This window comes from uncultured Kluyvera sp., assembly GCF_902485085.1.
In the GTDB taxonomy this organism is placed as follows: Bacteria; Pseudomonadota; Gammaproteobacteria; order Enterobacterales; family Enterobacteriaceae; genus Kluyvera; species Kluyvera ascorbata.
Genome location: NZ_CABTJS010000185.1, coordinates 1 through 50,698, shown reverse-complemented (window position 1 = coordinate 50,698; position 50,698 = coordinate 1). Strand labels below are relative to the sequence as shown.

General features: G+C 55.1%; 43 protein-coding genes and 1 riboswitch. Of the genes, 19 read left to right on the top strand and 24 right to left on the bottom strand.

Features of this window, described 5'->3' with window-relative positions; genetic code table 11:
* Positions 1-334: 334 nt before the first annotated feature.
* The gene (gene murI / locus RDN66_RS23560) at positions 335-1,192 is read right to left on the bottom strand and encodes a glutamate racemase (RefSeq protein WP_202216823.1); all 858 of its coding nucleotides are present in this window, start codon (positions 1,190-1,192) and stop codon (positions 335-337) included.
* The gene (btuB, locus tag RDN66_RS23555; RefSeq protein ID WP_202216824.1) at positions 1,137-3,020 is read right to left on the bottom strand and encodes a TonB-dependent vitamin B12 receptor BtuB; all 1,884 of its coding nucleotides are present in this window, start codon (positions 3,018-3,020) and stop codon (positions 1,137-1,139) included. Before btuB ends, murI begins: the two co-directional genes overlap by 56 nt.
* 64 nt (positions 3,021-3,084) lie before the next feature.
* Positions 3,085-3,272: riboswitch (cobalamin riboswitch) on the bottom strand.
* Between the two features lie 114 nt (positions 3,273-3,386).
* Between btuB and trmA the strand changes: the two genes are divergently transcribed.
* Positions 3,387-4,493: a tRNA (uridine(54)-C5)-methyltransferase TrmA gene (gene trmA / locus RDN66_RS23550; protein WP_308538220.1), complete on the top strand. Its 1,107-nt coding sequence runs from the start codon at positions 3,387-3,389 to the stop codon at positions 4,491-4,493.
* A gap of 89 nt (positions 4,494-4,582) precedes the next feature.
* On the opposite strand, the gene RDN66_RS23545 is transcribed toward trmA, so the two are convergent.
* Positions 4,583-4,933 (bottom strand): YijD family membrane protein, encoded by a 351-nt coding sequence (locus RDN66_RS23545; RefSeq protein ID WP_202216826.1) that lies wholly within the window; start codon positions 4,931-4,933, stop codon positions 4,583-4,585.
* A 15-nt stretch (positions 4,934-4,948) separates the two neighbouring features.
* Positions 4,949-5,584 carry an HTH-type transcriptional repressor FabR gene (fabR, locus tag RDN66_RS23540; RefSeq protein ID WP_035896647.1) on the bottom strand — a complete coding sequence of 212 codons (636 nt, stop codon included), beginning with the start codon at positions 5,582-5,584 and terminating at the stop codon, positions 4,949-4,951.
* A gap of 197 nt (positions 5,585-5,781) precedes the next feature.
* On the opposite strand from fabR, the gene sthA reads away from it, so the two are divergent.
* Complete coding sequence (sthA, locus tag RDN66_RS23535) at positions 5,782-7,182, top strand: Si-specific NAD(P)(+) transhydrogenase (RefSeq protein WP_308538219.1); 1,401 nt, start codon at positions 5,782-5,784, stop codon at positions 7,180-7,182.
* On the opposite strand, the gene oxyR is transcribed toward sthA, so the two are convergent.
* From oxyR to argC, 4 genes are all read right to left on the bottom strand, one after another.
* Positions 7,165-8,082: a DNA-binding transcriptional regulator OxyR gene (oxyR, locus tag RDN66_RS23530; RefSeq protein WP_035896652.1), complete on the bottom strand. Its 918-nt coding sequence runs from the start codon at positions 8,080-8,082 to the stop codon at positions 7,165-7,167. The two genes, sthA and oxyR, sit on opposite strands and share 18 nt — an antisense overlap.
* A 262-nt stretch (positions 8,083-8,344) precedes the next feature.
* Positions 8,345-9,718, bottom strand: a complete 1,374-nt coding sequence (gene argH / locus RDN66_RS23525) for an argininosuccinate lyase (RefSeq protein ID WP_248537950.1) — start codon at positions 9,716-9,718, stop codon at positions 8,345-8,347.
* A gap of 116 nt (positions 9,719-9,834) precedes the next feature.
* Entirely contained in the window at positions 9,835-10,608 is a 774-nt protein-coding gene (gene argB / locus RDN66_RS23520) for an acetylglutamate kinase (RefSeq protein ID WP_035896656.1), read from the bottom strand.
* 12 nt (positions 10,609-10,620) lie between these two features.
* Positions 10,621-11,625, bottom strand: coding sequence for an N-acetyl-gamma-glutamyl-phosphate reductase (gene argC / locus RDN66_RS23515; protein WP_202216828.1), 1,005 nt, complete (start codon positions 11,623-11,625; stop codon positions 10,621-10,623).
* 153 nt (positions 11,626-11,778) lie between these two features.
* On the opposite strand from argC, the gene argE reads away from it, so the two are divergent.
* The 3 genes from argE to RDN66_RS23500 all read left to right on the top strand — a co-directional run bounded on the left by argE (position 11,779) and on the right by RDN66_RS23500 (position 16,888).
* Positions 11,779-12,930 carry an acetylornithine deacetylase gene (gene argE, locus RDN66_RS23510; RefSeq protein ID WP_202216829.1) on the top strand — a complete coding sequence of 384 codons (1,152 nt, stop codon included), beginning with the start codon at positions 11,779-11,781 and terminating at the stop codon, positions 12,928-12,930.
* A 301-nt stretch (positions 12,931-13,231) separates the two neighbouring features.
* Positions 13,232-15,883 carry a phosphoenolpyruvate carboxylase gene (ppc, locus tag RDN66_RS23505; protein ID WP_123651636.1) on the top strand — a complete coding sequence of 884 codons (2,652 nt, stop codon included), beginning with the start codon at positions 13,232-13,234 and terminating at the stop codon, positions 15,881-15,883.
* Between the two features lie 165 nt (positions 15,884-16,048).
* Positions 16,049-16,888 carry a helix-turn-helix transcriptional regulator gene (locus RDN66_RS23500; RefSeq protein ID WP_115073652.1) on the top strand — a complete coding sequence of 280 codons (840 nt, stop codon included), beginning with the start codon at positions 16,049-16,051 and terminating at the stop codon, positions 16,886-16,888.
* On the opposite strand, the gene RDN66_RS23495 is transcribed toward RDN66_RS23500, so the two are convergent.
* The 3 genes from RDN66_RS23495 to RDN66_RS23485 form a co-directional block, all read right to left on the bottom strand.
* On the bottom strand, positions 16,875-17,231 hold the full coding sequence (locus tag RDN66_RS23495) for a PTS fructose-like transporter subunit IIB (protein WP_115073653.1): 357 nt from the start codon (positions 17,229-17,231) through the stop codon (positions 16,875-16,877). The two genes, RDN66_RS23500 and RDN66_RS23495, sit on opposite strands and share 14 nt — an antisense overlap.
* A 92-nt stretch (positions 17,232-17,323) precedes the next feature.
* Entirely contained in the window at positions 17,324-17,644 is a 321-nt protein-coding gene (locus RDN66_RS23490) for a PTS fructose-like transporter subunit IIB (protein WP_035897728.1), read from the bottom strand.
* Positions 17,645-17,662: 18 nt separating this feature from the next.
* A complete protein-coding gene (locus RDN66_RS23485; RefSeq protein ID WP_123651633.1) occupies positions 17,663-18,742 on the bottom strand; it encodes a PTS fructose transporter subunit EIIC in 1,080 nt (359 codons plus the stop codon).
* A 311-nt stretch (positions 18,743-19,053) separates the two neighbouring features.
* Between RDN66_RS23485 and ptsP the strand changes: the two genes are divergently transcribed.
* Genes ptsP through RDN66_RS23470 form a run of 3 tightly spaced genes read left to right on the top strand, consistent with a single transcriptional unit; the run spans position 19,054 to position 23,342 of the window.
* A complete protein-coding gene (ptsP, locus tag RDN66_RS23480) occupies positions 19,054-21,555 on the top strand; it encodes a phosphoenolpyruvate--protein phosphotransferase (protein WP_202216830.1) in 2,502 nt (833 codons plus the stop codon).
* A gap of 11 nt (positions 21,556-21,566) precedes the next feature.
* Positions 21,567-22,229, top strand: coding sequence for a fructose-6-phosphate aldolase (gene fsa / locus RDN66_RS23475; RefSeq protein ID WP_115073655.1), 663 nt, complete (start codon positions 21,567-21,569; stop codon positions 22,227-22,229).
* 9 nt (positions 22,230-22,238) lie between these two features.
* Positions 22,239-23,342: a glycerol dehydrogenase gene (locus RDN66_RS23470; protein ID WP_115073656.1), complete on the top strand. Its 1,104-nt coding sequence runs from the start codon at positions 22,239-22,241 to the stop codon at positions 23,340-23,342.
* A 140-nt stretch (positions 23,343-23,482) separates the two neighbouring features.
* On the opposite strand, the gene katG is transcribed toward RDN66_RS23470, so the two are convergent.
* Positions 23,483-25,657, bottom strand: coding sequence for a catalase/peroxidase HPI (gene katG, locus RDN66_RS23465; RefSeq protein WP_035892379.1), 2,175 nt, complete (start codon positions 25,655-25,657; stop codon positions 23,483-23,485).
* A gap of 341 nt (positions 25,658-25,998) precedes the next feature.
* Positions 25,999-26,886 carry a methylenetetrahydrofolate reductase gene (gene metF, locus RDN66_RS23460; protein WP_035892378.1) on the bottom strand — a complete coding sequence of 296 codons (888 nt, stop codon included), beginning with the start codon at positions 26,884-26,886 and terminating at the stop codon, positions 25,999-26,001.
* A gap of 452 nt (positions 26,887-27,338) precedes the next feature.
* Here metF and RDN66_RS23455 point away from each other — a divergent pair, with 452 nt between their 5' ends.
* Positions 27,339-28,838: a PTS transporter subunit EIIC gene (locus RDN66_RS23455; protein ID WP_308538218.1), complete on the top strand. Its 1,500-nt coding sequence runs from the start codon at positions 27,339-27,341 to the stop codon at positions 28,836-28,838.
* A gap of 89 nt (positions 28,839-28,927) precedes the next feature.
* Positions 28,928-29,944, top strand: coding sequence for a Mal regulon transcriptional regulator MalI (malI, locus tag RDN66_RS23450; protein WP_202216832.1), 1,017 nt, complete (start codon positions 28,928-28,930; stop codon positions 29,942-29,944).
* On the opposite strand, the gene RDN66_RS23445 is transcribed toward malI, so the two are convergent.
* Complete coding sequence (locus RDN66_RS23445; RefSeq protein ID WP_202216833.1) at positions 29,917-30,825, bottom strand: LysR family transcriptional regulator; 909 nt, start codon at positions 30,823-30,825, stop codon at positions 29,917-29,919. The genes malI and RDN66_RS23445 overlap by 28 nt on opposite strands.
* Positions 30,826-30,913: 88 nt before the next feature.
* On the opposite strand from RDN66_RS23445, the gene RDN66_RS23440 reads away from it, so the two are divergent.
* The gene (locus RDN66_RS23440; protein ID WP_308538217.1) at positions 30,914-31,294 is read left to right on the top strand and encodes a carboxymuconolactone decarboxylase family protein; all 381 of its coding nucleotides are present in this window, start codon (positions 30,914-30,916) and stop codon (positions 31,292-31,294) included.
* Here RDN66_RS23440 and RDN66_RS23435 read toward each other — a convergent pair whose 3' ends face one another.
* Together RDN66_RS23435 and metB are read right to left on the bottom strand one after the other, a co-directional pair.
* Entirely contained in the window at positions 31,295-33,727 is a 2,433-nt protein-coding gene (locus tag RDN66_RS23435) for a bifunctional aspartate kinase/homoserine dehydrogenase II (RefSeq protein WP_202216835.1), read from the bottom strand.
* Between the two features lie 2 nt (positions 33,728-33,729).
* Entirely contained in the window at positions 33,730-34,890 is a 1,161-nt protein-coding gene (metB, locus tag RDN66_RS23430) for a cystathionine gamma-synthase (protein ID WP_035892372.1), read from the bottom strand.
* A gap of 260 nt (positions 34,891-35,150) precedes the next feature.
* Between metB and metJ the strand changes: the two genes are divergently transcribed.
* A complete protein-coding gene (metJ, locus tag RDN66_RS23425) occupies positions 35,151-35,468 on the top strand; it encodes a met regulon transcriptional regulator MetJ (RefSeq protein ID WP_202216836.1) in 318 nt (105 codons plus the stop codon).
* Between the two features lie 374 nt (positions 35,469-35,842).
* Here metJ and RDN66_RS23420 read toward each other — a convergent pair whose 3' ends face one another.
* From RDN66_RS23420 to rpmE, 3 genes are all read right to left on the bottom strand, one after another.
* Complete coding sequence (locus RDN66_RS23420; RefSeq protein ID WP_202216837.1) at positions 35,843-37,267, bottom strand: MFS transporter; 1,425 nt, start codon at positions 37,265-37,267, stop codon at positions 35,843-35,845.
* 87 nt (positions 37,268-37,354) lie between these two features.
* Positions 37,355-38,035: an oligogalacturonate-specific porin KdgM family protein gene (locus RDN66_RS23415; protein WP_202216838.1), complete on the bottom strand. Its 681-nt coding sequence runs from the start codon at positions 38,033-38,035 to the stop codon at positions 37,355-37,357.
* A 426-nt stretch (positions 38,036-38,461) separates the two neighbouring features.
* Positions 38,462-38,674 carry a 50S ribosomal protein L31 gene (rpmE, locus tag RDN66_RS23410; RefSeq protein ID WP_035892364.1) on the bottom strand — a complete coding sequence of 71 codons (213 nt, stop codon included), beginning with the start codon at positions 38,672-38,674 and terminating at the stop codon, positions 38,462-38,464.
* Positions 38,675-38,876: 202 nt separating this feature from the next.
* On the opposite strand from rpmE, the gene priA reads away from it, so the two are divergent.
* The 7 genes from priA (at position 38,877) to rraA (ending at position 47,046) form a co-directional block, all read left to right on the top strand.
* Entirely contained in the window at positions 38,877-41,072 is a 2,196-nt protein-coding gene (gene priA, locus RDN66_RS23405; RefSeq protein WP_202216839.1) for a primosomal protein N', read from the top strand.
* Between the two features lie 149 nt (positions 41,073-41,221).
* Positions 41,222-42,244, top strand: a complete 1,023-nt coding sequence (gene cytR, locus RDN66_RS23400) for a DNA-binding transcriptional regulator CytR (protein WP_308538216.1) — start codon at positions 41,222-41,224, stop codon at positions 42,242-42,244.
* 98 nt (positions 42,245-42,342) lie between these two features.
* Positions 42,343-43,308, top strand: a complete 966-nt coding sequence (ftsN, locus tag RDN66_RS23395; RefSeq protein ID WP_115073658.1) for a cell division protein FtsN — start codon at positions 42,343-42,345, stop codon at positions 43,306-43,308.
* A 293-nt stretch (positions 43,309-43,601) separates the two neighbouring features.
* Positions 43,602-44,132: an ATP-dependent protease subunit HslV gene (gene hslV / locus RDN66_RS23390; protein WP_035892358.1), complete on the top strand. Its 531-nt coding sequence runs from the start codon at positions 43,602-43,604 to the stop codon at positions 44,130-44,132.
* A gap of 9 nt (positions 44,133-44,141) precedes the next feature.
* The gene (hslU, locus tag RDN66_RS23385) at positions 44,142-45,473 is read left to right on the top strand and encodes an HslU--HslV peptidase ATPase subunit (RefSeq protein ID WP_123651619.1); all 1,332 of its coding nucleotides are present in this window, start codon (positions 44,142-44,144) and stop codon (positions 45,471-45,473) included.
* A gap of 68 nt (positions 45,474-45,541) precedes the next feature.
* On the top strand, positions 45,542-46,468 hold the full coding sequence (gene menA / locus RDN66_RS23380; protein ID WP_035892356.1) for a 1,4-dihydroxy-2-naphthoate polyprenyltransferase: 927 nt from the start codon (positions 45,542-45,544) through the stop codon (positions 46,466-46,468).
* A gap of 92 nt (positions 46,469-46,560) precedes the next feature.
* On the top strand, positions 46,561-47,046 hold the full coding sequence (rraA, locus tag RDN66_RS23375) for a ribonuclease E activity regulator RraA (RefSeq protein ID WP_035892355.1): 486 nt from the start codon (positions 46,561-46,563) through the stop codon (positions 47,044-47,046).
* Positions 47,047-47,128: 82 nt separating this feature from the next.
* On the opposite strand, the gene pfkA is transcribed toward rraA, so the two are convergent.
* From pfkA to RDN66_RS23350, 5 genes are all read right to left on the bottom strand, one after another.
* Positions 47,129-48,091, bottom strand: coding sequence for a 6-phosphofructokinase (gene pfkA / locus RDN66_RS23370; RefSeq protein WP_035892353.1), 963 nt, complete (start codon positions 48,089-48,091; stop codon positions 47,129-47,131).
* 201 nt (positions 48,092-48,292) lie between these two features.
* Positions 48,293-49,186: a CDF family cation-efflux transporter FieF gene (gene fieF / locus RDN66_RS23365; protein WP_035892352.1), complete on the bottom strand. Its 894-nt coding sequence runs from the start codon at positions 49,184-49,186 to the stop codon at positions 48,293-48,295.
* A gap of 224 nt (positions 49,187-49,410) precedes the next feature.
* Entirely contained in the window at positions 49,411-50,043 is a 633-nt protein-coding gene (locus tag RDN66_RS23360) for a type VI secretion system-associated protein TagO (protein WP_308538215.1), read from the bottom strand.
* Between the two features lie 11 nt (positions 50,044-50,054).
* A complete protein-coding gene (locus tag RDN66_RS23355; protein ID WP_032654118.1) occupies positions 50,055-50,387 on the bottom strand; it encodes a hypothetical protein in 333 nt (110 codons plus the stop codon).
* Between the two features lie 101 nt (positions 50,388-50,488).
* Positions 50,489-50,698 (bottom strand): ogr/Delta-like zinc finger family protein (locus tag RDN66_RS23350; protein WP_308538214.1); only part of this gene is annotated, 210 nt, incomplete at its 5' end.

Below are 50,698 nucleotides of genomic sequence, written 5' to 3'. Positions count from 1 at the left end.
TACGTGTTCACTCAGAGACTTGGTATTCATTTTTCGTCTTGCGACGTTAAGAATCCGTATCTTCGAGTGCCCACACAGATTGTCTGATAAATTGTTAAAGAGCAGTGCCGCTTCGCTTTTTGTCAGCGGCGCGGGATGTGCATATTACGCTTTCCCGCTTCAGAGTCAAGCATTTAATTTCGCTTTTCTCTGTTGAGATTCTCAGGAGAACCTCGCTGACCCGGCGGCTTGTTTGCCGTTGTTCCGTGTCAGTGGAGGCGCATTATAGGGAGTTCTGAGACGTTGACAAGCCCTGTTTTAAAAAAACTTTTCAACCGTCTCTTTTTTGCTCAAATCAGGCTGAAACAGGCAGTTTTTCGAGCGTTTCAAAGCCGTAGCGCTGTAAAACGGGTAAAAGTTGCTCAGTTTCTGTCGTCAACGCCATGCAGTAAGCCAGATTCGCCTCGCTGGATTTCGCATCCGGTGCTTCATGTTCTAACAACCAAGCCGTTCGACGTGCAATGGCTGCGCCGGAATCCACCAGGCGGGTACCTTCGGGAAGCACCTGCAGCAACTCATCCTGTAATAGAGGGAAATGGGTGCAGCCGAGCACGACGGTATCCGGTGGTTCCTGCATGCGCAACCACGGACGCAGAATACGGCGCAGCTCTTCCAAAGGAACCGGCTCACCGTGCAGCTTCGCTTCCGCCAGCTCCACCAGTTCGGCAGAACCCAGCATCTCGATACGGCATTCATTAGCAAAGCGTGAAATCAGCTCGTGGGTATAAGGACGTTTTACCGTGCCCCGCGTCGCCAGCAATCCTACGATACGATTAGCCGACAGACGTGCCGCCGGTTTAATGGCAGGCACGACGCCCACAACCGGGAAGGCAAACTTGTCGCGTAGCGCTGGTAAAGAGACCGTGCTGGCCGTGTTACAAGCAATCACCGCCAAAGCCAGCGGGTAGCGGGCCTGTACCGCGGTGACGATTTCAATCACGCGCTCAACGATAAACTCCTCGCTCTTCTCCCCATAAGGGAAAGCGACGTTATCGAATGCGTAGATGTAATGGAGATCCGGCAAGAGATGCCGGATCTCATCGTAGACCGACAACCCACCGACACCGGAGTCAAACACCAGTACGGTAGGACGTGGTTCAGAAGGTGTAGCTGCCAGACAAGGTGTATTCCCGTCCTGCAGTTTGGTAGCCATATGCTGTCTCGTAGTCTTTATCGAACAGGTTGGCTATTTTACCACGAACGGTCAGGTGTGAGGTGACAGGATATGACAATCCGATATCCCACAGGCTCACGCCACCCATTTTAACCCGACTAGAGGTGCTTGTTGTCTCGTCGTAGTTGTTGTCATAACGCTGCCCCAAATATTGGTAAGCGATATTCCAGCCGAGATCGTAAACCTGCCCGGTGACTTCATACTTCACCTGCTGTTTCGCGCGACGAGCAAGTACCTGATTGGTTTCGTCATCACGCGGATCAACATACTGCAGCGTAAGGTGATGCTCGACCTGGCCAGTTGTGATGTTCCCCGTCCACTCCACGCCTTTAATGGTGGCCGACTTCACGTTGACGTACTGGCTGTATTGGCTCGAGCTTTTATAATCAATCAGATTTTGAATTTCATAGTGGTATGTAGAGAGCCTCCAATCCAGCGGCCCCGTAATACCGTCAATTCCTGCTTCCCACTGTTTAGATTCTTCAGGCTTCAGATTCGGGTTGGCAATGATGCCTCGGTTACTTCCATATGCATAACGCGTTGCGCCATACTGCTGCCCCAAAGAAGGTGCCAGGAAGCCGGTACCATAAGAAAGCGTTGCGCGATAACCATCAACAAATTCCCAACCCGCCGCGGTTTGCCACGTTCCGTGCCAACCAAACTGCTCATCGTGGTCCTCACGGCCCGACGCCTCCAACGTAACGGAATCAATCTGCTGCTGCCCGGTCAGGTAAAGGCCCGTCGTATCACGTTTGTAGGCATCGGTTTTGGTCGTGCTGCCGGAAACCAGTTTTTCCTGCTTCCAGTCAACGCCACCGCTAATCGCCCCGTGCCCAACCTCAAGGTTGTTCCCCCACTGGATATAACGCTGTTCCATATCATCCAGCGTGGCTTGGCCCGCATAGCGGCCGAGGTTATTTGTGTAGTTATAGTCTTTAAGATGCTGATAGTTAGCAATCAGTTGGGAGGAGTAAATGCCGGAGTTATAGCGCAGCCCCGTATCCCAGGATTGATTGTAGTTCTGAGCTTCGTCATTACCTTCGGGAGAACCATACATCGTATTCTGATCGTAATCGCTGTTAGCCGTGTACCCATAACCACGGAAGAAGCCCGAGAAGTTTTCATCAAACTTATGCTGCACGGCTCCCCAGAACAGTTTATTGCGATAGCCATCTCGGTCACTGTCGCCGCTGTAAGCCGAATCTGGGACAATATTAAACCCCTTGGTCGTCTGATAAGCGCCCGCCGCCGTTATCATCGTGTCGCCAAAGCGCTTGTTCACCGCGCCGTCATAGGTCTGGTAACCATTCGAACCCACCCCGGCATTGATCTGTGCGCGTTCATCGTCACTCATGGTAATGATGTTAACCACACCGCCGATAGCACCCGATCCATAAACCGCAGAGCGCGGGCCACGGATATACTCAATACGCTGCACCAGTGAGACCGGAATCTGTCCAATATCGACGCCGTTGGAAACACCCGGCCGCGCCATTGGGATCCCATCAATCAGCACCAGCACATGACGCGCTTCGGTGCCACGCACATATAGAGAAGAGCTATTTCCCATCCCGCCTGTCTGCGAAATATCGACTCCCGGCAGGCGACGCATCACATCATTAAGATCTTTGGACTGCCAGCGCTGAATATCATCACGAGTAACCACATCAGTAGGGGCCAGCACTGTATTTACCGGCTGTTGAAAACGGGTTCCCGTCACCACCATCGAGTCAGAATTGCTGTCTTGCGCCCAGCCGGAAAATGCCGTGACGGATAACGCCGTCATCAGCGAAGCTTTTTTAATCATTTTTAAAAGCATCCAAATAGAAAAGGGATGCCGCAGGTTTTATCAGTTGCTCGCGACGATAAAACCCCATGCGACGTTATCCGGCAGGTCTTCGGGCTTGGAGGCTATATAAAGAGGCGATGACTTCCCACGGCACGCCGCAGTGTCTGCATTAAATGCGCTCATCTCTTACCTTCCTTACCGCTGCGCGTCAGCCCCAGATTTACACTGGGTTCCCTTTTAACTCACAGGACCGGTACGGGGATGCTACATTTAGTTACATATAGATGTCCAGACTGCTATTTATGATTTTCACCTTCATCGGCGCTGGACATCCCCTGAACAAGCCCTACAATCCCCGCGTACTTTTATTATTCAGGATGCATCATGACCCCCGAACATCTCCCAACCGAACAGTACGACGCTCAGCTCGCCGAGAAAGTCACTCGCCTGCAAACGATGATGACGCCGTTTAGCGCTCCCGCGCCGGAGGTGTTTCGCTCGCCGGTCAGCCACTACCGTATGCGCGCGGAATTCCGCATCTGGCACGACGGTGATGACCTGTACCACATCATGTTCGACCAGCAGACCAAGAACCGCATCCGCGTAGACGCTTTCCCTGCGGCAAGCCAGCTCATCAACACCCTGATGACCGCCGTGCTCGACGGCGTTCGCGATAACCGCGCGCTGCGCCACAAGCTATTCCAGATTGACTACCTCACTACCCTGAGCAATCAGGCGGTGGTCTCGCTGCTGTACCACAAAAAACTCGACGACGAGTGGCGCGAACAGGCCGAAGCGCTGCGTGACGCGCTGCGCGCACAGGGGCTAAAAGTGCACCTGATTGGCCGCGCAACCAAAACCAAAATCGCGCTGGATCAAGACTATATTGATGAGCGCCTGCCGGTTGCGGGCAAAGAGATGATCTATCGTCAGGTAGAGAACAGCTTCACCCAGCCGAACGCCGCGATGAACATTCAGATGCTGGAGTGGGCGCTGGATGCTACGCAGAATTCCAACGGCGACTTGCTGGAGCTGTACTGTGGCAACGGTAATTTTTCGCTGGCGCTGGCGCGCAACTTTAACCGCGTACTGGCGACCGAAATTGCCAAACCGTCCGTGGCGGCAGCGCAGTACAACATTGCGGCCAACCAGATAGATAACGTGCAGATTATCCGCATGGCGGCAGAAGAGTTTACTCAGGCGATGAACGGCGTACGGGAATTTAACCGTCTGCAGGGCATTGACCTGAAAAGCTACCAATGCGAGACGATTTTCGTCGACCCACCGCGCAGCGGCCTGGACAGCGAAACCGAGAAGATGGTGCAGGCATATCCGAACATTCTGTACATCTCCTGTAACCCAGAGACGCTGTGCCAGAACCTGGAAACGTTGAGCCAGACGCACAATATTTCACGCCTGGCGCTATTCGATCAGTTCCCGTATACCCATCATATGGAATGCGGTGTGCTGTTAACGAAGAAGCAAAACTGAACGTAGGCCGGATAAGCATCGCGCCATCCGGCAGTTTCTGAGCAGATTGCCGGATGGCGGCTTTGCCTTATCCGGCCTACAACTTACTGCTATTCCTGCTTGCGGCTACGCATCTTCACGCCAATCCAGAAGACCATCACCACCGACAGTACCGCCGGGAAGAAGTTAGAGCCGATGTCCGGGTACTCTGCGCGCACCACGGTGCTGTACAACAGCACGCCAAGAATAAAGCAGGCGGCCGCCAGGCCCGGTAACCCGACCGGCATTGTACGGTTCTGATAACGTTGATGCAGGCAGTACACCGTCAGCACCAGCGCAATAATTGGAAATATAGAGAAAGGTACGATGGAGCTGAACAGCGCCGCAAACGTCCCGTTGATCGATAAGCCAGCCAACAGCGCCAGCAGCAGCGTACCTTTATCTTGACCTGACTGTTTCATTGCTCGTCTACCACCTTATTCGGACTGATGTGTCATCTTCTCTTGTTCACGGCGATACCAGTAGTATGCGCCCTTGGAGATCATCCGTAACTGCAGCACCAGCCGCTCTTCCAGCTGTCGACGCTGCTCAAGGCCTACATCCAGAGCCTCCGCTCCCGCGCTAAATACGATAGTCACCATCGCCTCAGCCTGCGCTTCCGTAAAGGCTCGAGGCATATGGTTTTCGATTTCCAGATAGTCGGCAAGTTCCGCGATAAAATGCTGAATCTCGCGGGCGACCGCGGCGCGAAATGCCGCAGAGGTGCCTGAACGCTCGCGCAGCAGCAGGCGGAAAGCGTTCGGGTTATTACCAATAAATTCCATAAAGGTTGAGACGGAAGTGCGGATAACGCTGCCGCCTTTGGCGATACGCTGGCGTGCCTGGCGCATCAACTGACGCAGCATCAGACCGCTCTCATCGACCATGGTCAGCCCAAGCTCATCCACATCGCGGAAATGACGATAAAAGGAGGTTGGCGCAATCCCAGCCTCGCGCGCCACTTCACGCAGGCTCAAGCTGGCAAAACTACGCTCGGCACTGAGTTGACTAAATGCCGCTTCCACCAGCGAACGCCGGGTTTTTTCTTTTTGTTGCGCTCTAACACCCATCACGATGACTGAATCCTTCCACAAGCCGTGTTGGCACTATACCAGAGATTAAAACGAATCGACTTACGCAGCTTTGTTAATGATTGTTTACATGCTATTTATGCTATTTCGTATGAAAAAAGCCCAACGATAATTGGGTTATTACTTCGATGATGTTATGATTCTGTTGCTTTTATGTATAAGAACAGGTAAGCCTTACCATGCCACATTCCTACGATTATGATGCAATAGTAATTGGTTCCGGCCCCGGCGGCGAAGGCGCTGCTATGGGTCTGGTGAAGCAAGGAGCCCGTGTCGCCGTTATTGAGCGTTATCATAATGTCGGCGGCGGCTGTACCCACTGGGGTACCATCCCGTCCAAAGCCCTTCGCCACGCCGTTAGCCGTATTATCGAATTCAACCAGAACCCTCTCTACAGCGACCACAGCCGACTTCTCCGCTCCTCATTTGCCGACATCCTGAATCATGCCGATAGCGTTATCAATCAGCAAACTCACATGCGTCAGGGCTTTTATGAGCGTAATCACTGTGAAATGTTGCAGGGTGACGCCCGCTTCGTCGATGAGCACACCATCGCGCTGGAGTGTCCGGACGGTTCCGTCGAAACATTCACCGCCGATAAGTTCGTGATTGCCTGCGGCTCACGCCCGTATCGCCCGGCCGACGTCGACTTTACCCACCCGCGCGTTTACGACAGCGACTCGATTCTCAGCCTGCACCACGAACCGCGCCACGTGATTATCTACGGCGCAGGGGTTATCGGCTGCGAATATGCGTCTATCTTCCGTGGGATGGAGGTTAAGGTTGATCTCATTAACACCCGCGACCGCCTGCTGGCCTTCCTCGATCAGGAAATGTCAGACTCCCTCTCTTACCACTTCTGGAACAGCGGCGTCGTCATTCGCCACAACGAAGAGTACGAGAAGATTGAAGGCGTGGACGATGGCGTGATCATGCACCTGAAGTCTGGCAAGAAGCTCAAAGCCGACTGTCTGCTGTTCGCCAACGGCCGTACCGGTAACACCGATTCGCTGTCGCTGGAAAACATCGGGCTACAGGCCGATGGCCGTGGCCAGTTGAAAGTGAACAGCATGTACCAGACCGCGCTGCCGCACGTCTATGCCGTCGGTGACGTTATCGGTTATCCAAGCCTGGCTTCGGCTGCTTACGATCAAGGCCGCATTGCCGCGCAGGCGTTAATGAAAGGTGAAGCAAGCACGCACCTGATTGAAGATATCCCAACGGGTATCTACACCATTCCAGAAATCAGCTCTGTCGGCAAAACCGAACAGCAGCTCACAGCAATGAAAGTGCCGTACGAAGTCGGTCGTGCCCAGTTTAAACACCTGGCGCGAGCGCAAATCGTCGGGATGAGCGTGGGTAGCCTAAAGATCCTGTTCCATCGGGAGACCAAGGAGATCCTCGGCATTCACTGCTTTGGCGAGCGCGCGGCCGAAATTATTCATATCGGCCAGGCGATTATGGAGCAGAAAGGTGGCGGTAACACCATTGAGTACTTCGTTAACACCACCTTTAACTACCCGACCATGGCGGAAGCCTATCGGGTAGCGGCGCTAAACGGCTTAAACCGCCTGTTTTAACGCTTTGTCAAAATGGCCGTCCATCGTTTCACGGACGGCCTCTGCCAGCTGCTCATAGCGACCGCGCAGAGGCGATCCCGGACGATAGACCAGGCCAACGGTACGGCGTGGTTCCGGCTTAATGCACGGCAGGTACACCACGCCATCGCGTTGGCGTTCCTGCGGCACGGCTAGCGCTGGCAGCAACGTAATACCGCTACCCGCCGCCACCATATTGCGCAGCGTTTCCAGACTGGTTGCGCGGAAGTGGGTATCTTCATCCGCACCCGCTTCAAAACAGAAGCCCATGGCCTGGTCACGCAGGCAGTGTCCGTCTTCCAGCATCAGCAGCTTCTCACCGGCCAGATCCGACATCGGCACGCGATCGCGCTCCGCCCACGGGTGATCGGCATAGATCGCCAGCATCATCGGCTCGTCGAACAGCGGCACCTCAATAAAGGCTTCGCTCTCTTTCACCAGCGCCAGAATCGCACAGTCCAGTTTGCCGCTGTCGAGCTGCGCCAGCAGTTGATGGGTCTGCGCTTCATGCAGATACATTTCGAGCTTCGGGAAGGTCTGGTGCAACATTGGGATAATATGAGGCAGCAGGTACGGGCCAACGGTTGGGATCAGGCCGATATGCAACGGGCCGGACATGGTCTCCCCCTGCTGGCTTGCCATCTCCTTCAGCACTTTGACCTCGCGTAACACGGTACGCGCCTGATCCACCAGCAGCAGCCCCGCCTGGGTGAACAGCACTTTGCGGCTGGTACGCTCCAGCAGCATGACGCCCAGTTCATCTTCCAGCTTACGAATCTGCCCACTCAGGGTCGGCTGGCTGACATGGCAGGAATCTGCCGCCCGGCGGAAGTGCCGGTGTTCAGCTAACGCCACCAGGTATTCAAGATCACGAATATTCATTATTCATCCTCCATCGCCACGATAGTTCATGGCGATAGATAGAATAGCAATGAATGATTATCCCTATCAAGGGTTCTGTTCAATAATACACCACAGAAACAGGTGGCCCTTGTTTAACCCTTGAAGTCGTCACACTGATTCGGAGTTTCTCTCAAACTCGACAAATAAAGCCAACATGAACGTTTGCGGGCCCCGTGGCCCGCTTTTTTTGGCCGTAAAAAACCCGGCGTCGCTGCGCTCGGCCGGGCTACAAAGACAAAGATTACGCGAGGCGTGCTTTCGCGTCGCTAATCGCCTGCGCCACCTGCTTCGGTGATACGCCGCCTTTCGCTGCACGCTTATCGAGGCAGGATTGCAGCGACAGAATCGGGTAGACATCTTCGCCAATCACCGCGCTGAATTTTTGCAGGTCGGCCAGCGCCAGATCTTCCAGCGGTTTGCCCTGAGCAATAGCTTCAACCACCGCTTCACCGACGATATGGTGCGCTTCACGGAATGGAACGCCTTTCGCCACCAGATAGTCCGCCAGCTCGGTGGCGTTCGCATAACCCTGCTGCGCCGCTTCCTGGCACCGTGGACGTTTCACCTGAATACCGTCCAGCACCAGCGCCGCCATATGCAGGCAGTCCATCCAGGTATCGAGCGCATCAAATACGCCCTCTTTGTCTTCCTGCATGTCTTTATTGTAGGCCAGCGGCAGACCTTTCAAGGTCATCATCATGCCGGTCAGCGCACCCTGTACGCGGCCACACTTGCCGCGGATAAGCTCGAGCGCATCCGGGTTTTTCTTCTGCGGCATCAGGGAAGAACCTGAAGTCACGCGGTCAGACAGCTCAACAAAGCCTGCTTCACCGGTATTAAAGAAGATCAGATCTTCAGCAAAGCGCGACAGATGCACCATGCCAATAGACGCATCAGACAGCAGTTCCAGCACGTGGTCACGGTCAGAAACGCTGTCCAGGCTGTTACGGGTCGCGGACGCAAAGCCCAGCCAGCCTGCCAGCTGCTCACGGTCGATTTCATAGGCGGTACCCGCCAGCGCGCCGCAGCCCAGCGGGCTTACATCAAGACGCTTAAGGGTATCCTGCAGGCGGCTTTCGTCACGCGCCAGCATCTCAACGTAGGCCAGGCACCAATGCGCGAAGGTGACCGGCTGCGCGCGCTGCAGGTGCGTATAGCCCGGCATCACCGCATCCTGGTTTGCCTGCGCGGTGTCGACCAGCGCACTTTGCAGCTGGCGGATTGCCGTCAGCAGCTCAGCAACGGTATCTTTGCACCACAGTTTGAGGTCGGTCGCGACCTGGTCGTTACGGCTACGGCCGGTGTGCAGCTTTTTACCCAGTTGACCCACTTTGTCGATAAGCTTGCCTTCAACCCAGCTATGGATATCTTCAGCATCGCTTTCCAGAATCTGCTGCGGGTTTGCCCGCACTTCTTCCAGCAGCACGCCCAGCGCGGCTTCCAGTTGAGATTGCTCATCCGCCGTCAGAACGCCAACCGTCACCAGCGCTTTGGACCAGGCAACAGAGCCAACGATATCCTGCTCCGCCAGGCGATAGTCAAAGCGTAAAGAGTCATTGAACTGTTTGAACCGCTGATCCGCTGCCTGAGTAAAACGCCCACCCCAAAGTGCCATAACATGCTTCCTTAATTTCTTCGATTTCACTGCCGGATGGCGCTACGCTTATCCGGCCTACAGGTTCTGTTCACGTAGGCCCGATAAGGCGTAGCCGCCATCGGGCGCATAAATAGTTAAGCCAGAATACGCGTACCGATCGGCGTGCCGTTAAACAGCGCCGGCAGCTGCTCCGCGTGACGCCATGAAGCGATATCTACCGGACGACCCAGCGTACGTGCCGCATCAAGCGCCGCGTTCACCTTCACAATCATCCCATCGGTAATAATGCCCTGCTCGATCAGCTGTTCAGCCTTCGCCGCCGTCATTTCGGCAATACGCTGGCCTTTACCGTCGAGAATACCGCTCACATCGGAGAGCAGAATCAGGTCTGCGCCAAGCGTTGCCGCCAGCGCGGTTGCCGCCTGGTCAGCGTTAACGTTCATCAGTTGCCCTTCGGCGGTCACGCCAATCGAGCTCACCACCGGCAGGAAACCGCCTTCCAGCAGCAGATTAATCAGTTTAGGTGAACCCGGCTGCGCCAGGCCCACGTGGCCTAGTTCTTCATCCAGCTTCGTCACCTGCACGCTGTCGCCATCGCCGAGGAACAGGCCAACAGAGGCGATATCATGCTTCTTCGCCCACGCCAGCAGCGTTTTGTTGGCGGTACCCGCCAGCGCGCCGGTAATGATGTCGATTTGATCGGCAGGAGTGACGCGCAGACCATTTTTCTTTTTCACCGGCAGGTTGAGCTGCTTCATCAGCTCATCCACCACGCAGCCGCCGCCGTGGACAATCACCAGCGGGCGCTGATGCGACTCGCGGTAGTTGACCAGCGCGGTAAACAGGCGCTCCAGCGCTTCTTCGCTATCCAGTAACACGCCGCCCAGTTTGATAATTAATGGATTCATCGTCGTCACACCTTAAATAAGAGACTGCGTCTCAGCAAAGCCGAAACGGATATTGGCGCACTGCACGGCCTGTGCGGCAGCGCCTTTCAATAGGTTGTCTTCGGTCGCCACGACGATCAGGTGCTCGCCCTGCACCGCAAAACCGATATCGCAGAACGGCAGGCCGACCACGTTTTTCAGTGCCGGAACGCCCTTCTCGTATAAACGTACCATCGGCTTGTCACCGTAGGCCTGTTGTAAGGTTTCCGCCACCTGCGCATGGGTCACGCCCGGCTTCAGACGGCAGGTAATGGTTTCCAGAATGCCGCGCGGGAAGTTGCCCAGATGCGGGGTGAAAATCACCTCTGCGCCCAGGTGGCTGGCGATTTCCGGCTGATGGCGATGGGTGAACACGCCGTACGGTTGCAGGCTCACTTCACAGAAGCTGTTGGAGAACGCTGCTTTACGCCCTGCGCCGCTCACGCCGCTGGTTGCGTTAATCACCGGCCATTGCGTGAGATCCAGCAAATTCCCATCAATCAACGGTTTTAAGGAAAGCTGCGCCGCCGTCGGATAACAGCCCGGCACCGCAATCAGGTTCGCCTCTTTCAGCGCCTCGGCGCTCCACTCGGCCAGGCCATACACCGCCTGCGCCAGCAGCTCAGGATGCTGATGGGTAAACCCGTAGTATTTTTCATAGAAGGCGCCGTCGTTCACACGGAACGCACCGGAAAGGTCGAACACCACGCAGCCTGCCGCGAGGAACTGCGGGGCCAGATCGTGACTCACTTCGTGGGCGGTCGCCAGGAACACCACATCAACACCGGCGCTGAACTCACTGATATCGGACATCGGCTGCAGCGGCAGATCGACAATCCCTTTCAGCTGTGGATGCAAATCGGAGATTAACTTTCCTGCATCATTGCTTTGCGCTGAGACCGTCAAAGCGGTTATGTTCATATGAGGATGGCGATTTACATAGGTCACAAGCTCTGCGCCAGCGTAACCGCTCGCGCCCACAATCAGCGTATTCAACATCGGGGCCGTTTACCTTCTTATGTCTGTTTGCCTGATTAAGCGTTTTCTATTCACCCTACCGTTGGTGGGTTTTCTTACGCCTAATGATAATGTATTTTTATTCACAAATACTGCATGAATATTGATACTATCATGACCCGAGGTGTGTCAACAATGAAAAACAATTTACCCCCATTTATCGAGATTTACCGTGCGTTGATCGGCACTCCTTCCATCAGTGCAACCGAAGAAGCGCTCGATCAGAGCAATGCGTCTTTAATCACTCTGCTTGCTGACTGGTTCGCCTCGTTAGGCTTCAATGTCGAAGTGCAGCCCGTTCCCGGCACGCGCAACAAATTCAACCTGCTGGCCAGCACCGGACACGGCGCAGGCGGGCTGCTGCTCGCCGGTCATACCGATACCGTACCGTTCGACGACGGACGCTGGACCCGCGACCCATTCACCCTCACCGAGCACGACAACAAGCTCTACGGTCTGGGTACCGCCGACATGAAAGGCTTCTTCGCCTTTATTCTGGACGCGCTGCGTGATGTTGACGTGACGACGCTTAAAAAGCCGCTCTATATCCTGGCAACCGCCGATGAAGAGACCAGCATGGCGGGCGCTCGCTACTTCTCTGAATCCACAGCGCTTCGCCCGGACTGCGCCATCATCGGTGAACCGACCTCACTGCAACCGGTACGCGCGCATAAAGGCCATATGTCGAACGCCATTCGCGTGATGGGCCAGTCCGGCCACTCCAGCGACCCAGCGCGCGGCGTCAACGCCATTGAGATCATGCACGACGCCATTGGCCGCGTGATGCAACTGCGCGATTCGCTGAAAGAGCGCTATCACTACGAAGCATTTACCGTACCGTATCCAACGCTCAACCTCGGCGCGATCCACGGCGGCGACGCCTCCAACCGCATCTGTGCCTGCTGCGAGCTGCATATGGATATTCGCCCATTGCCTGGCATGACCCTGAACGATCTCAACGGTCTGCTGGATGAAGCGCTGGAGCCGGTAAGCGCACAATGGCCGGGACGCTTGACGGTGAGCGAGCTGCATCCGCCGATTCCAGGCTACGAATGCCCGCCGGATCACCAGCTGGTGCAGGTGCTGGAAAAACTGCTCGGTACGAAGACCGAAGTGGTGAACTACTGCACCGAAGCACCGTTTATCCAGACCCTGTGTCCGACTATCGTTTTAGGCCCAGGCTCTATTAACCAGGCGCATCAGCCGGATGAGTACCTGGAAACACGCTTTATTAAGCCGACGCGCGAGCTGATTACCCAGGTGGTGCATCACTTCTGCTGGCACTAATGAATCTTGCCCGGTGGCGCTACGCTTACCGGGCCTACCCCCGCCCGTAGGCCGGATAAGCGCAGCGCCATCCGGCATCTCTAAGCCGCGATCTCCCTCACATCTTCATAAGCATTTCTTATCTGGCACGATACGAATTAACTTTCATAAATTGTCGCGATTTATTCGTTTGCTGAAGCGATTTCGCAGCAATTGACGTACGGGTTTTTACGTGGCTTTATAAAAGAGGTGTCTTTATCTCGCCCTTACGTTCCAGGGGTTGGGATATAACAAAATAAAATGAGATGGGGTGTCTGGGTTAATGAACGAACAATATTCCGCGTTGCGTAGTAATGTCAGTATGCTCGGTAAAGTGCTAGGCGATACCATCAAGGATGCGCTTGGCGAGAACATTCTTGACCGTGTAGAAACGATCCGTAAGTTGTCCAAATCTTCTCGTGCGGGCAATGAAGCCAATCGCCAGGAGCTGCTCACCACGCTGCAGAACCTGTCCAACGATGAGCTGCTGCCGGTCGCCCGCGCGTTCAGTCAGTTCCTGAACCTGGCCAACACCGCCGAGCAGTATCACAGCATTTCGCCAAAAGGCGAAGCGGCAAGCAACCCGGAAGTGATTGCTCGTACCCTGCGTAAACTCAAAGACCAACCTAATCTCAACGAAACTATCATCAAAAAAGCCGTTGAATCCCTGTCGCTGGAGCTGGTACTCACCGCGCACCCAACCGAAATCACGCGTCGTACCCTGATTCACAAAATGGGTGAGATCAACAACTGCTTAAAGCAGCTCGATAACACCGATATCGCCGACTACGAACGCAACCAGGTGATGCGCCGTCTGCGCCAGCTGATTGCCCAGTCCTGGCACACCGATGAAATTCGTAAGCATCGTCCAAGCCCGGTTGATGAGGCCAAATGGGGCTTTGCGGTGGTGGAAAACAGCCTGTGGGAAGGCGTACCCAACTACCTGCGCGAACTGAATGAACAGCTGGAAGAGAACCTCGGTTACCAGCTACCGGTCGATTTCGTGCCGGTACGCTTCACCTCCTGGATGGGCGGCGACCGCGACGGCAACCCGAACGTCACCGCAGAAATCACCCGCCACGTGCTGCTGCTCAGCCGCTGGAAAGCGACCGACCTATTCCTGAAAGATATTCAGATCCTGATTTCTGAGCTGTCGATGGTCGAGTGTACCGACGAACTGCGCGAGCTGGTTGGTGAAGCCGGTGCCACCGAGCCGTACCGCTTCCTGATGAAAAACCTGCGTACCCGCCTGCTGTCAACCCAAGCCTGGCTGGAAGCGCGCCTGAAAGGCGAGCGTCTACCGAAACCGGCGGGCCTTATCAGCCAGAACGAACAGCTGTGGGAACCGCTGTACGCCTGCTATAAATCGCTGCAGGCCTGCGGGATGGGCATTATCGCCAACGGCGAACTGCTCGATACCCTGCGTCGCGTGAAGTGTTTTGGCGTGCCGCTGGTGCGTATCGACGTGCGTCAGGAAAGCACCCGTCACACCGAAGCGCTGGGCGAGCTGACTCGCTATCTGGGCATCGGCGACTACGAAAGCTGGTCGGAAGCCGACAAGCAGGCCTTCCTGATCCGCGAACTGAATTCCAAACGTCCGCTTCTCCCGCGTAGCTGGGAGCCAAGCAACGAAACCCGCGAAGTTCTTAATACCTGTAAAGCGATTGTCGATGCCCCTGTCGGCTCAGTCGCCGCCTACGTTATTTCAATGGCAAAAACGCCGTCTGACGTGCTGGCGGTTCATCTGCTGCTGAAAGAAGCGGGCATTACCTTCGCACTGCCGGTTGCTCCGCTGTTCGAAACCCTCGACGACCTGAACAACGCCGACGACGTCATGACCCAGCTTCTGGGCATCGACTGGTATCGCGGCTTTATTCAGGGCAAACAGATGGTGATGATTGGCTATTCCGACTCCGCAAAAGATGCGGGCGTCATGGCGGCATCCTGGGCGCAGTACCAGGCGCAAGATGCTCTGATCAAAACCTGTGAGAAAGCGGGCATCGAGCTGACGCTGTTCCACGGTCGCGGTGGTTCCATTGGCCGCGGCGGCGCACCGGCTCACGCTGCGCTGCTCTCTCAGCCTCCGGGAAGCCTGAAAGGTGGCCTGCGTGTGACCGAACAGGGCGAGATGATCCGCTTCAAATACGGTCTGCCGGAAATCACCGTCAGCAGCCTGTCGCTGTACACCAGCGCCATTCTGGAAGCGAACCTGCTGCCACCGCCGGAACCAAAAGAAGAGTGGCGCGGCATCATGGACGAACTGTCGGATATCTCCTGCGAGATGTACCGCGGCTACGTGCGTGAAAACAAAGATTTCGTGCCGTACTTCCGTTCTGCTACACCGGAGCAGGAGTTGGGCAAACTGCCATTGGGTTCACGTCCGGCAAAACGTCGCGCAACCGGCGGCGTCGAGTCCCTGCGTGCAATTCCATGGATCTTCGCCTGGACGCAGAACCGCCTGATGCTGCCAGCCTGGCTGGGTGCCGGTGCCGCGCTGCAAAAAGTGGTCGAAGATGGCAAACAGAGCAAGCTGGAAGCCATGTGTCGCGACTGGCCGTTCTTCTCAACCCGCCTGGGCATGCTGGAGATGGTCTACTCGAAAGCTGACCTGTGGCTGGCGGAATACTACGATCAGCGTCTGGTGAAAAAAGAGCTGTGGGGTCTGGGTACCGAACTGCGCGACCAGCTGGAAGCCGACATCAAAGTGGTGCTGGATATCGCTAACGATGCGCACCTGATGGCCGACCTGCCGTGGATTGCCGAGTCTATCCAGCTACGTAACGTCTACACCGACCCGCTGAACGTTCTGCAGGCCGAACTGCTGCACCGTTCACGTAAAGCGGAAGAAGAAGGCCAGGAACCAAACCATAACGTTGAGCAAGCGCTGATGGTCACCATCGCGGGCGTTGCTGCGGGTATGCGTAACACAGGTTAATCTCTCCCCCATGTAGCCCGGCCGAGCGAAGCGACGCCGGGAATATGTACAGTGCGGCTCCGGCGTCGGCCGGTCGACCTGCACGCCAAAAGGCCACATTCTTTGTGGCCTTTTTTTATCCTCTCGGTTAAGGTTTCTTCGTTGTTCACTACGACAGGGATCCCCATGCATTCCGACATCAACCCACTGCTTTCCCACATCGCCTCAGGTATCACGCCGCTGCAAAAAATCTGGTTTGCCGGGAATCACTCGCCGGTGCCGGAGATGGCTTTTCAGGTCGATTTTCCCCGGCTGGAGATCTTGCTTGAAGGGCAGCTCACCGACGCTGCGCTGGGTGAGTCCATGCAGGCACTGGATGCACTCTACGTTCCCGCTGGCGGCTGGAATTTCCCACAGTGGCAGAGCCCGGTCACCACGTTAAGCATTCTGTTTGGCAAACAGCAACTGGGGTTTAGCGTGCAGCAATGGGATGGGCAGCAGTTGAAAAACATGGCTAAGCAGCACGTCGCCCGACGAGGCCCGCGCGTCGGCTCTTTCCTGCTGCAAACCATGAGTGAAATTCAGATGCAGCCGCAGGAACAACAAACCGCGCGCCTGATAGCCACCAGCCTGATTAGCCACTGTGCCGATCTGCTCAGCAGCCAAATCCAGACCGCATCGCGCAGCCAGGCGCTGTTCGACGCCATTCGCGAATATATCGATAGCCACTTTGCCGAACCGCTGACCCGTGAATCAGTCGCCCAGGCGTTCTACATCTCCCCCAACTATCTGTCGCACCTGTTCCAGAAAAGCGGGGTGATGGGGTTTAACGAATACCTCAACCACACGCGGCTGGAACACGCCAGACGGTTGTTGAAGGGCTACGACCTGAAGGTCAAAGAGATTGCCCACGCCTGTGGGTTTGTCGACAGCAACTACTTCTGCCGTCTGTTTCGTAAAAATACCGACCGCTCACCGTCAGAGTACCGTCGCCAGTACCACAGCCAGCTGACTACGACAGAATAATATGCGTGTGCTGCGGCGCGGAAAGCAGCTTGCGCACCGCGGTCATGACCTTCTGCGGCTCGCGTAAAAAGGCGCTAATCCCAGACTGCACGTAGCGGCTCTGGGTAAAACGGTCTGCACCGTTCAGCTCAATATCGGTAATCAGGAGCACCGCGTCTGCACGGCGGATATCCTCTTCCGTCAGCGCATTTTCAATGCCGAGCGCACCTTGCGTTTCTATCTTGATCGTCCACTTTTCCTGCTGACAGAGTTTTTCCAGACGTTCCGCCGCCATATACGTGTGGGCAACCCCACTGACGCAGGCCGTTACTGCCACTAGCATTCTTCCGCTCGTTACCGTCATCGTCTCCTCCTTGCAGAAAACAAACGCTGGCGGGCGCAAAAAATCCTTTCGCGCCCGCCAGTTACTGAGTTTCTATTGTATCGGGGTCAAACTTACGCGCTTTGCGCTAAGTGTGCCTCGATCTTATTCATAATAGCGTCGGCGCGTTTAACCGCATCGCTAATATTAACCCGCACGATGGTTTTCCCTGTAAAACGCTCTTCGGCCTTAATGCCGATGTCTTTGGTCAGAATCACCATGTCGGCTGCGGCTACATCGCTCGCCGTCAGCTCATTTTCCTGACCAATTGACCCCTGCGTTTCTACCTTCACGTTCCAGCCTTTCGATTTTGCCGCACTCTCCAGCGCTTCCGCTGCCATATAAGTGTGTGCTACACCGGAAGGACAAGCTGTTACCGCAATAATATTGGTCATAATCTTCTACCTTCTCAATTAGTTAATTTCAAAATCTAAATCTAAGTCGTCTTCTTTTTCGACAACCGCTTTTTTGTTCTTACGCGCCAGGCTTTTCAGGACGTTGACGCTAACCGCAGTCACTACCGCACCAACCACAATCGCTAGCAGGTAGCCCAGCTTGCCTTCAACCACCGGCAGGACAATCAAGCCGCCCCACCCGGCGTAGCACTGTGCCCCCATCAGCGCGGCGGTGACGGTGCCGCAGACGGAACCCAGCATAATGGAAGGGATGACGCGCAGCGGGTCGGCCGCCGCGAACGGAATCGCCCCTTCAGTTACCCCTACGCAGCCCATGACCAGCGCGGCTTTCCCCGCTTCACGCTCTTCATTGTTAAAGTTTTTACGGTTAATCAGCGTTGCCAACCCCAGACCCAGCGGCGGAACGCAGATGCCGACGGCGGCAATCGCCACCACGGTATAGACGCCCTGAGAAACGCAGATCAGCATGAAAGCGTAGGCCACTTTATTCACCGGGCCGCCCATATCGAACGCCAGCATCAGGCCCATAATCACCGCCAGCACCACGATGCTGCCAGCCTGCATGCCTTGCAGCCACTGCGTCAGACTGGAGGTCAGCAGCCCCACCGGCTCGCCCAGCCCCCACATCATGACGCCCGCAGTAATAAAGGTGCCGACGATAGGAATCACGAAGATAGGCATCACCGAGCGCAGCACTTTGTGCACCGGAATTTTCTTCAGGTAGTAGACCACGATGCCGCCAATAATCCCGGCAATCAGCGCGCCGAAGAAGCCCGCACCAAAGCTATTACCTACCCACGCGCCGATGGCGCAAGGCGCCAGCGCAGAACGTTCAGCAATCGAGTAACCAATGTAGGCGGCCAGGAACGGTACCATCAGCGTCAGGCCCGCGACGCCAATATCAAATAGCTTTTTCAGGTTAGGGTCGGTTGCTACATCAGGTACGGCCCCTTTGCCGTACAGCATGACGGAGACGGCCAGTAAAATGCCGCCTGCAACAACAAACGGGATCATGTGCGACACACCAGTCATTAAATGCTGACGGGTGTTTTTGAGTATTTGCACCAATTCTTTCATCAGTCGCTCCTGGGCTTCTTTGGCCCATGTCTATTAGGGTGTTGTGGCAAACAATAGGCAATTGGCGGCGGGACAGACAGTGGATAAAAAGTGCATTTACTGGATTTTTGTAATATCAGAAGAAAAATGCGAGCGACCTCAAAGTTAGCGCAACAACGCGGAAAATACACCAGGCGAGCAACCTGTGAGGTTGCTCGCATTTTCCAGCAGACCATACATTTGTCCAGTTTTTGACATAAATGTCAGATAGCATGGCCCTTCACAAGCCCCCTATTCTGTTACCCATATCGAATGATTTGGGAGAGAAGGTTATGGCATTGGTTGTTGAATTTGTCTGTGAATTACCGAACGGCGTCCACGCCCGCCCGGCCAGTCACGTAGAGACGCTGTGCAACACATTTAGCTGCGATATTGAGTGGCATAACCTGCGCACGGACCGTAAGGGCAATGCTAAAAGCGCGCTGGCGATTATCGGCACCGATACGCTGTCGGGCGATAGCTGCCGCCTGCTGCTGAACGGTGCGGATGAACAGAGCGCGCATCAACGCCTCTCCGCCTGGCTGAAAGAGGAGTTTCCCCTGTGCGATGCGCCGCTGGCGCAGGTTGCCAACGTAGAGCAGGAGGCACTGCCGGAGTCCTTAACTCGCCTCAACCCGACGCTATTTCGCGCGCTACCGGTCTGCAACGGCAGCGCGGGCGGCGTGCTCACTCGCCTTGCGGCGCTGGATCTCAACAACCTCGGTGAACTGCCGCCCGCCAAAAGCGCAGAGCAAGAACAAGCAGCGCTGGATAGTGGCCTGACACGGCTGGTCAGAACGCTGGAACTGCGGCTGTTAGACAACGACAGCACCGCCAGCGCCATCCTGGAAGCGCACCGTTCGCTCGCCACCGATACCTCGCTGCGCCAGCATTTACTGGCAGGCGTGAATAACGGTCTGAGCTGCGCGCAGGCCATCATTGAGAGCGCCAACCACTTCTGCGCCGAATTTGCCCGCTCCAGCAGCAGCTATTTACAAGAGCGCGCGCTGGACGTTCGCGACGTCGGCTTCCAGCTGCTGCAGCATATTTATGGTGAAGACCGCTTCCCGGCACCGGGCCAGCTTACCCAGCCGTCCATCTGCGTTGCGGAAGAATTGACCCCAAGCCAGTTCCTCGAACTGGACAAAACCCTGCTTAAAGGCCTGCTGCTGCAAAGCGGCGGCACCACCTCGCACACGGTCATTCTCGCTCGCTCCTTTAATATTCCGACCCTCGTGGGCGTGGAGATTGATGCACTGACGCCGTGGCAGAATCAGCCGGTTTACCTCGACGGCAACGCGGGCGCGGTGATTGTTGCCCCAACTGAGGCCATCTCCCGTTACTACCAGCAGGAAGCACGCGTACAGGCCGCCATTCGCGAACAGCAAAGCGTGTGGCTGCATAAAGAAGCGCGCACCGTCGACGGCATTCGTCTGGAAGTTGCCGCCAACATTGCCCACTCCGTTGAAGCACAGGCAGCCTTTGGCAATGGCGCGGAGGCCGTCGGCCTGTTCCGCACCGAAATGCTCTATATGGACAGAGCCAGTGAACCGAGCGAGAGCGAGCTGTATAACATTTTCTGCCAGGCGCTGGAGTCCGCCGAAGGGCGTAGCATTATTATCCGTACCATGGACATCGGCGGCGATAAGCCGGTGGATTACCTCAACATTCCGGCAGAGAACAACCCGTTCCTTGGCTACCGTGCAGTGCGCATTTATGAAGAGTACTCCGCACTGTTCACCACCCAGCTGCGCGCGATTCTCCGCGCTTCCGCCCACGGCAGCCTGAAAATCATGATTCCGATGATCTCCTCCATGGAAGAGATTTTATGGGTCAAAGAGAAGGTGGCCGAAGCTAAACAACAGTTGCGCAGCGAACACGTGCCGTTTGATGAGCGCATTCCGCTGGGCATCATGCTGGAAGTACCGTCGGTGATGTTCATCATCGATCAGTGCTGTGAAGAAATTGATTTCTTCAGTATCGGCAGCAACGACCTGACCCAGTATCTGCTGGCGGTTGACCGCGATAACGCCAAAGTAACCCGTCACTACAACAGTCTGAATCCTGCCTTCCTGCGCGCCCTCGATTTCGCCGTGCAGGCGGTGCATCGTCAGGGGAAATGGATTGGCCTGTGCGGCGAGCTGGGCGCCAAAGGCTCGGTACTGCCGCTGCTGGTTGGGCTCGGAATGGATGAAATCAGCATGAGCGCGCCGTCGATTCCGGCGACCAAAGCGCGTCTGGCACAGCTCGACAGCCGCGCCTGCCGTCAGTTGCTCAACCAGGCAATGGCCTGCCGTACGTCGTTGGAAGTGGAACATCTGCTCGCCCAGTTCCGCATGAGCCAGCAGGACGCCCCGCTGATTACCCCGCGCTGTATTTCGCTCGACAACGACTGGCGCAGCAAAGAAGAGGTCATCAAAGGGATGACCGACAACCTGCTGCTCGCCGGACGCTGCCGTTACCCGCGCAAGCTGGAAGCCGACCTGTGGGCGCGAGAAGCGGTCTTCTCCACCGGACTGGGTTTCAGCTTTGCCATTCCGCACAGCAAGTCTGAACATATTGAGCAATCGACCATCAGCGTCGCCCGCCTGCCCGCACCGGTGGCTTGGGGCGATGACGAGGCGCAGTTCATCATTATGCTGACGCTGAACAAACATGCCGCCGGAGACCAGCATATGCGCATCTTCTCGCGCCTGGCCCGCCGCATCATGCATGAAGAATTCCGCAGCGCTCTGGTTAACGCCGCCTCTGCCGACGCTATCGCCAGCCTGCTGCAACACGAACTGGAACTTTAAGAGGAAATAGCATGGAACTGTATCTGGATACCGCCAACGTGCAGGAAGTGGAACGTCTGGCCCGTATTTTTCCGATTGTCGGTGTCACCACCAACCCGAGCATCGTAGCCGCTAGCCGCGAATCCATCTGGGACGTGCTGCCGCGACTGAAAAAAGCCGTGGGCGAAAACGGCACCCTGTTTGCCCAGACCATGAGCCGCACCGCCGAAGGCATGGTCGCCGACGCGCGTAAGCTGAATGACGCGGTGCCGGGAATTGTGGTGAAGGTTCCGGTCACCGCTGAAGGTCTTGCGGCCATTAAGCTCCTGAAAAAAGAAGGTATCCCAACGCTTGGCACCGCCGTCTACAGCGCCTCTCAGGGGCTACTGGCGGCGCTGGCCGGTGCAAAATACGTTGCGCCATACGTCAACCGCGTTGATGCACAAGGCGGGGACGGCATTCGTATGGTTCAGGAGCTGCAATCGTTGCTGGAACTGCACGCCCCGGAGAGCAAAGTGCTGGCCGCCAGTTTCAAAACCCCACGTCAGGCGTTGGACTGTTTATTGGCTGGATGTGAAGCCATCACACTTCCTTTAGATGTAGCGCAACAAATGCTCGGCACTCCCGCAGTAGAGTCAGCTATAGAGAAGTTTGAGCAAGACTGGAAAAACGCATTTGGTAATCTGAACCTGTAGGAGAAATGTATGGATCGCATTATTCAATCACCAGGTAAGTATATTCAGGGTGCAGACGTGATCACGCGTCTTGGTGACTACCTGAAACCAATGGCCAATAGCTGGCTGGTCGTCGGTGATAAGTTCGTGCTGGGATTTGCCGAAGAGACGCTGCGTAAAAGCCTGACCGGCGCAGGCCTGTCCGTTGAAATCGCGCCGTTCGGCGGCGAGTGCTCGCAGAACGAAGTTAACCGTCTGCAAGACGTGGCAAACAGCGCAAAATGCAGCGCCATTTTAGGCATCGGCGGTGGGAAAACGCTGGATACCGCTAAAGCGCTGGCCCACTTTATGAATCTGCCGGTCGCGATTGTTCCCACCATCGCCTCTACCGATGCACCGTGCAGTGCGCTCTCCGTTCTGTATACCGATGACGGTGAATTCGACCGCTATCTGATGCTGCCGCATAACCCGAACATGGTTATCGTCGACACCAAAATTGTCGCCGGTGCCCCAGCACGTCTGCTGGCAGCCGGTATTGGCGATGCGCTGGCCACCTGGTTTGAAGCACGCGCCTGCTCACGCAGCGGCGCCACCACCATGGCCGGCGGCAAATGCACCCAAGCCGCGCTGGCGCTGGCCGAGCTGTGCTACAACACGCTAATTGAAGAAGGCGAAAAAGCAATGCTGGCCGCCGAGCAGCACGTGGTGACTCCAGCGTTGGAGCGCGTGATTGAGGCCAACACCTATCTGAGCGGCGTCGGCTTTGAGAGCGGTGGTCTGGCCGCAGCACACGCCATCCACAACGGCATGACGGCGATTCCGGACGCGCATCATTATTACCATGGTGAGAAAGTCGCGTTTGGTACGCTGACTCAGCTGGTTCTGGAAAACGCCTCGGTGGAAGAAATTGAAACCGTTGCCGCCCTGTGCCACAGCGTCGGCCTGCCGATCACCCTGGCGCAGCTGGATATCAAAGAAGATATTCCGGCGAAAATGCGCCTGGTCGCGGAAGCGGCCTGCGCCGAAGGGGAAACCATCCACAACATGCCTGGCGGCGCGGACCCTGACCGTGTTTACGCGGCGCTGTTGGTGGCCGATCAGTATGGGCAGCGTTTTCTGCACGAGTGGGAGTAATGAAATAAAGTAACCCGGCCGAACGAAGTGACGCCGGGATCTCCCCGGAGTCGCCGCTAACGCGTCTCGTCAGGGCTACCTTAAGCCCACAAACAAAAATCCCCGCTTTCGCGGGGATTTTTTATTCCATCACGCCCACCTTACAGCAGGTCGAAACGGTCCAGGTTCATCACTTTCACCCATGCCGCCACGAAGTCTTTCACAAACTTCTCTTTCGCATCGCTGGAAGCATAAACCTCAGCCAGCGCGCGCAGTACGGCGTTAGAGCCAAAGACCAGGTCAGCGCGCGTTGCGGTGTATTTCACCTCACCGCTCGCACGGTCACGGCCTTCAAACAGCTCAGACGTTTCGTCAGTCGCTTTCCACTCGGTGCGCATATCCAGCAGGTTGACGAAGAAGTCAGTGCTGAGCGCGCCCACGTTGTCGGTAAAGACACCGTGGTTACTACCGTCGAAGTTCGCACCCAGTACGCGCATACCACCAACCAGTACGGTCAGTTCCGGCGCAGTCAGGGTCAGCAGCTGTGCTTTGTCGATCAGCAGAGATTCGGTGGTCGCTTCGCCCGGTGCCGCACGATAGTTACGGAAACCATCAGCGATCGGTTTAAGCAGCTCAAACATCTCGATGTCCGTCTGATCCTGACGCGCATCTACGCGACCCGGAGTGAACGGCACTTTGATGTTAACGCCGGCCGCTTTCGCTGCCTGCTCAACGCCCACCACACCTGCCAGCACGATGATATCGGCCAGAGAAGCTTTGTGCGCTGACTTATAGATACCTTCCAGCACCGGCAGAACGCGAGCCGCCGTGGCGTTCACTTCCCAATCACGCTGTGGCGCAAGCGCCAGACGAGCACCGTTCGCACCACCGCGTTTATCACCGCCGCGGAAGGTGGAAGCCGAAGCCCACGCAACCGACACCAGTTCGCTCACGGAGAGGCCGGACGCTGCAATATCCGCCTTCAAGCTTTCGATATCTTCGGCGGTAGGGTTGAAGAACGCATGTGGCAGCGGATCCTGCCAAATCAGATCTTCACGTGGCACTTCTGGCCCGATGTAACGCGCTTTTGGCCCCATATCACGGTGGGTCAGTTTGAACCACGCGCGGGCAAAAGCTTCGTTAAAGGCCTGCGGGTCGTTCAGGAAGCGGCGAGAAATTTTCTCGAAGTCCGGGTCGAAGCGCAGCGTCAGGTCGGTCACCAGCATGGTTGGTTTACGTTTTTTCGACGGGTCGAACGGATCTGGGATCAGGTCCGGTGCGTCAACCGCTTCAAACTGGATTGCGCCAGCCGGGCTGCGGGTCTGCACCCATTCGTATTTGAACAGGTTCTCGAAGAAGTAGTTGCTCCACTGGGTAGGGGTCTGCGTCCAGACCACTTCCAGACCGGAAGTGATGGCATCTTTACCCGCCCCGCTGCCGAAGCTGTTTGCCCAGCCCAGGCCCTGAGATTCAATAGGAGCTGCTTCCGGATCCGGGCCGACGTGCGTAGCCGAAGCCGCGCCGTGGGTTTTGCCCAACGTGTGACCACCGGCAATCAGCGCTACGGTCTCTTCGTCGTCCATCCCCATGTTACCGAAGGTGGCGCGAATCGCCGCTGCCGCAGACAGCGGTTCACCGCTGGCGTTTGGCCCTTCCGGGTTCACGTAGATGAGGCCCATTTCGGTAGCCGCGAGCGGGCGTTTTGCCAGCTCTTCCGGGTCACGGTGTGCCAGCCAGGCTTTTTCATCACCCCAGTTTACGTCCTGATCCGGTTCCCACACGTCTTCACGCCCGGCACCAAAACCAAAGGTACGGAAGCCAGAGTTTTCCAGCGCCACGTTACCCGCAAGGATATACAGGTCGGCCCAGGAAATTTTCTGCCCATATTTCTGTTTGATTGGCCACAGCAGACGACGCGCCTTATCCAGACTCACGTTATCTGGCCAGGAGTTCAGCGGTGCAAAACGCTGTTGACCGCGCCCTGCGCCACCGCGACCATCGGTAGAACGGTAGGTACCCGCGCCGTGCCATGCCATGCGGATAAACAGCCCCACATAGCTCCCCCAGTCTGCTGGCCACCAGGACTGCGAATCAGTTAACAGCGCACGAATATCACCTTTCAGTGCGGAGTAATCTAATTTGCTGAATTCTTTGCGATAATCGAAGTCTTCACCCAGCGGGTTAGATCGATTGGAATGCTGATTAAGTAAATCAACGCGAAGCTGCTTCGGCCACCAGTCCTTGCTACTGGTGCCAGCGCCGGCGCTTAAATCGTGATCACCACCGTGGTGGAAAGGACATTTACCTGCGTTCTGGATATCGTCTGGCGTGCTCATCACTATGCTCCCTTACAGTATTTATCGTTAAGATATACACCCCTGCTGATAAGTTATAGCTGAAATGACCCACGGATTTGATAGTTAATTCCTCTTATTTTTCCCTTGTCAGAGAGGAATTTCTGCGCAGGTCAGCCTTATCCTTACATAATTTGGGGTAAGTTGACTGTGATCGATCGAGAGAAACGACAAGAAACCCCTCAAAATATAAGGAGTTTCTTATTTCTAAGCAGGGAATTTGAACGCGAGCCGCTGCCCGGTGGCGCTTCGCTTACCGGGCCTACAAAATACCAATGTCGTAGGCCGGATACCGGATAAGCGTAGCGCTATCCGGCAAAATATTACGCCGGACGCACGCCCAGCGTGTGGCAAATGGCGTAGCTCATTTCCGCGCGATTCAGCGTGTAGAAGTGGAAATCTTTCACCCCTTCGCGGCTCAGAATTTTCACCATGTCCATGGCGATGTTCGCGCCCACCAGCTTGCGGGTTTCGGCGTCATCGTCGAGGCCGTCGAACATTGCCGACATCCAGGCAGGAATGCGCACGTTGGTCATGTCGGCAAATTTCTTCGCCTGCTTGAAGTTCGACACCGGCAAAATGCCCGGGATAATTTCCACATCGATGCCCGCCGAGACGCAGCGGTCACGGAAGCGCAGATAGCTTTCGACATCAAAGAAGAACTGGGTGATGGCGCGGTTTGCACCGGCTTCCACTTTACGTCGCAGGTTAAGCAGGTCCGCCTGTGCGCTTTTCGCTTCCGGGTGTACTTCCGGGTACGCTGCCACGGAGATATCAAAGTCGGCCACGTCTTTCAGCAAAGTGACCAGATCGGAGGCATACATTTCCGGCTTGCCGCTGCCTGGCGGCAGGTCACCACGCAGGGCGACGATATGACGGATGCCGTTGTTCCAGTAATCCTGGGCGATAGCACGCAGTTCGTCGCGCGTCGCATCGATACATGTCAGGTGCGGTACCGCTTCCAGACCAGTGCGATCTTTAATACCTTTGATGATGCTGTGCGTACGGTCGCGCTCGCCGGAGTTCGCCCCGTAGGTGACCGACACAAATTTCGGCTTCAGGCTGCTTAGGCGATCGATAGAGTTCCACAGGGTTTGCTCCATTTCACTGGTGCGCGGCGGGAAAAATTCGAAAGAAACGTTAATCTGCCCTGCAACTTCGGCCAGACTCTGGTTCAGCGCTTCCCGCTGGTTGGCGTGAAAAAAGCTCATACCTTACCCCTATCAATCACGTGTCATTATTGTTGTGTTGTAAACATCTATCCGTTTAGACGTCTGGATGTAAAAGTGCCCCAAAAGAGGTCAGGCGTCAATAGAAAAATCCGCGTAAAAAGTGAGTTCTCTGCAATCAAGATGAAAAATTTTCACCTCTCCGGTAAATGGAGCAGGCTGTGCTGTCAGAGAGCGATTTCCCGCACATAAATAGTTTGGCAACCCTCTCACACGCTCCCCGTCTGGTCACATTAACCACACTTTCACTATGGCATAGAATTTGAGAACTAGATCTCATATTTTTCACGCATTCGCCTACTAAACAAAAATTCAATTGCAGACGTTAATGACTTGTTTCACGATAAGTAGAACGTTCTACTATAACGTTATACCTAATATAAACAGGGTTACTAAAAGCACGCACGAAGAGGCGTCTATCGGGGGAAATCAGTATGAGTCTGATTCAAAGTGTTGTTAAATCGCTTTCCAAACTGTCGATGATTGGCCGCGCGCTGATGCTGCCGATCTCGCTTCTGCCCGCGGCGGGTTTGCTGCTGGCGTTCGGGGATAAATTCCATCTGCCGCTGATGATGAACGCCGGTGGGATTATCTTCGACAACCTGCCAATGCTGTTTGCCATCGGCTCTGCCGTCGGCCTGGCCTCCGAATCCGGCATCGCGGCGCTGTCCGCCGCCGTCTCCGTGTTTGTCACCAACATCACCATCAGCACCGTACTGGGCATTACGCCGGAAATGGCGGGACAAGGCGGGAAGTACGCGATGGTGGTGGGGATTCCTACCCTGCAGATGGGCGTCTTTGGCGGCCTGATTTGCGGCATCCTGGCGGCGTGGTGCTTTAACCGCTTCCACAAAATGCAGCTGCCTGAATTCCTCGGCTTCTTCTCCGGCAAACGCTTCGTGGCGATTGCCACCGCGCTGCTGTCGTTCGTGCTCGGTCTGATACTGCCATACATCTGGCAGCACATTCAGGCGGGTATCGATGCGCTGTCTGTGGTTATCAACGGAGATAATCAGGCAGCCTCGACCTTTATCTTCGGGCTGGTTGAACGTGCGCTGATTCCGCTCGGCCTGCCCCACATCTGGTATCCGTCGTTCTGGTACTCCTTCGGCGACTACACCACCCACGCCGGTCAGGTTATCCACGGCGACCAGACTATCTGGTTCAAAATGCTGGAAGAAGGGGTGAAATCCTTCAGCAGCGATACCTACCAGAACGCCGGTAAATTCATGCAGGGCGAGTTCCCGCTGATGCTGTTCGCGCTGCCAGCGGCCTGTCTGGCGATGTACCACGAAGCGCACACTAAGAATAAAAAAATCGCCGCCGGTATTCTGTTCTCCGCCGCGCTGACCTGCTTCCTGACCGGGATCACCGAGCCGGTTGAGTTCACCTTTATCTTCGTGGCGCCAATTCTCTACGTCTTCAACGCCATCATGGCCGGTCTCTCCTACATGGTGATGTATCTGCTGCATGCGCATATCGCCAAGTCGTTCTCGGCCGGGCTTATCGACTACATCTCCTTCGGGATCCTGCCGTCGTTTAACGGCTACCAGACCAACTTCCTGAACGCGATTATCGTCGGTATCCCGATGGGGCTGATTTACTACTTCACCTTCCGCTTTGTGATTCGCCGTTTCGACGTCAAAACGCCGGGCCGCACGGAAACCACGGTCAGCGCCAACGACAAAACCGACGAAGATCTGGCAACGGAGATTATCGACCTGCTGGGCGGCGAGCATAACATCGCTTCCGTGGGTTCCTGCATTACCCGCCTGCGTCTTGAAGTGGCGGATAAAAGGCCGGTGGACAAAGATGGGCTGAACAATATCGGCGCTCGCGGGGTCGTTTTCGTCGGCGATCACGGAATTCAGGTAATATTTGGCGCACGAGCGCAATTTATCGCAGAAACCATGTCGACGATGATTGGCAAATAATCATAAGATTATGATCGGTTGGAGGTTCCCGTTCTGATGGGAGCCTCCTTGTTTTGTGTGGATTAGCGTGACGGCTCAGGGAGCGATTTTTGAAGAAGGTCAGCATAATTGATGTCGCGAAGCGAGCGGGCGTATCGGTTTCTACCGTGTCGCTGGTGCTTCGCCAGAAAGGCAAAATCTCCGATGCCACCATCGAAAAAGTGCAGGCCGCCATTCTTGAGCTGGGCTACGTCCACAACGTCGCCGCCGCCAACCTTCGCGCAAACACTTCCAACCTGATTGGTCTTATTCTTCGCGACTTCAGCGACAGCTTTTCCATCAAAGTGATGGCGAGCATCGTGCAGGAACTGGAAGCGCAGGGCTATATGGTTTTTCTCGGTCAGCCGCTGAACGAGCATGAACACCTGGAGCGCTGCCTGCTGTCTTTCAAGCAACAAGGGGTTGCCGGGGTTATCTATCTGGCCTCCGATTCCCGCCGCGATACGTTACCCGCACAAATTCGTCAGTGCCCGCTGCCGCTGGTTGTTGTCTCGCAGTCACCCATTCAGGATGAGTGCAATCGTGTGCTGCGCGATAACCAACAGGCAGCAAGTCTGGCAACGCGCTATCTGCTTGAGCGCGGTCATCGCTATATCGCCTATCTCGGCGGCCTGGAGAACGACCTGATTCGCCAGCAGCGCCTCGTAGGATTTCGCAACACCCTCACCCGTCTTGGGATTACTCACCGCGAAGAGTTTATCCCTGCCTGCGGCGACGATACCTACGCCGCCAGCGTGGCCACGCGCCAACTGCTGGAAAACAACAACGCGATTACCGCACTGCTTTGCCACTCACCGGATGCCATGATCGGCTGTATTGATGGGATTCATAAGGTGGGACGCACGGTAGGTAAAGATGTCTTCCTGACGCAGCAGGTCGCTCTGATTGGCTTTGAGGATATGCTGCACATCAACCTCACGTCACCTGCCTTTACCTATGTCTCTTCCGCCAGTGAAGAGAGCGGACGGCAGGCAGCCACGCTGATGATCCGCAAGCTCAAAGAGCCTGCACTAGAGAATCAGTCGATTACGCTTTCCGGTCAGTTAGTGACCCGTGAGTCGGCCTGAGCCATCTCCAGAAGCCAGGCAAGACGCGCGGCATTTTCCGGTAACATTACCAGGCCACATTCCACGCAGAGCGCCGTTTCATCAATCGCCCGGAAAACCACGCCCTGGCGCTGAATAGCGGCAAATGAGGCGGGAAACAGGCTCAGCCCTTCGCCGCGAGCAATACGCGCCAGCAGCACATCATGTTCCAGAGGTTCTTCCAGGCAGGCAGGGACATAGCCAACACGACGGAAAATATCGCGGGTAAAGTCGAAGAAAGCCGGATTACGTTCGCGTTTAAACCAGAATAGCGGCCTGCCGTTCAGCGTGCTCAGCGTCAGTCGCTCTTGTTCCGCCTCCGCCCATTGTGCGGACAGCGCCGCAATCAGTGGCTCCTGCCGATTTAGCCGCGTAAGACTGAGCGCCGAGGTCTCCAGCGGTAGCGCGACCAGCGCGGCATCCAGTTTCCCCCGACGTACCTGACGCACCAGCTCCGGCGAGCCATGCCGTACCACGTGCAGCGCCTCCACCTGCGCCGCCAGCACGGCTTCCAGCGAAGCAAAAACGCCCTGCTCAAACGCGGTGGTCAGCCCTATGCGTAGCGACGGTGCTTCTGCCTGCGCGAGTTGGCTCAAGGCCATATAGGTCTCATCCTGCTGCGCCAGCAGCGGGCGAATAATCTCCAGCACCCGCAGTCCATCAGCCGTTAACGTCAGCCCCTTGGTATGCCGGACAAAAAGAGTCACCCCCAGCCGTTCTTCAAGCTGGCGAATATGGCGGCTTAACGGCGGCTGCGACATATATAACCTGTCAGCCGCGCGGCGCATGTTGTTCTCTTCCGCCACCACGGCAAAGTAGCGCAGCAGGCGGATATCCAGAGCGTGCAAGGGAGATGTCGTCATACCGAAAAGGTATCACGGAATCGGTATTATCTAAATGGAACCACGCGCCCTATCCTCTCGCTATACGCTAACTAACGAGGGGCTTATCATGAATTCAGAACGCTATATTACCGGCCAGAAAATGCTGCAACAGGTTGATGGGAAAGGGGGGGATGCCGTTGTCGATAGCCTGAAGGATATCGCGCCGGACTTCGCCCGCTATCTGCTTGAATTTCCGTTTGGCGATATTTATGCGCGTCCGGGTCTGGACCTTCGCAGTCGGGAAATTGCCACCGTCGCCGCGCTCACCGCCATGGGTAACGCCGCACCTCAGCTTAAGGTACACATCGCCGCTGCGCTGCACGTTGGCTTAACGCAGGACGAGATTATTGAGGTGATTATGCAGATGGCGGTTTATGCGGGATTTCCGGCGGCGCTAAACGGCCCGTTCGCCGCAAAAGAGGTGTTTGCGGCGAACAATGAACGCTAATTACAACAGCTGCGCCAGACGGTTGATATCCGACTGAATCGCCCCGGCGGTCACATCGCGACCGGCGCCCGGCCCACGAATCACCAGCGGGTTATCGCGGTACCAGCGGCTTTCAATCGCAAAGACGTTATCGCACGGCAGCAGCGATGCCAGCGGGTGCTCCTGACGCACGGCTTCTACGCCAACGCGGGCTTTACCGTTCGCATCGAATCGCGCCACGTAACGCAGCACCAGTCCCATCTCCTGCGCCGCTTCCAGGCGCTGGAGCATCTGCTCGTTGAGCTCATCGCCATTTTCAAAGAAGTGGTCGATTGAGCCCTCTTCACAGTGCGCGGGCACCAGAGACTCAACGCGTACCTGGTCCGGCTCGATATCGTAGCCCGCTTCACGCGCCAGAATCACCAGCTTACGCATCACGTCTTTACCGGAAAGGTCGACGCGTGGATCGGGTTCAGTCAGCCCCTGCTGCCAGGCCTGATCCACCAGTTCGGTAAACGGCACGCTGCCGTCGAACTGTAAGAACAGCCAGGAGAGCGTCCCGGAGAAGATACCGCTAATCGCCAGAATACTGTCGCCGCTGTCGATCAAGTCGCGCACGGTGTGGTTCACCGGCAGACCCGCGCCGACGGTCGCGTTATACAGCCAGTGGCGGCCGGTTTTATCGAACGCGTCGTGGATCTGGCGATATTTATCGCTGCTGCTGGCCCCGGCCAGCTTGTTGGCGCTGATCACGTGGAAACCGTGGCTGGCGAAATCAAGATACTGATCGGCCAACTGCGGGCTGGCGGTCACGTCCAGTACCACGAGATCGTCGTACGGGTGGGCGCGCATCCACAGGAACAGCGACTCTTCATCCTGTTCAATAGCTTCATCGTCGAAGAAGGCCAGCGCGCGGCTGGCGTCGAGCCCTTCATAGTTCAGCAGGCTGCGGCGGCTATCGACCACCCCGGCCAGCACAAACTCAAAACCGGTGCGGGCAGAAAGCGTGCTTTGCTCACGGGCAAACAGCTCCAGCCAGCGGGAACCAATATTGCCTTTGCCAAACAGCATCAGGCCGATACGTTTTTCCGCACGGAACAGCGACTGGTGCAAACCCTGAATCAGGCTTTCGGTTGGCCCTGCGCGCAGCACGGCGACCAGGCTGATGCCCTCTTCGGACTGCCAGGTAAACTCAACCGGCTGGCCTTTCAGTTGCTGCCAGAAACGGTGGCAGTGCAGTGGGTTACGGGTGACGCCCGCGCCTACCATTGCCACCAGCGCCAGACCCTGACGCAGGCGAAGCTCGCCCGGCAGGCCCGCTTCATCAAGAATTTTCAGCGCGCTGTCGGCCACTTCTGAGGTGTAGCAAAATTGCAGCAGCTTATGGTCAGCATGCACGCCTACCGCCAGTGGGCGGATTTGGGCGCGCTTGAGTAATTGGTCTATCTCTTTATACGCCAGCTTGAAGTCCTGGCTTGCCGGAACGCGGAACTCAATCAGGCAGACGTCATCATGGCTGGTAACAATACGCGCGCCGGTACCGGAAGCAAGCACGCGCTCAATGCGCGTAGAACCCTGATCCGGCGTATAGCTACAGCGTAATTGCAGGTCGATATCGCTGCCGGAAACCGGCTGCAAGGTACGAGCGTGGAGCACCGGTGCGGCAAGACGCGCCAGCTCGCTGGCTTCATCCAGACGCAGCAGCGGAAGCAGGCACGCATCTTTCACTTTACGCGGGTCGGCGCTGTACACCCCAGCCACGTCGCTCCAGATGGTGACGCGGGAAACCCCCGCCAGCGCACCGATTTGCGTCGCGGAGTAGTCAGAGCCGTTACGCCCCAGCAGCACGGTTTCACCCGCGTTGTTGCGGCTGATAAAACCGGTCACGACCAGACGTTTTCCCGGATGCTGCGCCAGAAGCTGTTGCAGCAGCGGATAAGAGAGACCTTCATCAACCTGCGGCTGCGCGGAGCGCTCGGCGCGTAAAAACGCGCGTGCATCCAGCCAGGCGGCGTCCAGACCTTGCAGCTTCAGGACTTCCGCCATCAAACGAGCCGACCACAGTTCACCATGACCGACCACTTCCGCATAAACCGCATCGCTGACGCCGTTATCCAGAAGCCCGGCCAGGCGTTCCAGGTCGTGAATGAAGTCAGCAATCATGCCGTCGGCAATCTCGGCAGGCAGCAGGCCGCTAATCAGATCGGACTGATAGCGGCGCAGCGTCTGCTGAACCTGATGCGCAGAGAGGCGGTCGGTCTGGCTGAGTTTCAGCCAGCTAATCAGCTGGTTGGTGGTGCTCCCTGCGGCGGAAACGACCATCATATCGCCGGGCTGAGAGTACTCCGTCATAATACCGGCAACGCGCAGGTAACACTTCACATCCGCCAGACTACTCCCACCAAATTTATGCAGCTGACGCTCTTTCGCCCCTGCCTGCGCAATCACACTCATGTTTACCCCTCTGCTGCGACCCGGAATCCATTTTCCAGATCGGCAATTAAGTCCTGGCTATCTTCAATACCGGTTGAGATACGCAGTAGCGTCTCAGAAATACCTGCGGCCGCGCGCGCTTCCGGGGCCATGCCCGCGTGGGTCATGGTGGCCGCGTGAGAAATCAGGCTCTCTACCCCACCCAGCGATTCCGCCAGTGTGAAGAGCGACAGCCCACTCAGGAAGCGACGCAGCGTCTGTTCGTCACCGTTCAGTTCAAAGCTCAGCATCGCACCAAACCCTTTCTGCTGGCGAGCGGCAATTTCATGCCCCTGGTTATCCGGCAAAGAAGGATGATACAGCTTTTTCACCAGCGGCTGGGTTTTCAGGAAATCGACAATCGCCTGGGCGTTGCGCTGCGCCACGTCCATACGTGGTACGAGCGTACGCAGGCCGCGCAGCAGCAGATAGCTGTCGAACGCGCCGCCGGTGACGCCGATATTATTCGCCCACCATGCCAGTTCTGTGACCGTTTCTGGATCTTTTGCAATCACCACGCCGGCGACCACATCGGAGTGGCCGTTCAGATATTTGGTGCAGGAGTGCAGGACCAGATCCGCTCCGAGCGACAGCGGGTTTTGCAGCGCTGGGCTCAGGAAGGTGTTATCCACCACGCTGACCGCACCGGCGTCACGCGCCAGTTGGCAGATTTTCGCAATATCCACCACGCGCAGCAGCGGGTTGCTTGGGCTTTCGACCAGCACTAGCTTTGGTTTTTCCGCCAGCGCCGCTTTTAACGCTTCATCATTGCCCTGATCGACAAACAGCACGCGATAGCAGCCACGTTTTGCCAGGCTGTCGAACAGACGGTAGCTGCCGCCGTAGCAGTCGTGTGGGGCAACCAGTAGGTCGCCAGGCTTGAGGAATACGGTAGTCACCAGATGAATCGCCGACATGCCCGTATTGGTCAGAACCGCGCCTGCGCCTCCTTCCAGTTCGGCCAGCGCCCGCTGAACCACATCACGCGTCGGGTTACCGCGACGTGAATAGTCATGCGCACGCGGCTCGTTAAAGCCGGTAAAGTTATAGGTACTGGAAAGATGAATGGGCGGGACAACACAACCATACTGCTCGTCGTCATTTAATCCGCTACGCACTGCGATGGTGGCCTGTTTACGGGTCATGAGGATTCGTTCCTGGCAAGGTCGGTGAAAAGTCGGACTCCAGAGTAAACATTGTTACCATAGCCGTCAATACATCTAGACTTCTAAACTTCTTTGCGTATAGATTGAGCTATTGGCAAATAGCCGTTAAAATTATATGCATTAGCGCACATCTGCGAAGCCGAAGCTCGTGTCACAGCAGGGCTCTGTACGGTAAACTACGCGCGATCACGGCCGTGACCCGGCCTGTTAACTTATGACTAGAGGATTAAAGGTATCTCATGGCTGAATGGAGCGGCGAATATATCAGCCCATACGCTGAGCACGGTAAGAAGAGTGAGCAAGTAAAAAAAATTACGGTTTCCATTCCTCTGAAGGTGTTGAAGATCCTCACCGATGAACGCACGCGTCGTCAGGTGAACAACCTGCGTCACGCCACCAACAGCGAACTGCTGTGTGAAGCGTTCCTGCATGCATTTACCGGTCAACCGTTACCTAACGATGAAGACCTGCGTAAAGAGCGCAGCGATGAAATTCCGGAAGCGGCGAAAGATATTATGCGTGAACTGGGGATTGACCCGGATACGTGGGAGTACTGATTTGCTGACAAAGCCGGGAAACGTCAACGTTTTCCGGCTTTTTTATTGATGACCCTGAAGCGGAACGCCAGACATAAAAAAACCGCCTCATGAGGCGGTTTTCTATAATTTGTTCAGTGTCTTAGAAGCGAGTCACTTCAGGATGCAGCTCAGACATAGAGATCAGGTAGGAAACAAAAACGTTTTTGATTGCAGTCAGCATAGTCACACCTTTACCCGTATTAATCTTGAGGTCATTTGATGTGCAGATAATAACCGCATCCGGTGTGCCCTGCAACTTTTTTGTGACCAATATCACAAAAAATAGCGTATGCAGCTGCCGTTTGGAAAAATAAAAGGCGGTAAGAGTGCCCCACCGCCTTTTCTACTCTGTATTACTTGCTGATCCCGTTGAATTTATTCAACGTTTCTTCCATTTTGAGCGTCTCTTTACGGTTCAGCGGATAGAAATAGATCAAGATAGCGGCCGCCAGGAACAGACATAAGGCTGGTAGCAGGTTCGCCATGGTGTAAATATTTTCCTGCACAATACGGGTTTGTACGGCACCACCTGTTGATGAAGACTGGTAGCCAATGATCGCCAGCATAAAGCCACCAATAGCCCCAGCGCACGCCTGGCCTATCTTACGAGCAAAGAAGTTCACACCATACACGGTGCCATCCTCACGGTCGCCGGTCACATACTGGTGATAATCGCAAACATCGGTCATAAACGCCCAGATCATCAGGTTGAATAAGCCCGCCCCGAGCGTCGCCAGGAACAGGAAAACCAGATAGACTTTCGGGTCTGTAATGTGAATGAAGTACATCAGCACATACATCACCACCGCAAAGAGCAGCGCACCCACGCTGGCTTCTTTTTTGCCAAACCGCCTGGTGAGCCATGATGCCGACGGCGCCAGCAATACCAGAGATCCAAAGGTAAACAGTAAGGCGACGGACATGGCCTCTTTATTGTGGAAATAGTCGTTGAACAGGTACGTCATATTTGTACCTGAAAGGCCCTGGTTAATCACAATCAGCAGGTCCACAACAACTAATACGATCAGTGCTTTATTACGCAGCAGCCCTTTGAGCAAAACAGAAACAGGCATGCTCTCTTTTCTCTCCACCCGTACGCGTTCCGTCGTTAAGTGGCAGGTCAGGCTTAAGAAGATAAAACCCAGCACCGCGCAGCCAATGGCAATCCAGAAAAAGTGCTGCCCGGAAATAACCTGACTGCCGTCAACCAGGGTGGTGTACATCAGGATAGGGATAAAGAAGCCGGTAGCCCCACCACCGATTGCCGACCCAACGCTACGATAGGTTGAGAGCGACACACGATCTTCCGGGTTAGAGCTAATTGCCGCTGACATTGCACCGTAAGGGATACTGACGGTCGATAGCAGTGAACCGTAAATAAAATAGGAGCAGCAAATATAGATAATTTTCGCCGTATAAGAAAAATCATGTACAAACGGCAAAAACAGGACGACCGCAATAATACAGAACGGATACTTCATGCGACGCACCCAAGGGTTAAAACGTCCATGAGCGGTCAGTTTAGACGTATCACATAGGCGCCCAACGCCAACGTCGACAAACGCATCAAAGAGCTTGGTCACAAAATAGAGCGACCCAACAATCACACCGGAAACCCCGAGTACGTTCGTGTAATAAATCATTAAGAAACTGTTGACCAACCCGAGAATAAAACAGGTTCCCAGGTCACCACATAAATAACCAATTTTGTCTCTGAATCCGAAAGGTCTGACCGCTATATTTTTATTGCAGCCAGCGATATCTCCATCACTCGACATGATGTCAACTCCTTAGACACATTATTCACGCAAATTATGCGCACATCCTGATGCACCGTTAAATAAACGGAATACGGGAACTCATTATTAGAAGTTGTAACCGAGGCCGATACGATAACGCGTCTGGCGATCGTCGGTGGTTGTCGTGTTATAACCGGAGGAAACGTTACCGATTTCAACAAAAGGAATCCACGAATCAATGTTATAAGCGACGCGGAAGTTATATTCGTAATCATCTTTGCCGTTATTGTAGAGATCTTCGCTATCCGCAACTTTATAAATGCCGTTCAGCTCAAACATCCAATTATCGATGTTATAACCCAACCAGGCCTCTGGACGATAAACGGTGCGGTCATCGCGCCCATCTCCGTTACGACGGGCATACTCCGTACGGTAGCGGAAAGCCGTCCACCAGTTATCATTAATATTATACTGGACGCGGATATAGGGCTTGTAGATTGCCATATCATCACCCGTCTCAACGGCTATCCCTGGCTGCCAGATAAAACCTTTCCATTCAAATTGATAGCTAGCCGTATACTCTGCACTATTAGACTCCATATTGTTTAGCGCATGGTTCGACTCTTTCTCATCGGAGCGAGATACCGCTTCAACGGCGACGCCAAAACCGGTCGCAAAACGATTCGACATATACACACGATCGTAGTTACGACCATCATCATAGTACTCATGACGATAGTCTACGTAACCCGCATGCGCAGCGCCGGATAATAGTGGAAGAAGTAATAAGGCATATTTCATTTTCATGGTAATTACTCTTTAAAATAATCAGCAACCAGTCCAATCCTCGCTGAGCTATCCGCGCAATGAGTCAAGGCTATTTATTTGTATTTATTTACGCTGATATTTTATTTTGTAATTTACGGTTACACCTTTTTATTACTGCCAACCAACAATGAAAAATGGCAAAAAACTCAAGATGAATAAGATGCAGATCACCAACAACAATGATTAGTTGCTATAAATAGGTTACCAGACAAATATAATTAAAATGAATCCAATAATAAAATTTACTCAGAAATAAAAATAGCGCTGCTATAAATATATATTTTTCTTATTTATTAAAAAAAGCATTCAGCAATAAAATGGAATGAATTATAAAGATAGGCGGAAAGCCGCGCCGTTTTTCGGGCACAAAAAAAGCGCCCTGAGGCGCTTTTTTCGCTTGGCAACTTACTTGCTGCCTGGGATGCTGAAACGCTTGTTGAAGCGGTCAACACGGCCACCGGTAGCAACATCACGCTGCTTGCCAGTATAGAACGGGTGGCATTTACCGCACACGTCCAGGTTCAGGTCGTGACCAACGGTAGAGCGGATCTGCATGACGTTACCGCAAGAACAAGTTGCAGTAATTTCTTCGTATTTCGGGTGAATATCTTTTTTCATGGGGAAAACCTCGGTTAAGGCCGCGTCGCTCTTCCAGCCCTAACGCCAGACACCACGCGATGTTAATAGTATAGGTCGATGATACAAAGATGCATCAAAGGCCGCGAATCATACAGAATTTGACCAACAGATGCAAACTGATCCGCGTTCCCTTACCACAATGTGTATACTGTCTCGCCAGATTTCAAGTCAGGAAGAAAACATGCCCGTTGCTCACGTTGCCCTGCCTGTTCCGCTGCCCCGCACCTTCGACTACCTGCTGCCTGATGACCTCAGCGCGAAAGCAGGCTGCCGCGTGCGCGTGCCGTTTGGTAAACAGGAGCGCGTGGGGATCGTCGTCTCGGTCAACGAGAGCAGCGAGCTGCCGCGCGATGAGCTAAAAGCGGTCATTGAGGTGTTGGACGGCGAACCGGTCTTCTCCACTTCCGTCTGGCGGCTGCTGCTGTGGGCAGCAGACTATTACCATCACCCTATTGGCGACGTGTTGTTCCATGCGCTGCCCATTTTGCTGCGCCAGGGGAAACCTGCCAGCGCCACGCCGCAGTGGTTCTGGTTTGCCACTGAGCAGGGTCAGGCGGTGGACATTAACAGCCTGAAGCGCTCGCCAAAACAACAGCAGGCGCTGGCCGCACTGCGTCAGGGGAAGATCTGGCGCCATCAGGTCGCGGAGCTGGAGTTTAATGAAAGCGCAATGCAGTCGCTGCGCGCCAAAGGGTTTTGCGAGCTGGGCAGTATTGCGCCGGAAACTATCGACTGGCGCACCACCTATTCCGTACCTGGCGAACGTCTGCGCCTGAATACCGAACAGGCAACCGCCGTAGGAGCGATTCACAGCGCGTCCGACGAATTTTCCGCCTGGCTGCTGGAAGGCATCACGGGTTCGGGAAAAACGGAAGTCTACCTCAGCGTGCTGGAAAACGTGCTGGCGCAGGGTAAGCAAGCGCTGGTAATGGTGCCGGAAATCGGCCTGACGCCGCAAACTATCGCCCGCTTCCGCGAGCGCTTTAATGCACCGGTAGAAGTGCTGCACTCGGCGCTGAACGACAGCGAGCGCATGGCCGCCTGGCTCAAGGCCAAAAGCGGTGAAGCGGCGATCGTCATCGGTACCCGTTCATCGCTGTTTACGCCGTTTAAAAATCTTGGCGTCATTGTCATCGATGAAGAGCACGACAGCTCCTACAAGCAGCAGGAAGGCTGGCGCTACCACGCCCGCGACCTTGCGGTATGGCGTGCGCACAGCGAGCAGATCCCCATTATCCTCGGATCGGCAACACCGGCGTTGGAAACCCTGCTCAACGTACGCCAGCACAAGTATCGCCTGCTGCGCTTAACTCGTCGCGCGGGTAACGCCCGTCCGGCGACCCAGCACGTGCTGGATTTAAAAGGGCAGCAGCTTCAGGCCGGGCTCTCACCGGCGCTGATCAACCGTATGCGCCAGCATTTGCAGGCCGACAACCAGGTCATTTTATTCCTTAACCGCCGCGGGTTCGCCCCTACGCTGCTGTGCCACGACTGCGGCTGGATTGCCGAATGTCCGCGCTGCGACAGCTACTACACGCTGCACCAGGCACAGCATCATCTGCGCTGCCACCACTGTGACAGCCAGCGCCCTATCCCACGCCAGTGCCCATCCTGCGGCTCAACGCACATGGTGCCGGTGGGCTTGGGTACCGAGCAGTTGGAGCAAGTATTAGGCCCGATGTTCCCCGGCGTGCCGCTCTCGCGTATCGACCGCGATACCACCAGCCGCAAAGGCGCGCTGGAACAGCATCTGGCGGAAGTACATCGCGGTGGCGCGCGTATTCTGATTGGTACCCAGATGCTGGCGAAAGGCCACCACTTCCCTGACGTCACGCTGGTTGCCCTGCTGGACGTAGACGGCGCGTTGTTCTCCGCTGATTTCCGCTCGGCAGAACGTTTTGCCCAGCTTTATACCCAAGTTTCCGGCCGCGCCGGACGCGCGGGTAAACAGGGCGAAGTGGTTTTGCAAACGCACCATCCCGACCACCCGCTGCTGCAAACGTTGCTTTATAAAGGCTACAACGCCTTCGCCGAGCAGGCGCTGGCGGAACGCCAGACCATGCAGTTGCCGCCATACACCAGCCACGTGCTGATTCGCGCCGAAGATCACAACAATCAGCAGGCGCCAGTGTTCCTGCAACAGCTGCGTAACCTGATACAGGCCAGCCCGCTGGCGGATGACAAACTGTGGGTGATTGGCCCGGTTCCGGCGCTGGCAGCGAAACGTGGCGGCCGCTACCGCTGGCAGATACTGCTACAGCACCCTTCACGCATTCGCCTGCAGCATATTGTCACGGCGAGCCTCGCGCTCATCAATACGCTGCCGGAATCCCGCAAGGTGAAGTGGGTTCTCGACGTTGACCCAATCGAAGGTTAATGCAGAGTTGCGAGCGGGATCTAGAAATCAAACAAACATCACATTTCTGATGAAAATTCTGTAACGGATCCCCCTAACTATCTGATAAAAGTGTGTCAGATGTCAGGTCACATAGGACGTGCCTGCGCCAGTTAGCGAGGAGAAATCAGGTGAAGGCTAAAAAACCGGTTGTTGCCGCAACCATGAAGGATGTTGCCCTACAAGCGAATGTCTCTACGGCAACCGTATCTCGTGCATTGATGAACCCAGAGAAAGTCTCGCAGGCCACGCGTAACCGCGTAGAGCAAGCGGCGCTGGAAGTGGGCTACCTGCCGCAGATGCAGGGGCGTAACATGAAGCGCAATGAGTCGCGCACTATTCTGGTTATCGTTCCGGATATCTGCGATCCCTTCTTTAGCGAAGTGATCCGCGGGATCGAGGTGACGGCTGCAGCACAGGGCTATCTGGTGCTGATTGGCGACTGTGCTCACCAGAATCAGCAGGAAAAAACCTTCATCGATTTAATCATCACCAAGCAAATTGACGGCATGCTGCTGCTGGGTTCGCGTCTGCCGTTCGACGCCAGCATTGAAGAACAGCGCAATCTGCCGCCAATGGTGATGGCTAACGAATTTGCTCCCGAGCTGGGGCTGCCGACGGTACACATCGACAACCTCACCGCCTCGTTTGATGCCGTTAACTATCTTCACGAACTCGGCCACCAGCGCATCGCCTGTATCGCCGGGCCGGAAGAGATGCCGCTGTGCCATTATCGTCTACAAGGCTACGTGCAGGCGCTGCGTCGCTGTGGTATTACCGTCGACCTTCACTATATCGCCCGCGGCAACTTCACCTATGAAGCCGGCGCTAACGCACTGGAACAGCTGCTGGCGCTGCCTCAGCCACCAACCGCCATTTTCTGCCACAGCGATATTATGGCGCTGGGCGCACTCTCTTACGCTAAACGTCAGGGGCTGAAAGTCCCGGATGACCTGTCCATTATTGGCTTCGATAACATCTCGCTGGCTGAATTTTGCGACCCACCGCTAACCACGGTTTCTCAACCACGTTTCGATATTGGTCGGGAAGCCATGCTGCTGTTGCTGAATCAACTGAGCGGGCAGTTTGTTGATAGTGGTTCGCGTCTGCTGGATTGCGAACTGATCATTCGTGGCAGCACAAGCAAAATTTGATGTAAAGCAGGGTGCTTTAGGACTTGCTTGTCTGGTCAAAGCCCCGTCGCTTAAGTAACATGTCGGGCTAACTAACGGAAAAAGACAGCGAAACGATAGTGGCACAACGAGACTATGTACGCCGCAGCCAACAGGCACCTTCGCGGCGCAAGAACAGCGCTTCACGGAATACACGGAAAAAGCAAAGTAACTTTCCGGCAGTCTCTCCTGCCATGGTGGCGATTGCTGCCGCAGTTGTCGTCGCCTTTATCGGCGGTTTGTACTTCATTACGCACCATAAGAAAGAAGAGTCTGAAGCACTCCAGAGCCGCCAGGTGACCGGGAATGGCCTTCCGCCGAAGCCGGAAGAACGCTGGCGCTATATCAAAGAGCTGGAAAGTCGCCAGCCAGGCGTTCGTGCGCCAACCGAACCGTCTGCGGGCGGGGAAGTGATTAACCCGAATCAGCTAACCGACGAGCAGCGCCAGCTGTTGGCCCAGATGCAGGCGGATATGCGCCAGCAGCCAACGCAGCTGACGGAAGTGCCGTGGAACGAGCAAACGCCAGCGCAGCGCCAGCAAACCTTGCAGCGCCAGCGCCTTGCGCAGCAGGCTCAGCAACAGCAGTGGTCGCAGCAGCAGGTCGTACAGCAGCCACAAACGCGCGCGCCGCAGCCGGTTCAGCAGACGCATCAAACCCAGCAGGCGCCAAAGGCAACGGTCTCCAACAAGGCGCCGTATCAGGATCTGCTGCAAACACCAGCGCACACCGCCGCCTCGCAGCCAAAAGCGCAGAGCAATAACGGTATCCCGGAAGTGCGTGAAGTGACACCGCCGCCGAAGCCAGAGAAAAAAGACGATCGTCGCTGGATGGTACAGTGCGGTTCGTTCAAAGGTGCTGAGCAGGCGGAAACCGTCCGTGCGCAACTGGCGTTTGAAGGCTTTGATTCCAGAATCACCACCAACAACGGCTGGAATCGCGTGGTCATCGGCCCGGTCAAAGGCAAAGAAAACGTCGATAACACCATCGCCCGTCTGAAGTTGGCAGGTCACGGAAACTGCATTAGGCTCGCCTCCGGGGGTTGAAACCCCCAAAAACTCCCCCATCTATACTTACATTCTGCCCCGTACGCGTGACTGCGATACGGGGCCTGTCTATACACGAAATCATTCGAGCTGCATCACAACATGCTTTAGCATGTTGAACAGCGCTTGCGCTGGCCCCGAAGGGGCGAGGCTGTAAGCCGAGTAACGCGGCAAGAGAACGAATCCCCAGGAGCGTACATAAGTACGTGACTGGGGTGAGTGAACGCAGCCAACGCAGAGGCAGCTTGAAGGATGATGTGTATATCTCGTATTTGCAACAAAGGGGTCTGCTCGTGACAACAATAGTAAGTGTTCGCCGTAACGGCCACGTCGTAATCGCCGGTGATGGTCAGGCCACGTTGGGCAATACCGTCATGAAAGGCAACGTGAAAAAAGTCCGCCGTCTGTATAACGACAAAGTGATCGCTGGTTTTGCTGGCGGTACCGCGGACGCCTTCACGCTGTTCGAACTGTTTGAACGTAAGCTGGAAATGCACCAGGGCCATCTGGTCAAAGCCGCCGTTGAGCTGGCGAAAGACTGGCGTACCGACCGTATGCTGCGCAAGCTGGAAGCCCTGCTGGCGGTCGCGGACGAAACCGCATCGCTTATCATCACCGGGAACGGTGACGTCGTGCAGCCAGAAAACGACCTGATTGCTATCGGCTCTGGCGGCCCGTACGCCCAAGCCGCGGCCCGCGCCATGCTGGAAAACACCGAGCTTAGCGCGCGCGAGATTGCTGAAAAAGCGTTGGATATCGCAGGCGACATCTGCATCTATACCAACCATTTCCACACCATTGAAGAATTACCGTCTAAGGCGTAAGGATCTCCCATGTCTGAAATGACCCCACGCGAAATTGTCAGCGAGCTGAACAAACACATTATCGGTCAGGACGCGGCTAAGCGTTCTGTTGCTATCGCCTTACGTAACCGCTGGCGCCGTATGCAGCTCGACGAAGAGCTGCGCCACGAAGTGACGCCGAAAAACATTCTGATGATCGGCCCAACCGGCGTCGGTAAAACCGAAATCGCCCGTCGTCTGGCGAAGCTCGCCAACGCACCGTTCATCAAAGTCGAAGCCACTAAGTTCACCGAAGTGGGCTATGTGGGTAAAGAAGTGGATTCTATCATCCGCGATCTGACTGATTCTGCTATCAAAATGGTACGCGTTCAGTCTATCGAGAAGAACCGCTACCGCGCAGAGGAGATGGCCGAAGAGCGCATTCTTGACGTGCTGATCCCGCCGGCTAAAAACAACTGGGGCCAGGCAGAGCAGCAGGCCGAGCCTTCCGCCGCACGCCAGGCATTCCGTAAGAAACTGCGTGAAGGCCAGCTGGACGACAAAGAGATTGAAATTGATCTCGCCGCTGCGCCAATGGGCGTCGAAATCATGTCCCCTCCGGGCATGGAAGAGATGACCAGCCAGCTGCAATCCATGTTCCAGAACCTGGGCGGCCAGAAGCAGAAACCGCGCAAGCTGAAAATCAAAGATGCGATGAAGCTGCTGATTGAAGAAGAAGCAGCGAAGCTGGTGAACCCAGAAGAGCTGAAGCAAGACGCAATCGACGCGGTTGAGCAGCACGGTATCGTGTTCATCGACGAAATCGACAAAATCTGTAAGCGCGGCGAATCCTCCGGCCCGGACGTTTCCCGTGAAGGCGTACAGCGCGACCTGCTGCCGCTGGTTGAAGGCTGCACCGTCTCCACTAAACACGGTATGGTCAAAACCGACCACATCCTGTTTATCGCCTCCGGCGCATTCCAGGTGGCGAAGCCGTCTGACCTGATCCCTGAATTACAGGGCCGTCTGCCGATTCGCGTAGAGCTGCAGGCGCTGACCACCAGCGACTTCGAGCGTATCCTGACCGAGCCAAATGCTTCTGTTACCGTACAGTACAAAGCGCTGATGGCCACCGAAGGCGTGAACATCGAGTTCACCGAATCCGGTATCAAGCGTATCGCCGAAGCGGCATGGCAGGTCAACGAAACCACCGAGAACATCGGTGCCCGTCGTCTGCATACCGTTCTGGAACGTCTGATGGAAGATATCTCCTATGACGCCAGCGACCTCAACGGTCAAAGCATCACAATTGATGCGGAATATGTGAGCAAACATCTGGATGCATTAGTCGCAGATGAAGATCTGAGCCGTTTTATCCTATAATCGCGGTCACTGCATTTTCATCTTTAATTGATGGGGCTGAAAAGCCCCATTTTTATTGGCTAATTATTATGACAAATACACCTGTAAGCCGCTCTCAGGCCTGGCTGGAAAGTCTGCGTCCGAAAACGTTACCTCTGGCCTGCGCGGCAATCGTCGTCGGCACCGCGCTGGCGTGGTGGCAAGGGCACTTTAACGCGGGCGTTGCCGTGCTGGCGCTAATCACCGCAAGCCTGCTGCAAATTCTCTCTAACCTCGCCAACGACTATGGTGATGCGGTGAAAGGCAGCGATAAGCCGGACCGTATCGGGCCGCTGCGCGGTATGCAAAAAGGGGTTATCACCAAAGAGCAGATGAAGCGCGCGCTGATCATCACCGTCGGGCTTATCTGCGTCTCTGGTCTTGCTCTGCTGTTTACCGCTTCACAGACTACCGGTGATTTTATCGGCTTCCTGGTGCTGGGGCTGCTGGCGATTATTGCCGCCATCACCTACACCGTCGGCACGCGTCCGTATGGCTACATTGGCCTTGGCGATGTCTCGGTGCTGATATTCTTCGGCTGGCTGAGCGTTATTGGTAGCTGGTATTTACAGACGCACACCTTGAGCAGCGCCATTATTCTGCCTGCGACCGCCTGCGGTTTGCTGGCAACGGCGGTGCTGAATATCAATAACCTGCGCGATATCGACAGCGACCGGGAGAACGGTAAGAACACGCTGGCCGTGCGTTTAGGGCCGGTTAACGCCCGCCGTTACCACGTCTGCCTACTGATGGGGACGCTGGTCTGCCTGGCACTATTCAACCTGCTCTCGCTGCATAGTCCGTGGGGCTGGCTGTTTATTCTCAGCGCGCCGTTGCTGGTGAAACAAGCGCGTTTTGTGATGCGCGAGCGCTCCCCACAGGCGATGCCGCCAATGCTGGAAAGAACGGTAAAAGGGGCGTTGTTAACTAACCTGCTGTTCGTCATCGGAATTGTGCTGAGCAAGACGCTAGCTTAACTGACAAATATCAATTAACAATTGATGATTTTGCCAACAATGCGTAGAGCGCGATATACTAAAATCACTCGCAGCGACTGAGCGTTAATCCTATGAAATACGATACTTCCGAGCTTTGCGACATCTACCAGGAAGATGTCAACGTAGTAGAACCCCTGTTCTCTAACTTTGGCGGACGGCTGTCGTTTGGTGGACAAATCATCACCGTAAAATGTTTCGAGGATAACGGGTTGCTGTACGATCTGCTCGAACAGAACGGCCGTGGCCGCATTCTGCTGGTCGACGGCGGCGGTTCTGTCCGTCGCGCGCTGATCGACGCCGACCTCGCCCGCCTGGCCACTCAGAACGAGTGGGAAGGCATCGTGGTATACGGTGCGGTGCGTCAGGTCGATGATTTAGAAGAGTTGGATATCGGCATTCAGGCGATTGCCGCCATTCCGGTTGGTGCCGCGGGCGAAGGCATCGGCGAAAGCGACGTTCGCGTCAACTTCGGCGGCGTAACCTTCTTCTCCGGCGACCATCTCTATGCCGACAATACCGGCATTATCCTGTCGGAAGACGCACTGGATATCGAATAAGCGCCTTACGCGTACAAAAAAGCCTTCTCATTGAGAAGGCTTTTTTTTCACTCGAATCTGCCCGTTTCCGGGTAAACGCGACTTAGTACAGCTGTTTAGCGCATTCCAGCCAGTCACCTTTGAACGGACGCTTCATGTTTTCGATAGCGTCGATGATGTCATGGTGAACCAGTTTTTCGTTCTGAATACCGACACAGCGGCCGCCGAAGCCCTGCTGCAGCAGTTCAATCGCGTACGCGCCCATGCGGGATGCCAGGATACGGTCGTAAGGAACCGGGGAGCCGCCGCGCTGGATGTGGCCCAGAACGGTTGCACGGGTTTCACGGCCAGTTTCTTTCTCGATAAAGTGCGCCAGCTCGTCAACGTCACACATATGTTCGGTAATCGCCACGATCGCGTGTTTCTTACCTTTGGCGATGCCCGCTTTGATTTCGGCAACCAGGTCGTCGCGTTTGAATTCGATTTCCGGAACGACGATAAACTCACAGCCGCCCGCGATAGCCGCAGCCAGAGTCAGGTCGCCGCAGTAACGGCCCATGACTTCCACAACGGAGATACGCTGGTGAGAAGAAGAGGTGTCACGCAGACGGTCAATTGCTTCCACCACGGTGCTCAGGGCAGTGAAGAAACCAATGGTGTAGTCGGTGCCTTTGATGTCGTTATCAATGGTGCCCGGCAGGCCGATGCATGGGAAGCCCATTTCGGTCAGACGCACGGCACCCATGTAGGAGCCGTCACCGCCGATAACAACCAGCGCATCGATACCGCGTTTTTTCAGGTTTTCGATAGCCACGGCACGGATGTTTTCATCACGGAATTCTGGGAAACGCGCGGAGCCCAGGAAGGTGCCGCCACGGTTAATCATGTCAGACACGCTGTAACGGTCGAGCTGTACCATACGGTCTTCGTACAGGCCCAGATAACCGTCATAGATGCCCATGACTTCAATGCCTTCCGTCAATGCTGCGCGCACAACACCGCGAATGGCGGCGTTCATACCCGGCGCATCACCGCCACTTGTCAACACACCGATTTTCTTAATCATGACTACCTCTGAACTTAGGAATGCTAAAAATTAATTCTTCTGCCCGAAGCGCTCCCACAGTTGTAGGGGGGAGAGAACGACTCTATGTAGAGATAGTATATCAAGCGCTTCTTGCTGAATTGATTCAGGTCAGGCTAACCGGCGGTTATTTATACAAATAATGCCGACTTAGCTCACATTTAATACAACCACTGCGAAAGTTCAAACGTCTCTGTTTGCCTGCAGCATAACAGAGCACGGATCCTGATGAATAATCACGTCGGACCCAGGAAAACGATGCAAAATCGCCTGCTCCACCTGATCGGCAACGTGATGCGCCTGAACCAGCGGCAGGTTGTCTTCCATTTCAATATGAATCTGAATAAAGCGGGTCGGCCCTGACTGCCGCGTTCGGAGATCGTGAGCACCGCTTACACCAGGCCAGGTGGTCACGATGTCGAAAATTTCCTGACGTTCTTCATCGGGCAGCGCGCGATCCAATAACGATTGCACCGCTTCGTACCCCATGCGTAACGCGCTATATAGAATATAGATGCCAATTCCTAATGCAAACAGCGCATCGGCGCGATGCCAGCCGTACCAGGAGAGGCCGAGCGCAACAAGAATCGCGCCGTTCATCATAACATCAGACTGATAATGAAGCATATCCGCGCGTACGGCCTGGCTCTGGGTTTTTCTGACCACCCATCGCTGAAACGTCACGAGGACTAATGTACTGATAAGCGCAATCACCGTCACTACCACGCCGATGCCCGGCTGGCTCATTGGCGTCGGCCGGGCCAGATGCTGGATCCCGGTCAAAAACAGGAACAGCGCCGAACCCGAAATAAACATACTTTGTGCCAGCGCCGCCAACGATTCGGCCTTACCGTGACCAAAAGTATGCTCCTCATCCGCCGGTTGCAGCGAATAGCGCACCACCAGCAAGTTGGTCAGCGAGGCGGCGATATCCACTAGCGAATCCACCAGCGCCGCCAGAATACTGACCGACCCGGTATACCACCACGCAAAGATTTTAATCACCAGCAGCACGGAAGCCATGACCGTTGCGGCGATTGCTGCACGACTTACCAGTCGTCCATAAGATTGATTCATAAACACTCCTGCTTTCGATCTGCGTAGTATAGCGGAATGTATGAGGGGTGCGCGGTGACGAATTTAAGACAAAAAAACCCCCTCATCATGAGGGGGAAGACAGGGATGGTGAAGAAATCCGGCCAGTAACACAATGGAATAAAAGGATTTATTCTAATCTTCGTCTACATTTTGACTACACTTCGACAAAAAAAGCCCCGTGCATTACGGGGCTGCACACCGCATTACTTCCATCCACACGCTTTTTGAAGTGGCTTCAATGCCTCAGACAGACCAGCAACATCAAATGTCGCGCTCACGGGACTTTCATTGTAAGGCGTGATCTGAGTAAACATTGAGTTAGCCTGGCTCAGCGCCTTGACGAACTCAATGACATTGCCACGATAAAATACCGATTTGGTATCGCTAGATATGTCCCATGTTTTCGTTTTTGCCTTCTGTTTATCCAAGCGAGATAACATCTGTGTTTCGTTCAACCCAAGATAGGTATCCCAATTGAGGAAAAGTTCTGTTTTTTTCTCGCGGCAAGTGATGTAAAGACTTGGTGTGATCGATTCCCCAAACTGTGACCGGAAAGAATCATTAGCAGAAAGGCTAATATAAACATTCTCTGAATCATCCACGGGTGAAGTTTTCGTGGATACCTGCCATTTTCCAACACCTACTACTGGCTTAGCCTCTTCGGCTACTTTCGGTGGAAGAACCTTATCGTAACAAGCTAAACGCGCATCACTTTTTTCCTCGGATTGGCATTTCATTAATGCGTCATTGTTAATATCGGCTTTAACTGGTTCTACCGCATACGCTGTTGATACAGCAGAAGAGCAAAGCGCCATAGCAATGATTATCTTTTTCATACCATTACCTTTCATGATTTCGGGCGAGTAAAGAAAACAAACATTCCGATAATGATATCGCCAATAACCCAGATGGTTCCCAGCATCATCATCCCCAGCCCCGTACCAATTGCGGCTCCGGCCCGTTCTGCGTCTGAGGCTGCGTTATTGATAACGTCACTACTGCCGCCAGCCCCGGCAAAAATGCAATAGATCATAAAGATGTTAAACAGGATAAAAATCCATTTAACGATCTTGCCAAATAATGAGCGCTTCGGCTTTCTGACCTGATGGCCGCAAGACGGGCATTTAAACGCTGAATCACTAATTTCTTTACTGCATTCCGGGCAGTTTACTAATGCCATTTTCCTAGACTCCATAGACATGGTTACATAACCGCCATAAAGCCTATCAGTTGATTTTGTTTGAATAAATAAAAATTAACCCGCCATATAGGCGGGTTATTTTAGAGTGCCAGCGATAACTGATCTTCGCCGTGGTGACTTCGTGGAAAAGCTTCTTGTGGCACCATCGCGCCGGGCGCTGGCTGGGTCTGATTTAGTGAACCGTCTATTTCCGTCATGCTGGTGAAACAGTACCCGCACAACATATTTTGACACTGGTGATAGCTGCGCCGTACAAGCAAACTCAGCTCAACGCTGGTTCTGGTTTTTGC

Excerpts from the sequence above, each read along its gene's own strand:
- RDN66_RS23455 (WP_308538218.1), top strand. The coding sequence starts at position 27,339 with ATGAGTCTGATTCAAAGTGTTGTTAAATCGCTTTCCAAACTGTCGATG.
- rpmE (WP_035892364.1), bottom strand. The coding sequence starts at position 38,674 with ATGAAAAAAGATATTCACCCGAAATACGAAGAAATTACTGCAACTTGT.
- RDN66_RS23440 (WP_308538217.1), top strand. The coding sequence starts at position 30,914 with ATGAATTCAGAACGCTATATTACCGGCCAGAAAATGCTGCAACAGGTT.
- RDN66_RS23420 (WP_202216837.1), bottom strand. The coding sequence starts at position 37,267 with ATGTCGAGTGATGGAGATATCGCTGGCTGCAATAAAAATATAGCGGTC.
- fieF (WP_035892352.1), bottom strand. The coding sequence starts at position 49,186 with ATGAATCAATCTTATGGACGACTGGTAAGTCGTGCAGCAATCGCCGCA.
- RDN66_RS23500 (WP_115073652.1), top strand. The coding sequence starts at position 16,049 with ATGCATTCCGACATCAACCCACTGCTTTCCCACATCGCCTCAGGTATC.
- RDN66_RS23435 (WP_202216835.1), bottom strand. The coding sequence starts at position 33,727 with ATGAGTGTGATTGCGCAGGCAGGGGCGAAAGAGCGTCAGCTGCATAAA.
- ptsP (WP_202216830.1), top strand. The coding sequence starts at position 19,054 with ATGGCATTGGTTGTTGAATTTGTCTGTGAATTACCGAACGGCGTCCAC.
- RDN66_RS23485 (WP_123651633.1), bottom strand. The coding sequence starts at position 18,742 with ATGAAAGAATTGGTGCAAATACTCAAAAACACCCGTCAGCATTTAATG.
- RDN66_RS23490 (WP_035897728.1), bottom strand. The coding sequence starts at position 17,644 with ATGACCAATATTATTGCGGTAACAGCTTGTCCTTCCGGTGTAGCACAC.
- argE (WP_202216829.1), top strand. The coding sequence starts at position 11,779 with ATGAAAAACAATTTACCCCCATTTATCGAGATTTACCGTGCGTTGATC.
- RDN66_RS23445 (WP_202216833.1), bottom strand. The coding sequence starts at position 30,825 with ATGACGACATCTCCCTTGCACGCTCTGGATATCCGCCTGCTGCGCTAC.
- RDN66_RS23415 (WP_202216838.1), bottom strand. The coding sequence starts at position 38,035 with ATGAAAATGAAATATGCCTTATTACTTCTTCCACTATTATCCGGCGCT.
- rraA (WP_035892355.1), top strand. The coding sequence starts at position 46,561 with ATGAAATACGATACTTCCGAGCTTTGCGACATCTACCAGGAAGATGTC.
- metB (WP_035892372.1), bottom strand. The coding sequence starts at position 34,890 with ATGACCCGTAAACAGGCCACCATCGCAGTGCGTAGCGGATTAAATGAC.
- menA (WP_035892356.1), top strand. The coding sequence starts at position 45,542 with ATGACAAATACACCTGTAAGCCGCTCTCAGGCCTGGCTGGAAAGTCTG.
- sthA (WP_308538219.1), top strand. The coding sequence starts at position 5,782 with ATGCCACATTCCTACGATTATGATGCAATAGTAATTGGTTCCGGCCCC.
- katG (WP_035892379.1), bottom strand. The coding sequence starts at position 25,657 with ATGAGCACGCCAGACGATATCCAGAACGCAGGTAAATGTCCTTTCCAC.
- metJ (WP_202216836.1), top strand. The coding sequence starts at position 35,151 with ATGGCTGAATGGAGCGGCGAATATATCAGCCCATACGCTGAGCACGGT.
- ppc (WP_123651636.1), top strand. The coding sequence starts at position 13,232 with ATGAACGAACAATATTCCGCGTTGCGTAGTAATGTCAGTATGCTCGGT.
- RDN66_RS23355 (WP_032654118.1), bottom strand. The coding sequence starts at position 50,387 with ATGGCATTAGTAAACTGCCCGGAATGCAGTAAAGAAATTAGTGATTCA.
- RDN66_RS23495 (WP_115073653.1), bottom strand. The coding sequence starts at position 17,231 with ATGACGGTAACGAGCGGAAGAATGCTAGTGGCAGTAACGGCCTGCGTC.
- RDN66_RS23545 (WP_202216826.1), bottom strand. The coding sequence starts at position 4,933 with ATGAAACAGTCAGGTCAAGATAAAGGTACGCTGCTGCTGGCGCTGTTG.
- oxyR (WP_035896652.1), bottom strand. The coding sequence starts at position 8,082 with ATGAATATTCGTGATCTTGAATACCTGGTGGCGTTAGCTGAACACCGG.
- trmA (WP_308538220.1), top strand. The coding sequence starts at position 3,387 with ATGACCCCCGAACATCTCCCAACCGAACAGTACGACGCTCAGCTCGCC.
- metF (WP_035892378.1), bottom strand. The coding sequence starts at position 26,886 with ATGAGCTTTTTTCACGCCAACCAGCGGGAAGCGCTGAACCAGAGTCTG.
- murI (WP_202216823.1), bottom strand. The coding sequence starts at position 1,192 with ATGGCTACCAAACTGCAGGACGGGAATACACCTTGTCTGGCAGCTACA.
- argB (WP_035896656.1), bottom strand. The coding sequence starts at position 10,608 with ATGAATCCATTAATTATCAAACTGGGCGGCGTGTTACTGGATAGCGAA.
- btuB (WP_202216824.1), bottom strand. The coding sequence starts at position 3,020 with ATGATTAAAAAAGCTTCGCTGATGACGGCGTTATCCGTCACGGCATTT.
- pfkA (WP_035892353.1), bottom strand. The coding sequence starts at position 48,091 with ATGATTAAGAAAATCGGTGTGTTGACAAGTGGCGGTGATGCGCCGGGT.
- argH (WP_248537950.1), bottom strand. The coding sequence starts at position 9,718 with ATGGCACTTTGGGGTGGGCGTTTTACTCAGGCAGCGGATCAGCGGTTC.
- argC (WP_202216828.1), bottom strand. The coding sequence starts at position 11,625 with ATGTTGAATACGCTGATTGTGGGCGCGAGCGGTTACGCTGGCGCAGAG.
- RDN66_RS23360 (WP_308538215.1), bottom strand. The coding sequence starts at position 50,043 with ATGAAAAAGATAATCATTGCTATGGCGCTTTGCTCTTCTGCTGTATCA.
- hslU (WP_123651619.1), top strand. The coding sequence starts at position 44,142 with ATGTCTGAAATGACCCCACGCGAAATTGTCAGCGAGCTGAACAAACAC.
- priA (WP_202216839.1), top strand. The coding sequence starts at position 38,877 with ATGCCCGTTGCTCACGTTGCCCTGCCTGTTCCGCTGCCCCGCACCTTC.
- RDN66_RS23470 (WP_115073656.1), top strand. The coding sequence starts at position 22,239 with ATGGATCGCATTATTCAATCACCAGGTAAGTATATTCAGGGTGCAGAC.
- fsa (WP_115073655.1), top strand. The coding sequence starts at position 21,567 with ATGGAACTGTATCTGGATACCGCCAACGTGCAGGAAGTGGAACGTCTG.